The organism is Leisingera sp. MMG026, from assembly GCF_021654205.1.
GTDB lineage: Bacteria > Pseudomonadota > Alphaproteobacteria > Rhodobacterales > Rhodobacteraceae > Leisingera.
Genome location: NZ_JAKFZM010000034.1, coordinates 1 through 45,550, shown reverse-complemented (window position 1 = coordinate 45,550; position 45,550 = coordinate 1). Strand labels below are relative to the sequence as shown.

At 62.3% G+C, this 45,550-nt stretch carries 63 protein-coding genes; 21 read left to right on the top strand and 42 right to left on the bottom strand.

What is annotated here, in order from left to right; all coding sequences use genetic code 11:
- From L1069_RS17335 to L1069_RS17295, 9 genes are all read right to left on the bottom strand, one after another.
- A partial coding sequence (locus L1069_RS17335; RefSeq protein WP_237456527.1) for a phage tail protein I occupies window positions 1-417 on the bottom strand: 417 nt, incomplete at its 3' end.
- The gene (locus L1069_RS17330) at window positions 410-1,333 is read right to left on the bottom strand and encodes a baseplate J/gp47 family protein (RefSeq protein WP_237456526.1); all 924 of its coding nucleotides are present in this window, start codon (window positions 1,331-1,333) and stop codon (window positions 410-412) included. The genes L1069_RS17330 and L1069_RS17335, both read right to left, overlap by 8 nt.
- The gene (locus L1069_RS17325; protein WP_237456525.1) at window positions 1,330-1,677 is read right to left on the bottom strand and encodes a GPW/gp25 family protein; all 348 of its coding nucleotides are present in this window, start codon (window positions 1,675-1,677) and stop codon (window positions 1,330-1,332) included. Before L1069_RS17325 ends, L1069_RS17330 begins: the two co-directional genes overlap by 4 nt.
- Before the next feature lie 2 nt (window positions 1,678-1,679).
- Complete coding sequence (locus L1069_RS17320; RefSeq protein ID WP_237456524.1) at window positions 1,680-1,970, bottom strand: PAAR domain-containing protein; 291 nt, start codon at window positions 1,968-1,970, stop codon at window positions 1,680-1,682.
- Entirely contained in the window at window positions 1,970-2,353 is a 384-nt protein-coding gene (locus L1069_RS17315) for a phage baseplate assembly protein V (protein ID WP_237456523.1), read from the bottom strand. The genes L1069_RS17320 and L1069_RS17315 overlap by 1 nt, the downstream gene beginning before the upstream one ends.
- Window positions 2,350-2,844, bottom strand: coding sequence for a hypothetical protein (locus L1069_RS17310; protein WP_237456522.1), 495 nt, complete (start codon window positions 2,842-2,844; stop codon window positions 2,350-2,352). Before L1069_RS17310 ends, L1069_RS17315 begins: the two co-directional genes overlap by 4 nt.
- 9 nt (window positions 2,845-2,853) lie before the next feature.
- The gene (locus tag L1069_RS17305) at window positions 2,854-3,276 is read right to left on the bottom strand and encodes a hypothetical protein (RefSeq protein WP_237456521.1); all 423 of its coding nucleotides are present in this window, start codon (window positions 3,274-3,276) and stop codon (window positions 2,854-2,856) included.
- Between the two features lie 3 nt (window positions 3,277-3,279).
- The gene (locus tag L1069_RS17300) at window positions 3,280-4,224 is read right to left on the bottom strand and encodes a P2 family phage major capsid protein (RefSeq protein ID WP_237456520.1); all 945 of its coding nucleotides are present in this window, start codon (window positions 4,222-4,224) and stop codon (window positions 3,280-3,282) included.
- A complete protein-coding gene (locus tag L1069_RS17295; protein ID WP_237456519.1) occupies window positions 4,221-5,168 on the bottom strand; it encodes an XkdF-like putative serine protease domain-containing protein in 948 nt (315 codons plus the stop codon). The genes L1069_RS17300 and L1069_RS17295 overlap by 4 nt, the downstream gene beginning before the upstream one ends.
- 156 nt (window positions 5,169-5,324) lie before the next feature.
- Between L1069_RS17295 and L1069_RS17290 the strand changes: the two genes are divergently transcribed.
- From L1069_RS17290 to L1069_RS17245, 10 genes are read left to right on the top strand one after another with little or no spacing between them, the layout of a single operon-like run.
- On the top strand, window positions 5,325-6,581 hold the full coding sequence (locus L1069_RS17290) for a phage portal protein (protein WP_237456518.1): 1,257 nt from the start codon (window positions 5,325-5,327) through the stop codon (window positions 6,579-6,581).
- 14 nt (window positions 6,582-6,595) lie between these two features.
- Window positions 6,596-8,332, top strand: coding sequence for a terminase family protein (locus tag L1069_RS17285; RefSeq protein ID WP_237456517.1), 1,737 nt, complete (start codon window positions 6,596-6,598; stop codon window positions 8,330-8,332).
- Window positions 8,329-8,751, top strand: coding sequence for a hypothetical protein (locus L1069_RS17280; RefSeq protein WP_237456516.1), 423 nt, complete (start codon window positions 8,329-8,331; stop codon window positions 8,749-8,751). The genes L1069_RS17285 and L1069_RS17280 overlap by 4 nt, the downstream gene beginning before the upstream one ends.
- A 36-nt stretch (window positions 8,752-8,787) precedes the next feature.
- The gene (locus L1069_RS17275; RefSeq protein ID WP_237456515.1) at window positions 8,788-9,351 is read left to right on the top strand and encodes a glycosyl hydrolase 108 family protein; all 564 of its coding nucleotides are present in this window, start codon (window positions 8,788-8,790) and stop codon (window positions 9,349-9,351) included.
- A complete protein-coding gene (locus tag L1069_RS17270; protein WP_237456514.1) occupies window positions 9,348-9,554 on the top strand; it encodes a hypothetical protein in 207 nt (68 codons plus the stop codon). Before L1069_RS17275 ends, L1069_RS17270 begins: the two co-directional genes overlap by 4 nt.
- Window positions 9,551-9,772, top strand: coding sequence for a hypothetical protein (locus L1069_RS17265; RefSeq protein ID WP_237456513.1), 222 nt, complete (start codon window positions 9,551-9,553; stop codon window positions 9,770-9,772). The genes L1069_RS17270 and L1069_RS17265 overlap by 4 nt, the downstream gene beginning before the upstream one ends.
- Window positions 9,753-9,929 (top strand): hypothetical protein, encoded by a 177-nt coding sequence (locus L1069_RS17260; protein ID WP_237456512.1) that lies wholly within the window; start codon window positions 9,753-9,755, stop codon window positions 9,927-9,929. The genes L1069_RS17265 and L1069_RS17260 overlap by 20 nt, the downstream gene beginning before the upstream one ends.
- A 4-nt stretch (window positions 9,930-9,933) precedes the next feature.
- On the top strand, window positions 9,934-10,380 hold the full coding sequence (locus L1069_RS17255; protein ID WP_237456511.1) for a DUF1353 domain-containing protein: 447 nt from the start codon (window positions 9,934-9,936) through the stop codon (window positions 10,378-10,380).
- Window positions 10,370-10,573 (top strand): hypothetical protein, encoded by a 204-nt coding sequence (locus L1069_RS17250; RefSeq protein WP_237456510.1) that lies wholly within the window; start codon window positions 10,370-10,372, stop codon window positions 10,571-10,573. The genes L1069_RS17255 and L1069_RS17250 overlap by 11 nt, the downstream gene beginning before the upstream one ends.
- Window positions 10,570-10,767, top strand: a complete 198-nt coding sequence (locus L1069_RS17245; RefSeq protein ID WP_237456509.1) for a hypothetical protein — start codon at window positions 10,570-10,572, stop codon at window positions 10,765-10,767. Before L1069_RS17250 ends, L1069_RS17245 begins: the two co-directional genes overlap by 4 nt.
- A gap of 63 nt (window positions 10,768-10,830) precedes the next feature.
- On the opposite strand, the gene L1069_RS17240 is transcribed toward L1069_RS17245, so the two are convergent.
- The 19 genes from L1069_RS17240 to L1069_RS17150 form a co-directional block, all read right to left on the bottom strand.
- Entirely contained in the window at window positions 10,831-11,631 is an 801-nt protein-coding gene (locus L1069_RS17240; RefSeq protein ID WP_237456508.1) for a hypothetical protein, read from the bottom strand.
- A 70-nt stretch (window positions 11,632-11,701) separates the two neighbouring features.
- On the bottom strand, window positions 11,702-11,890 hold the full coding sequence (locus L1069_RS17235) for a hypothetical protein (protein WP_237456507.1): 189 nt from the start codon (window positions 11,888-11,890) through the stop codon (window positions 11,702-11,704).
- Window positions 11,891-11,987: 97 nt separating this feature from the next.
- Complete coding sequence (locus L1069_RS17230; RefSeq protein ID WP_237456506.1) at window positions 11,988-12,350, bottom strand: hypothetical protein; 363 nt, start codon at window positions 12,348-12,350, stop codon at window positions 11,988-11,990.
- Complete coding sequence (locus L1069_RS17225) at window positions 12,326-13,699, bottom strand: hypothetical protein (RefSeq protein ID WP_237456505.1); 1,374 nt, start codon at window positions 13,697-13,699, stop codon at window positions 12,326-12,328. Before L1069_RS17225 ends, L1069_RS17230 begins: the two co-directional genes overlap by 25 nt.
- Window positions 13,696-14,127: a hypothetical protein gene (locus tag L1069_RS17220; protein WP_237456504.1), complete on the bottom strand. Its 432-nt coding sequence runs from the start codon at window positions 14,125-14,127 to the stop codon at window positions 13,696-13,698. Before L1069_RS17220 ends, L1069_RS17225 begins: the two co-directional genes overlap by 4 nt.
- Before the next feature lie 11 nt (window positions 14,128-14,138).
- Window positions 14,139-14,618, bottom strand: a complete 480-nt coding sequence (locus L1069_RS17215; protein WP_237456503.1) for a hypothetical protein — start codon at window positions 14,616-14,618, stop codon at window positions 14,139-14,141.
- A 23-nt stretch (window positions 14,619-14,641) separates the two neighbouring features.
- Window positions 14,642-15,130, bottom strand: coding sequence for a regulatory protein GemA (locus tag L1069_RS17210; protein ID WP_237456502.1), 489 nt, complete (start codon window positions 15,128-15,130; stop codon window positions 14,642-14,644).
- Between the two features lie 64 nt (window positions 15,131-15,194).
- Window positions 15,195-15,437, bottom strand: a complete 243-nt coding sequence (locus L1069_RS17205; RefSeq protein ID WP_237456501.1) for a hypothetical protein — start codon at window positions 15,435-15,437, stop codon at window positions 15,195-15,197.
- The gene (locus tag L1069_RS17200) at window positions 15,434-15,730 is read right to left on the bottom strand and encodes a hypothetical protein (protein WP_237456500.1); all 297 of its coding nucleotides are present in this window, start codon (window positions 15,728-15,730) and stop codon (window positions 15,434-15,436) included. Before L1069_RS17200 ends, L1069_RS17205 begins: the two co-directional genes overlap by 4 nt.
- A complete protein-coding gene (locus L1069_RS17195) occupies window positions 15,727-16,410 on the bottom strand; it encodes a DUF2786 domain-containing protein (RefSeq protein ID WP_237456499.1) in 684 nt (227 codons plus the stop codon). Before L1069_RS17195 ends, L1069_RS17200 begins: the two co-directional genes overlap by 4 nt.
- A gap of 58 nt (window positions 16,411-16,468) precedes the next feature.
- Entirely contained in the window at window positions 16,469-16,753 is a 285-nt protein-coding gene (locus L1069_RS17190; protein WP_275423086.1) for an HU family DNA-binding protein, read from the bottom strand.
- Between the two features lie 73 nt (window positions 16,754-16,826).
- On the bottom strand, window positions 16,827-17,363 hold the full coding sequence (locus tag L1069_RS17185; protein WP_237456497.1) for a host-nuclease inhibitor Gam family protein: 537 nt from the start codon (window positions 17,361-17,363) through the stop codon (window positions 16,827-16,829).
- A 13-nt stretch (window positions 17,364-17,376) separates the two neighbouring features.
- Window positions 17,377-17,643 (bottom strand): hypothetical protein, encoded by a 267-nt coding sequence (locus L1069_RS17180; protein WP_237456496.1) that lies wholly within the window; start codon window positions 17,641-17,643, stop codon window positions 17,377-17,379.
- 10 nt (window positions 17,644-17,653) lie between these two features.
- Complete coding sequence (locus L1069_RS17175) at window positions 17,654-18,382, bottom strand: ATP-binding protein (protein ID WP_237456495.1); 729 nt, start codon at window positions 18,380-18,382, stop codon at window positions 17,654-17,656.
- Entirely contained in the window at window positions 18,379-20,640 is a 2,262-nt protein-coding gene (locus tag L1069_RS17170; protein ID WP_237456494.1) for a transposase domain-containing protein, read from the bottom strand. Before L1069_RS17170 ends, L1069_RS17175 begins: the two co-directional genes overlap by 4 nt.
- Before the next feature lie 3 nt (window positions 20,641-20,643).
- The gene (locus tag L1069_RS17165; protein WP_237456493.1) at window positions 20,644-20,850 is read right to left on the bottom strand and encodes a TraR/DksA C4-type zinc finger protein; all 207 of its coding nucleotides are present in this window, start codon (window positions 20,848-20,850) and stop codon (window positions 20,644-20,646) included.
- On the bottom strand, window positions 20,850-21,068 hold the full coding sequence (locus L1069_RS17160; protein ID WP_237456492.1) for a hypothetical protein: 219 nt from the start codon (window positions 21,066-21,068) through the stop codon (window positions 20,850-20,852). Before L1069_RS17160 ends, L1069_RS17165 begins: the two co-directional genes overlap by 1 nt.
- Complete coding sequence (locus L1069_RS17155) at window positions 21,065-21,208, bottom strand: hypothetical protein (protein WP_237456491.1); 144 nt, start codon at window positions 21,206-21,208, stop codon at window positions 21,065-21,067. The genes L1069_RS17160 and L1069_RS17155 overlap by 4 nt, the downstream gene beginning before the upstream one ends.
- Window positions 21,209-21,243: 35 nt before the next feature.
- Window positions 21,244-21,546, bottom strand: a complete 303-nt coding sequence (locus tag L1069_RS17150) for a hypothetical protein (protein ID WP_237456490.1) — start codon at window positions 21,544-21,546, stop codon at window positions 21,244-21,246.
- Between the two features lie 117 nt (window positions 21,547-21,663).
- On the opposite strand from L1069_RS17150, the gene L1069_RS17145 reads away from it, so the two are divergent.
- Window positions 21,664-22,329: a S24 family peptidase gene (locus tag L1069_RS17145; RefSeq protein WP_237456489.1), complete on the top strand. Its 666-nt coding sequence runs from the start codon at window positions 21,664-21,666 to the stop codon at window positions 22,327-22,329.
- Between the two features lie 263 nt (window positions 22,330-22,592).
- Here L1069_RS17145 and L1069_RS17140 read toward each other — a convergent pair whose 3' ends face one another.
- The 7 genes from L1069_RS17140 to fghA all read right to left on the bottom strand — a co-directional run bounded on the left by L1069_RS17140 (window position 22,593) and on the right by fghA (window position 28,974).
- A complete protein-coding gene (locus tag L1069_RS17140; RefSeq protein ID WP_237456488.1) occupies window positions 22,593-23,522 on the bottom strand; it encodes an alpha/beta hydrolase in 930 nt (309 codons plus the stop codon).
- Window positions 23,519-24,436: an NAD(P)-binding domain-containing protein gene (locus tag L1069_RS17135; protein ID WP_237456487.1), complete on the bottom strand. Its 918-nt coding sequence runs from the start codon at window positions 24,434-24,436 to the stop codon at window positions 23,519-23,521. The genes L1069_RS17140 and L1069_RS17135 overlap by 4 nt, the downstream gene beginning before the upstream one ends.
- 29 nt (window positions 24,437-24,465) lie before the next feature.
- On the bottom strand, window positions 24,466-25,086 hold the full coding sequence (locus L1069_RS17130) for an HAD family phosphatase (RefSeq protein WP_237456486.1): 621 nt from the start codon (window positions 25,084-25,086) through the stop codon (window positions 24,466-24,468).
- A 5-nt stretch (window positions 25,087-25,091) separates the two neighbouring features.
- A complete protein-coding gene (locus L1069_RS17125; protein WP_237456485.1) occupies window positions 25,092-26,054 on the bottom strand; it encodes a DMT family transporter in 963 nt (320 codons plus the stop codon).
- A gap of 119 nt (window positions 26,055-26,173) precedes the next feature.
- Window positions 26,174-26,629, bottom strand: a complete 456-nt coding sequence (locus L1069_RS17120; protein ID WP_237456484.1) for a YaiI/YqxD family protein — start codon at window positions 26,627-26,629, stop codon at window positions 26,174-26,176.
- Window positions 26,626-28,122, bottom strand: coding sequence for a Si-specific NAD(P)(+) transhydrogenase (gene sthA / locus L1069_RS17115; RefSeq protein ID WP_129372353.1), 1,497 nt, complete (start codon window positions 28,120-28,122; stop codon window positions 26,626-26,628). The genes L1069_RS17120 and sthA overlap by 4 nt, the downstream gene beginning before the upstream one ends.
- Before the next feature lie 18 nt (window positions 28,123-28,140).
- The gene (fghA, locus tag L1069_RS17110) at window positions 28,141-28,974 is read right to left on the bottom strand and encodes an S-formylglutathione hydrolase (RefSeq protein ID WP_211038164.1); all 834 of its coding nucleotides are present in this window, start codon (window positions 28,972-28,974) and stop codon (window positions 28,141-28,143) included.
- Between the two features lie 227 nt (window positions 28,975-29,201).
- Between fghA and L1069_RS17105 the strand changes: the two genes are divergently transcribed.
- Window positions 29,202-29,543: a cupin domain-containing protein gene (locus tag L1069_RS17105; RefSeq protein ID WP_237456483.1), complete on the top strand. Its 342-nt coding sequence runs from the start codon at window positions 29,202-29,204 to the stop codon at window positions 29,541-29,543.
- A gap of 7 nt (window positions 29,544-29,550) precedes the next feature.
- Here L1069_RS17105 and L1069_RS17100 read toward each other — a convergent pair whose 3' ends face one another.
- Together L1069_RS17100 and mbfA are read right to left on the bottom strand one after the other, a co-directional pair.
- The gene (locus tag L1069_RS17100; RefSeq protein WP_237456482.1) at window positions 29,551-30,474 is read right to left on the bottom strand and encodes an AEC family transporter; all 924 of its coding nucleotides are present in this window, start codon (window positions 30,472-30,474) and stop codon (window positions 29,551-29,553) included.
- Window positions 30,475-30,850: 376 nt separating this feature from the next.
- Complete coding sequence (gene mbfA / locus L1069_RS17095) at window positions 30,851-31,825, bottom strand: iron exporter MbfA (protein WP_237456481.1); 975 nt, start codon at window positions 31,823-31,825, stop codon at window positions 30,851-30,853.
- A 137-nt stretch (window positions 31,826-31,962) separates the two neighbouring features.
- On the opposite strand from mbfA, the gene L1069_RS17090 reads away from it, so the two are divergent.
- Window positions 31,963-32,580, top strand: a complete 618-nt coding sequence (locus L1069_RS17090; protein WP_134831217.1) for a TetR/AcrR family transcriptional regulator — start codon at window positions 31,963-31,965, stop codon at window positions 32,578-32,580.
- Between the two features lie 34 nt (window positions 32,581-32,614).
- Here L1069_RS17090 and L1069_RS17085 read toward each other — a convergent pair whose 3' ends face one another.
- The gene (locus L1069_RS17085; protein ID WP_237456480.1) at window positions 32,615-33,091 is read right to left on the bottom strand and encodes a cytochrome c; all 477 of its coding nucleotides are present in this window, start codon (window positions 33,089-33,091) and stop codon (window positions 32,615-32,617) included.
- 112 nt (window positions 33,092-33,203) lie between these two features.
- Here L1069_RS17085 and L1069_RS17080 point away from each other — a divergent pair, with 112 nt between their 5' ends.
- The 3 genes from L1069_RS17080 (at window position 33,204) to L1069_RS17070 (ending at window position 36,109) form a co-directional block, all read left to right on the top strand.
- The gene (locus L1069_RS17080; protein WP_237456479.1) at window positions 33,204-34,886 is read left to right on the top strand and encodes a DNA polymerase Y family protein; all 1,683 of its coding nucleotides are present in this window, start codon (window positions 33,204-33,206) and stop codon (window positions 34,884-34,886) included.
- A 73-nt stretch (window positions 34,887-34,959) separates the two neighbouring features.
- Entirely contained in the window at window positions 34,960-35,649 is a 690-nt protein-coding gene (locus L1069_RS17075; protein ID WP_134831219.1) for a metalloregulator ArsR/SmtB family transcription factor, read from the top strand.
- 115 nt (window positions 35,650-35,764) lie between these two features.
- A complete protein-coding gene (locus tag L1069_RS17070) occupies window positions 35,765-36,109 on the top strand; it encodes a DUF2794 domain-containing protein (protein WP_129372345.1) in 345 nt (114 codons plus the stop codon).
- Between the two features lie 93 nt (window positions 36,110-36,202).
- Here the strand turns inward: L1069_RS17070 and L1069_RS17065 are convergent, their stop codons facing one another.
- From L1069_RS17065 to L1069_RS17055, 3 genes are all read right to left on the bottom strand, one after another.
- A complete protein-coding gene (locus L1069_RS17065) occupies window positions 36,203-37,027 on the bottom strand; it encodes an NlpC/P60 family protein (protein ID WP_237456478.1) in 825 nt (274 codons plus the stop codon).
- A gap of 4 nt (window positions 37,028-37,031) precedes the next feature.
- Window positions 37,032-38,414, bottom strand: a complete 1,383-nt coding sequence (locus tag L1069_RS17060) for a leucyl aminopeptidase family protein (protein WP_237456477.1) — start codon at window positions 38,412-38,414, stop codon at window positions 37,032-37,034.
- Between the two features lie 85 nt (window positions 38,415-38,499).
- Window positions 38,500-38,844, bottom strand: a complete 345-nt coding sequence (locus L1069_RS17055) for a hypothetical protein (protein WP_205879925.1) — start codon at window positions 38,842-38,844, stop codon at window positions 38,500-38,502.
- Between the two features lie 193 nt (window positions 38,845-39,037).
- Here L1069_RS17055 and L1069_RS17050 point away from each other — a divergent pair, with 193 nt between their 5' ends.
- On the top strand, window positions 39,038-39,688 hold the full coding sequence (locus L1069_RS17050) for a carbonic anhydrase (protein WP_129372341.1): 651 nt from the start codon (window positions 39,038-39,040) through the stop codon (window positions 39,686-39,688).
- 2 nt (window positions 39,689-39,690) lie between these two features.
- On the opposite strand, the gene L1069_RS17045 is transcribed toward L1069_RS17050, so the two are convergent.
- A complete protein-coding gene (locus L1069_RS17045; protein ID WP_237456476.1) occupies window positions 39,691-40,854 on the bottom strand; it encodes a DUF3095 domain-containing protein in 1,164 nt (387 codons plus the stop codon).
- A 117-nt stretch (window positions 40,855-40,971) separates the two neighbouring features.
- Here L1069_RS17045 and L1069_RS17040 point away from each other — a divergent pair, with 117 nt between their 5' ends.
- The 4 genes from L1069_RS17040 to L1069_RS17025 all read left to right on the top strand — a co-directional run bounded on the left by L1069_RS17040 (window position 40,972) and on the right by L1069_RS17025 (window position 45,482).
- Complete coding sequence (locus tag L1069_RS17040) at window positions 40,972-42,144, top strand: MFS transporter (protein WP_237456475.1); 1,173 nt, start codon at window positions 40,972-40,974, stop codon at window positions 42,142-42,144.
- Window positions 42,145-42,226: 82 nt separating this feature from the next.
- The gene (locus L1069_RS17035; protein ID WP_134828708.1) at window positions 42,227-43,249 is read left to right on the top strand and encodes an aspartate-semialdehyde dehydrogenase; all 1,023 of its coding nucleotides are present in this window, start codon (window positions 42,227-42,229) and stop codon (window positions 43,247-43,249) included.
- Window positions 43,250-43,381: 132 nt separating this feature from the next.
- Window positions 43,382-43,729, top strand: a complete 348-nt coding sequence (locus L1069_RS17030; RefSeq protein WP_237456474.1) for a hypothetical protein — start codon at window positions 43,382-43,384, stop codon at window positions 43,727-43,729.
- Window positions 43,730-43,817: 88 nt separating this feature from the next.
- Complete coding sequence (locus tag L1069_RS17025) at window positions 43,818-45,482, top strand: DUF4139 domain-containing protein (RefSeq protein WP_237456473.1); 1,665 nt, start codon at window positions 43,818-43,820, stop codon at window positions 45,480-45,482.
- Window positions 45,483-45,550 lie beyond the last annotated feature (68 nt).

The window sequence follows — 45,550 nt, the reverse complement described above, 5'->3', positions numbered from 1 at the left end:
AACGGTCTGCAAAAGCTTGGTATTCAGCGCATGGCCTGCCGCAACAACCTCATCACCATAGGCATCCAGGCGGAACGTGTGCCCTGCGCCGCCTTCCTCCCAACCCTCAACCAGGTCAATGCGGAACCCAAGCGCGGACAGCGCCATCTCCACCGAATTGCGCGTGCCTTTAAGCCGGTGAACCTCCAGGGAAACCCGGATGATCTCACGCTTGTAGGCTTCGGAATACCAATTCTCCCATTCTTCAACGGAAAAGGCCCAAGCCAGCCAGGGGAGGAGTTCTGCCGGGCAGGTATCCGCATTCCACAGGGTGTGGATGGGGGCCTGAATGCCCAGCACCCGCTCAGCCATGACGGTTTCAAGGATGTGCGCAGTGCTGTTGGCGTTAGGGGGCAGAAGCGTCGGCAGATCAGACATCGCGCCCTCCCACTGTCAGGGTGATGCCAGTGCAGAAAGCGGCTGCGTCTGCCGCAATGACCAGGTTTGCGGCGGGCTGTGTCAGCGTCACATCCTGGACGCCGGGCTGGTAAAGCGCGGCGTAAAGCCCGGCAATGCTGATGTCATGGCCAAGGCGGTGGTGTTCGTCCAAAAATGCCACCAGCGCATCCTGCGCCGCCTGGCGCACCAGATCTGCATCCGGGCCATCGTACAGCGTCAGTTCAGCCTCAACGGGAAACTCCTGGATCGCGGCGGCTTCCACCATCACCTGATCAGTGAGCGGACGGCGCGGCTGGGTGGCCTCTTCCACCGCTGCCAGCAAAGCCGCATCCGGTGCGCCATTGCCTTCGGTCGAAAGCACGATAATGCGCACCTCGCCTGGCGTGGCGGTTTCGAGCACCGCAACGTCTTTGACCTGCGGGGCGGCAGACAAGGCCCAGAAGATGTAGGAACCGCGTGATCCGGCAGTTGTGAACCCCTCCGGCGCGAGCTGAACGCGGGCACGCAGGCGGCTGTCATCTTCAAGGGTTTCAGGCAGAGGCGGGTTCGCTGCTGGATCAGCCGCTTGAACCACCTGGCGGGAAACCCCGTAGAAGGCCGCCATATGGTCAAGGACTGCACCGGATGCAAACGCCAGCAAGTTGCCCTGGCCCGCATCCTGCACAGCAGAGCGGAGCAGCACCTCGCGGAAACTATCCTCCTGCAGAAGCATCACAAGCGGCTCACTTTCCAGCTCCAATGCAGCCCGCAGCTCCGCAACGTATTCCGGCGTGCCGGACTGTTCGGCAAGCTCAATCAGCCGCGCTTTGCGTGCTTCGAAAATGGTTTCAAAATCCGGCTGTTCGATGATCTGCGGCGCCGGAAGCCGGTCAAGCTTGATTGCTGTGAAGCTCATAGCTCAATCCCTTCCAGCGTGACCGGGCGTCCGTTGGGCAGGTAAATGCCCTCAATCGCCAGGCTGACAGTGTGCTGCGCATCGCTGCTGGGTTCGACAAAGACCCGCTGCACCTCAAGGCGCGGTTCCCACTTGCGCAGGGCTTCGACTGTTGCCGCAAACATGCGCATCTTGAGCGATTGCGTGATGTTCTTGTCCACCAGCTCAGGCAGGCGGGAACCGAAATCCCGGCGCATGACGCGGCTGCCGATGGGTGTGGTCAGGATCGTCTCAACCGATTGGCGCAGATGCGCGATGCCTGAAAGGCGGCGTCCGGTGGCGATGTCCATGCCTGCAAAGCTCATGATCAGCCCCCCGCAAACACGGTTGATGCGCCAGTAGCGGCGGCAGACCCGCAATCCACGGGGTCGCCGATCCGGCCCAGTTGCTTGCCATTGGCAAACACCGTGCCCGATCCACTGGCCAGAGCGCCGCCGTGCGGTACACAGATACCGCAGCCATGGGGTGCCCAAGCATCACCTTGGCGGTGAACGCCCAGGCCTTCGGCAAAGACATTGCCGCTGGCACCCGTTGCCGCGCGCGGCGGGAAACAGCCATGGCCGGTGCATTGATCGGTTATGCGGGTCACTGCGGGCATCAGTTCAGATCAATCCTTGCGGCTTGGATGGTGACATTGCCCTCGGCAACCAGTTGGATGTTGCCGGTTGAATGGATTTTCAGATCATTGGCAGCGGGGTGAGCCGGGCTTTCTCCGTTGGCCAGGGCGCAGAGGATGAACCCCTCCTGTGCATCGCCTGAGATCGTGGCGTAACCAACTTCCTCGCCGACGGTGTAGGGCCAGGTCTGCTCAGCCCCAAAGGCCCGCATCATGCCCATGCGCAGCCAGCCGGTAACCAGATCGCCATCTTTGACGCGTGCGGTGTAATCTTCCAGGCGTACCTCAACGATCTTGCCCATACCGATGACGCTGCTTAGGCGGCGCTCATTTGCATTCTGATCCTGGCGGGGATTGCTGCTCATGCCGCGTCTCCCAGGATCAGCCGTTCCTCAAGCCCATCCCGCAGCTTTGCATCGGGGCGGCCCGGATCTGGTGCGTAAAGGCAGATTTCGCCGGAAACATCGAACCGCAGTGCACCAATCACCGCTTGATCGCGCACGGTGTCGCGCAAGTCCTTGAACACCAGGCGGGCCTTGGGCCAAGCCTCACCTTCGGCAACTGCGGTCTGTCCCGGATCAGGCAGGCGCACAAAGACCGGATCTCCAGCAAGCGAAACCGCCAGCAGCTCGGGCAAAGAACTATCAACATCTCCGGTGCGCAGCTCAGCGCGCAGCACCCCGTCAAAACTTGCCTTGCGCTGCCAATCCCCCTTGTAACCGCTGGCGGATTTGAAGTTCAGGTTTTCCACCATGACCAGCACTGCGCTGGTGTCCCAGGCAGTTTCGAGCGCTTCGGGGAAAGCCTCTTGCATACGGGCTTGCAGGGCTTTTGCAGCTTCTGAACGCAGTCGCATGTGCAGTCCTCAAATCGACATTAGCGAGGTTATGCCAAGGCTCACCTGGTCTGTGGCGGGTTCGCCGTCCTCGGCGGGGGTGAGCACCGCCACCAGCTCCTCAAAGCGGGTGGTCAGGGTGTTCACCTGCTCCTCGACCTCCTCAGGGGTCAAAAAGCGATATTCTACAGAGCCTTCCAGGCGCCCCACCTTGGCAGCGCCGCTCAGCGCAAAGGTGTTGAGCCAGGGAAAGACGCTGGCAAGGGCGCACACGGTGAGCGCCTCGGCCCATTCCTGGTCCAGCCCTTCAGGCGCAGCCGCCACCCCTGTTGCACGCACCAGATCGCGCGCAGCGATGCCAAGGTGTTTGGCAATCAGAGCCTCGGGCACCTCCGAGGGGAGGTTTGCATAGGCCCGGATCTCTGCGGGTGTGACGGCTGCGGCCTCAGTCATGAATTAGGCGCCTTCACCCAGAACCGCGAACTGCTTCACCGCGATCTCGAAATCGAACGCCATGTCGAATGTGTATTCCAGTGCGCGGCGGCGCTGGTGATAGGCGCGGTTACGGTCAATCGTGGTGTGCAACCCGTGCACCAGGTTCTTGAGCGGGGTGAACATCACGGAACCGCGCGGCATGTCCGGGTGCGCTTCGATGAGCTTGCCCTTGAAACGGCGGGCCGGGCTGGCGGTCTGGACTTCATGGCCAGTTACAGGCGCATTAATCTCCTCGGCGTATTCATCGGCATCCGCTTCGTTCATCACGAAAGCTGACATCGAGCGCGCCCGGTCATCCTGTGCGTCCAGAATGGTCTTCAGCGATGCCACCCAGCCATCGGTGGCCGGATCAATGACTTTTTTGGGCGTCTTGTCGGCTTCCCGCGCGATCTGGAGCCAGCCTTTGTTCAGCCGGATAAACTTGGCCGCACGGTCAGCACCAGCGCCGTCGTCGGCCACACCGTTGAAGCCCAGATCAACGATGTCATTGCCCAGCCGGGTGTTGAAACCTTTCTCAACCTCTTTCTGGAGGTTCGGGTTGTCTTTGTTTTCCCGCAGGAAATCCAAGGTCAGCGAGGCGAAAAGCTGTGCGTCCAGGGCGGTCAACTTGCACCCGAACTCGCCCGCGCCGGTCAGATCATCATCAGCCGGTTCCTGCCCTTGGGCCACGCGCACAAGCTGGCGGCGCAGGATGTCCATCACGTCCACATCGCGGGTCAGCTTGGACATCCGGATGGTGGTGACTTTGGCCAGGAAGCTGTCCGCAAAAAGCATCGAAATGAGTTTAGCCGCGCCCTGGGGCGTCAGGCCACCGCCGTTGCGCAGATCTTCCGGCTCAATCAGGCCCTTGGACAGAGCCACAAAATCATGCCCGCGCCAGCCGGATTTCAAGGTGATGACGCTCATGCGAAGCTCTCCTCGGTGGTGCCCGTTACCGGGTCGGTTTCGGTTGCACCCTTGGCCAGCGCCTTGGTCACGGCATCCTCAATCTGAGTGCCGATGGCCTTGGTCAGCGCTGTGTCAGGGCCTGCCGCTTTCGGCTCGATGCCATGCGCTTTGAGCGCGGCGGCAACGGCCTTTTCGATGTCGGTCTGCTCAGCCTGCACCGGCTCAATGCCGTGGGCCTTGAGCGCAGCAGCGACGGCCTTTTCAACGTCGGCCTGCTGCTGCGGTGACTCGGGGGCTTTACTCAGACCAGCGGTCTTGAGGGCATCAGCCACGGCGGGGCCAACCTCCGAGCGCACGATCCCGCGCACTTGGTTCTCATCCATTTCAGTCTCCTCGGTAGGGTCTTGGGGTGTGTTCTTGCCTGTCAGCGCACGCAGCAGAGCTTTCACCAGGCCTGTCTCTGCATCCTTTTCGGTGTAGCTGGTGCGCGGCTCATCCGGCTGCACACGGGCAATCCCGGCCAGGGAAATGCCGGTCAGCTCACCGGATTTGAGCTGTTTCCAAAGATCGGGATCGCCGATCTGGATGCCCACGGCCCAGGCGCCCTCTGGTTCATCCGGGAACAGGGCATCATCTTTGCGCACCAGCCAGCTTTCAGCCACAAAGGCCATCTCAGCGGTGAAGGAATGTTCGGTGTCGATGTTCTTGAGGCGGCCTTCGCGCATGAACTCGGTGGCAGCGCGGCGGATGGTGTCTGCATCTGCGGTGTCACCGTGCGCATCTTCCTGATCGGGCGCATAGACAACACCGTAGGCACGCATCATGTCGTCATTCTTCACCACCAGATCAAAGGCGGCAGCGCGTTCGCCAGGCTTGGTGGATTTGAGGGTCAGCCCCTTGCCCGTCGCGGGTGCTGCGACCAGCGAAAGGAAGCTGACGGAAAGGTCTTTAAGCTGGGCCAAGGGGCTGTCTCCGGCAGGTTTCGATTATCTCTGAAAACAGTCTTGCCCGATTAGAAATCATCGTGAAAGATGGGTGCGGTTGAGAGTGTCAGAACCTTGACAATCAATGGCTTAGGGGAATATCGCCGCCGCTGATCGGCCTGTATCTCTCATCTCATGAGCACAGATACAGCCCCCCAGAATGACGCCGATGCCGTCACCATCACCGTCCAGAAGTCGGATGTTGAAAGCCTGCTATCCAGCCGGTCCGAGGCTGGTCTGGATGGCGAGTTCCTCTGGCCGATTGAGCCGCGCAACCTGGCGCTTTTGTACCGCGCCAGCGCCGAACATGGCCGCGCAATTCAGATCAAGGCGGAAAGCGCATTCGGCGGTGGACTGATTGGTGGCGCCGACCGGATTGAGGATCTGTGCGAAACCGGCGCGGCTGAGATGTTCACGCTGCTGGGTTTGGATCTGGAAACCTATGCCAACGCCTTCCTGCAAAAGATCCGCTCCAGCGACGGGGAACGGATCATCGGCCTGCGCCGACTGCCTGCGATCTCCATGTGCCGCTATCGGGCCGGGTTCATGCAGCGTGTTGGCCTGCCTAATGGCCAGACACGCAAAATCACTTTCACCGCCGATGAGATCATTCATTTGCGCGAACCCTGCCCGATGGGGCGGCGCTACGCCTTGCCCACCTGGATCGGGGCCGAGGGCATGCTGGAGCTGGCCTATGCTGCCACCCGCTACAACGCCTCATTCTTCAAAAACAACGCGATCCCGGAATACGCCATCACCTTCAAGGGCGCGACCCCGACAGCAGCACAGAAGGATGCGGTACGGGAATTCTTCCGCAATGATTTCCAGGGCATGGACAACGCCCACCGCACCCTGATCCTGACCGCTGGCGAGGATTGCGAGATTGAGATCAAAAAGCTCACCTCCGATGTCAAAGACGGGGATTTCCTCAAGCTGATCGACGCCGCGCGAGACCGCATGCCGGTAGCGCATGGCGTGCCGCCGCGCATGCTGGGCATCATGACCGCTGGTCAGCTTGGCGGCGGCGGCGAGGTGTCGGGCCAGCTTTTCACCTTCGAGCACCTGACCCTCAAGCCCAAACGCCGCCGCATGCTGGACCAGATCCGCCCGGTGCTGCGGGAACTGGGCTTGAAACCCGGTGACACGGATAAGCCCCTGGGGCCGAATGAAGTTCTGTTCCGTCCGCTGGATCTGACCCCGCCCAAGGATGACGCCGAGGATCTGCCCGGACTGGTCACGTCAGGCATCCTCACGCCGGAGGAAGCCAAGGCGCTGCTGCCGCACCAGGGCAATGCATCGCAGGGCGGCTCGGCGGCCCCGACAGGGCCGGTAGAGCGCAGCGCACCCGCTAATCCGATTGACACGCTTGCCGCCCTCCTGGCGCGGCTCTGAGGGGCTGCGCGGCTATGGTAGATCAACCCAAGAACCACAAGATCGGCTCAGAGGCTCCAGGAGCGGTGGAAAGCACCTCTCCGCACCCTTCACCCGGAAAAGGCGATAAGGCCGCTCAGGGAGTCGCTCCGGGCGTCTCTGGCACATCCAAGCGGCGCGGGCGGCCTGCCAAATACACCGACGCGCAAAAAGAGCAAGCGCTGGCCGAATATCTGGCCGGTGACAGCACGTCCGAGATTGCCGGGCGCATCGGCTGTTCGGACCGCACCGTGCGCGAATGGGTCAAGGCCGGGGACTGGTCTGCCGAGTTGCGCAACCGGCGTGAGACAACCCAAGGGCTTGAGGCCCAGATCCTGCGCCTCACCCGCGTGAAAAACCCCAGTAACGCCCAGGCACAACGGCTGGCCATGCTGTCCAAGACGCTGGAGCGCATGCAGAAAAACGCGCCCAAGCCCAAGCCGCGCCCCAAGGTGGCCAGGGCTGTGTGCGAAACCGCCCTGGCGCAGGTAACTGACCAGGAATACGGGCTTTATGAGTACCAGCGGGAGTTCCTGGAAAGCGAGGAACGGTTCCGCATCATCCTCAAAGCCCGGCAGATCGGGTTCTCCTACGTGGTGGGCCTGGCGGTGCTCCTGGGCGCGATGGCCGGCCGCCCGCAGATCGTGGTTTCCGCGTCCGAACGGCAGGCCCAAATCATCCTCAACTACGTGCGCCACCATGCCGAACGGCTGGAGGTGCTGCTGGAGGAGGATAAGGCCAACAAGATCACCGTCATGGGGTCTGACATCGTGGCGGTGTCGACCAACTTCCGCACGGCCCAGGGCTGGCCGGGTGATGTCTGGCTGGATGAGTTCGCCTGGGTGCGCAATCAGCGCATGCTCTGGGCGGCGGTGATCCCGTCTATCACGGCGATTGGCGGGCGGGTCACGGTGTTCTCAACGCCCTTCCTGCCGGGTTCGCTGTTCTGGGAAGTCGCCACCAATCACAAAAACAAGCACAATCACTGGTGGCGCAGGACGTACACAATTGAGGATGCCATTGCCCAGGGCATGCCGCTGCCTGGCGGCCTGGACGAACTGCGCATGCTGTTCGACAGCGAAAGCTGGGCGATGTTCTACGAGTGCCAATGGGCCGAAAACGGCTCGGCGCTGCTGTCCTGGGAACTGCTGCACTCGCTCACCTCAGAACGCATCATCAGGGACAATTTCGGACGGCTGCGCGGCGGTATCGACGTGGGCCGAATCAATGACCGCACGGCCATCGCCCTGGTTGGTCAGGAGGCCGATGGCAAGAAGTGGAAAGACCGTTTCGCGCTGATCCACCAGGAAATGCACAAAGGCCTGCCGTTTGATGCGCAGAAAGGCCGCATCCATGAGGTTGACGGGCGGTTCGATATCGAGAGTTGGAAGATCGACAAAACCGGCATGGGCATGCAACTGGCCGAGGAGCTGCACAGGGGTGCGCCGGAACGGTTTGAGGGCGTTTGGTTCTCCGCACAGCGCAAGGCCAAGCTGGCGCTCAACATGCTGAAGCTGGCCGAGGAACGCCGCCTGCTGCTGCCGAATGACCCGGATGTGCTGGCGCAGCTCCACTCCATCCAGAAGATCGCCAGCGGCACCACCATCAAATACGACGCCGAGCGCAACGACGATGGCCACGGGGATTTGTTCTGGGCCGTTGCCCTGGCTGCTGACGGGCGCGCCAAGCCTGGCGGTGGCGCGGGCGGCCTGGGTGTCGAGGTGCTGTCATGAGCCTCAACCTGCAACGCATGGCTCTCCAGATCGCCGAAAAACTGCGCGAGATCGCAACGCGGCAGGGCAACGTGCCCTTTCGCACGGGGGATCTGCGCAAAGCCCACGTGGTGGAACCTTATGGGCAGGATGATGCGATCCTGTCCGTCAACACACCCTATGCGCGGCCAGTGCATGATGGCCGCCCCGCCATCACCATCAAGCCGAAAAAGGGCAAGGCGCTGCACTGGAAAGGTGCCCGCCATCCCGTGAAGTCCGTCAAGCAGCCTGCGCGTGAGGGCAACCCATGGCTGTTGCGTGCGGTTGAAGAAATGGAACGCGAGGGTCTGGATTTCCTCGCCCCGGAAGTCGGCCAGGAGGTGGCCGATCAGCTCGCGGATGCCCTGCGCGCCCAAGGGCTGGAAGTGCGCAAGCGCTGACCCCTCAAATCACCCAAGTCATTGAAAGGAAATACCATGGCAAGACGCAAACCCACCCCCTCCACACCGGCAAAAGCCCCCGCTGGTCCCGCAGCGGTGGCCACGGTCTTTGACCAGGCCGCCGGCTTCGTTCTGAAAGAGCAGATCGAAGGCGGCTACGTGAATGACCCGCGCGACCCCGGCGGGGAAACCAACTTCGGGATCTCCAAGCGCAGCTATCCCAAGGTGAACATCAAGGCGCTGACCCGCGAAGACGCGATTGCGATCTATAAACGGGATTACTGGGATGCCAGCAAATGTGATGAGCTGCCGCCTGAAATCGCCGTGGCCGTCTTTGACTGCGCCGTCAACCAGGGCACCGGCATCGGCGCACGCCTGCTGCAAAAGGCCCTGCGCGTCACTGCTGACGGCATCATTGGCCCGAAAACACTGGCCGCCGCGCACCGCGCCGACACTGCCGAACTGGTGTTTGATTTCTTGAGCTGGCGTCTGCGCCGCTATGCGCACACTGCCAATTCCGCCACCTACATGCGCGGCTGGTCCAAGCGGGTGCTTTACCTGCTGAACTTCCTGACCTCTGAGATTGAGGTGCCCGCATGAAATCCAAGTATTTCAAGCCCAGAAGCCTGACCTGGTGGGCCTCGGCTATGCCGGTGCTGATCGGCTGCGCAATCGCCAGCGAACCCATGCACGGGCTTGCTGCCCTGGCTGAAACCTTGCGCGCCCTATCCGGCGATGTGCCGCCTGCGATGCTGATCAACGCAGGGCTGGCAGGCATCGGCTTCCGGGGGGCTGTCGCGTGATGCGCTTCATCCCCTTGCGTGCGGCGGTTCTCGCCGCACTTGCCACCGGCTTTGCCATCTTTCTCGCCTGGCTGCGCCGGTCTGCCAGGCGGGATGTCACCGAAACCCTTGAGAAAAAGGATCTCCAGAATGCCAATGCGATCACTGATCGGGTCAGCTCTGCCCGCGCTGATCCTGACAGCGTGCAGCCCGATAGCGATGCCGGTTACCGCGACTGAAAACGCGATCTGCCGCGTCTGGGGCATGAGCCTGCCGACCCGCTCGCGCAGTGACACGCCCCAAACTCAAGCCGAGATCGGCGAGGCCTATGCGGTGTTTGCAGCGGCCTGCCCGAACCATTCACATCTGATCCCGCTGAACACAGATAAAGGGTGACGCAATGTCGAGTTTCACCAGGCCGCTAAAGATCGTGCCGGTTCCTGAAAAACCAACTGGATGGCGCAAGCTGCTGCCGCCCGGATGGCACACGCCTGCCTGGGAGGTGGCCGAACGGTTCGAATATGCCGTGGGCAGCCTGGACCAGCCCGCCGAGGTCATCACGGTGCTGGAAGGGTTCCGGTTCGATGGGGCATCGGTGCCGCTGCTGCTGCGCCTGTTCGTACCGATGGCACACCCCAATTATGTGCAGGCAACCGCCTTGCATGATTGGATGCTGGAACATCAGACATGCAGCCGCTGGCATTGTGACCGGAATTTCCGCGAGGCCCTGGGCGTGCTTGGCATGCCCGCACTCTGGCGCATCCTGCTGCACAGGGCCGTCAACACTGCCACCATCCGCTGGCATGTTCGCCAGTTCTTCAAGGCAGGGGGCCGGCATGCAGGTTGAGCTAAAAGACATCCTGACCTGGGGGGGCACGCTGGTCGTGGTGGCTGGTGCATGGTTCAGCCTCAAAGGGCGCGTGGCACTTCTGGAAGCTATGCAAGGACGGGACCGGGACGAAATGCGCAAAGGGTTTAACGACATCAAGGAAGGCCTCCAGCGCATTGAAGACAAGATGGACGGGAAGGCCGACAAATGATTGAACCAACACCGGAAACGCTGGAGGAACTGGCCGCGTCCTGTGATCAGGAGGTCAAAGCCCTGCTGGCCCGCTATGGCACCGGCATCCGCCCCGGCTGGGTCAGCGGGGACATCGCAACCAAGCAGAACCGTGCCGCGCTCTACCGGGTGGAAGCCGCGCAACTGCGCAAAATGAAAGACGGCCCCGCCTAAGCGGAGCCGCTTTTCTCAGTACATTCGCTGAACAGGAGTAGGTTCTCCAATAAAGATGCGCTGCTACAAAGTGTACCGCCGGAAGAAACTCGCATTGATGTCAACATGTTCTAGGTCGCTTCTTAGTTTGACCAAGGTATCTTTGTGAAGAAGGCGAAAGCAGAAACGGTACTCGTCTTGATCAACGTAGTTTAAAGTCTTAACCATATCTGAGTTTTTCAACAGATGGCCCAGCTTGCGAAGTTCGGTGAGCGACGGATCTACAAGGTGCACATTTCTAGCCCGGTATTTGACAGGTGCATGATGTAAAGTAAAACTCACCGCATTCGGATCTACCCCATTTTCTTCATGGTCTTCACCTAAGAAATACACGGGTTCATCGCGAAATTTTCCGTTTAGTTCGGCTAGCAGCTTTTTTCCAAAGCGCTCTGCCGAGGACCTCCGCATCTTCCAAGAGGAACTGTAGCCAAGCCTTGGATCTGAAGCTTGATCTTTCACCAGCGTCATGCAGAAAATCAATGCATCAGATCCTTCGGTCACATACCGGCAATCATAACGCTCAATATGCACCTGTCCCCTCACAACTTTATTGATGTGGTAGTGATTCAGGTACATTTGATGGGGTCGCCGAAGAATTTTCGCGTTATCACCAAAATCTATGCCCTGAGGCAGAATTGCAGTCAGAACTTGGCTTGGGAAAACGCTTGGCGATCGTATTTCTACTCTGGTTGAAAGAGCTGCTTCAAGATCGTCTCCCACTTCAGGGTCTGGGTGCTTTCGGAAGTATCCTAGAGTACCTATCCGTATGCTATCCGCCTTCTTTAGGTGGTGATCTGCTTTGCAGGACTTCATAAGAAATGACATCAGAGAAAATTCTCCAAGTGATTGAAGTGTAATCTTAGAACCTTCCTGGGTTGTAGCGGGCGGGCGGCAATCAATCCAATTTATTTTGCGCCGCGTGTTTAGGGATAGGCTGCAGCCGCTTCAACACCCGCGTGATTTGCTCATCAACAACACGTTCACCGCCGCAAGTGGTGCAGGTAAATGTCTGCCAGCCGTCACGCCCCTCATGGCGGCTATAGGTGCCAGTACCGCCGCAGGACGGGCAAACGATAATAGCCATGTCTCACTCCCTCTCGTCATTCAAACGTGTAAAGGAAAACCGGCTTTCCTTTACACGTCTCCGCAACATGCAAAGATTTCTCGATTTTCTTTGCATGTCATTGCTCAATCGGACGCCACCACCAATGCCCGCGCGGGATGGGGGGCACGTCGCCATGCTCATCAACCACAAAGCCGGTGAGCGCGGTGGCCTTATCCTCCTGGAAGTGGAACACCGCAAAGGCGGCATTGAATGCCTCCGGGTTTGCCTTCCAATAGGCGTCTACTTGGTTCAGCTCGGCCCGCTGCGCATCGGTAAGCTGATCGCGCACCAGTTCATAAGCGGAGCGCTCATGAAGGCATTCATCCCGATCCAGATCAAAGGCAGGATCGCCGATGGTGTCATAACAGCCGAACATGCCGGCCAGCAGCGGCTCTCCGGCCAGGTCTTCGGGCTTCATGCCCAATACTGTGTAAGCCATTTCATTATCCCCCGTCCGGGCTGTTTCTGTGCGGGCACCTCATCGCCCGTGGTTTCAATCTTCGCGCGCCAGTGGTGGCTGGTGATCTTGTTCTCAGTCATATCCACGGCGGTGACTTCAAAGCCCTGGCGCGTCTTGCCGCTTGCCAGCGTGATGGTTTTGGCCCGCACGAAAGTGGCGTTCAAAACGCCCTGGCGCATGGAAAGATACACATCCCGATCCCCGCGCCGGATAAGATCCACCGCAGCCTGGCTGTAGTCCGCCTGTGTGTTCCGGCCCAGCCTGCCGCCGTGCTTGCGGTAGTGGCCGCGCACCACCTTGGTATGCGGCCAGCGTGCGCCCTTGGCCCGGTCAATCACCGTGCCAATATCCTTGCGGCCCAGGGGTTCACGGTCATAGGCGGCACGGGTCCAGCGGTCAATGTCGCTGTCACCGCTGCCGAAATAGGCCACGGTGATGGTGCGGCACCGGAAGTGATAGGGCGGCCCGGCGGTGCCCCGGTCCAGCTTGGAGGTTGGGGTGTTGCTCAGATCCGCATCGCCGCCATGCATGGTCCAGGCAGCCTTGGCGGCAGGCTCATTGCGGCGGCTGACCGCTTCCAGATACTCATCCCGCTGTTCGCGCAGCCTGGGCACATCAATGATGCGCCCGTGCATGTGCCGGCATATCCTGGTGGTGCGCTCATCCAGATGGGCACGCACCTGGACGCGGGCAATCCCCGCCCGCTCATATCCAGATACGCGCCCCATTTCACGTGTTTTGGTGGCGGTGTGATCCGCCAGGATCTCCCAATACCTCTGCCCGCGCTCCGCGAGTGTTCCAAAATCCTTGGCAAAGCGCGCGGTCAGCTCCTCGCGCGTCATGCCTTCGGTGAAATAGTCCTCAAGCGCCTGCGCCATAAGGTTTTGCGTGTTCACGTTCCAGCTATTGCCGATCCAGTACAGGTTGCCGGATTTCAGGATGTCGAGCGCATCCAGATCCGGGCGCATGAAAGCGATGGAAACCCCGGTGGCCTTGCCGACTTCTTCGGCCCCGACACGGTACAGCGCATCCGTGAGGTTGATCACCGGCTCACGCATGGCCGCGCTGATCGCCTCGGCCCCCACCGATCCCTCAAGCACCCGCAGGATCATCTTGCCATCCTGATCGGTGAACTTGCCGGGGCCGAGATCGCGCAGCCGGTCCAGCGCCCCCGCGATCCCTTCGCGCATCGCATCAGACCAGGCATTGCTCATAGCGCCCTGTAGCTGGCCGTAGAGCGCCTCATAGGCCTTGGCATCCCTGATCACCACTGCACGTGCCATACGGCGGCGCACAGCGGACTGGAGGGCTTGTTGTGCGATGGTCATGCGGCGGCCTCTGCGTTCCGCCAGTCCGCCATCTGGGCATCCCGCCAGGCAATAGCCATGGGCATCGCCTCGGCAAGATCAGTCACATAGATTGCAGTGCCTGCCGTGTAGCCCCATGATGCAGAGTGATAGCTGCCATCAGCGCAGAACTTGGTGGGTTTCGGTGTGCGCACTCGCAGAATAAACCCAAATAGCCCGTGATTGATGGTCCACTCCAGGAAGTCGATTTCATCGTGGCATTCCGGTGCGTCATTGAAAATCTTCATGCTGTCATGAACCCAAACAAAATCGTTCAGGGCATCAAAAATGGCATCGGTAAAAAACTCATCATTCGTGAACCCCTCGGTTGCGCCTGCCAGCCAGGTGATGCAGTCCATCCGAATATCGTTTTCGAACAGGGTTTCCGAAATGGTTTTGTGATCTAACATACTGTTTCCTCTCAGTTCTTATCTTTGGCCCGGCTCATGCGCTGGATGCATGTTTTCATGATGCGGCGGCGCGCGGCCCTATCGTCTTTCAGTCCCATCTCGCGCAGCCAGATCCGTGCTTGCAGCTTGGCCAGGCGCTTGAGTTCGGTTGGCGTCGCATACCTCGTCCAGGGTGCCCCGCATTCAAACGGCACGGCGGTCTCAGAGGTGCGCGGGCCGATCAACTTAAACAGGCGCTCCGCTTCCATATCCGGGCCGCCGTTGTGGCCGATCCCGGCGTGTAGACCTGCTGCAGGTCTACGCACTCTTTTCGCCATCGGCGTAACCTTCTGTTTTATCTTCCAATTCGGCAAACAGATCCGCGCGCACTGCTTTTTTCTCGTACTTGCGCAAGGTCCGGTCTTCGATTTCCTCCCAGGTGGTATACCGATGGTTGCAGATCCGGCAGCGGCGGTATCGCTGGCGCACCGCGCCATGGGAACGCCCGCCATAAACAAGGGATTTCCCGCCGCACTTAGGACATTGCATCCGGCACCCCCTCGGCATTGCCCTGGCGCACCCACTGCTCCAGGCCGGTGATCACGGCAGTGGCCTGATGCCGGGACAGGAACCGGGCGTTGGATATCTTGGCGGTGCGCTTCACAAAGGCTTGCAGCCGGGCATCTTCCAGCCCGTCCCAGCCCAGATCCCGCGACAGCCCGCCAATCTTGGCCCATTGGGCCGAGGTGGGCCGATCCTCGCCGCCCGCCGTCTGGCCATAGCCGCCGCGCCCTTTTTCCGGGATAAGCCCCTCTTGGCGCAGGGTCTTGATCAGCTCTATGCGCTCAGCAACGGTCAGCTTGCCCGCAGACCGTTTGCCGGTGTGGCGCGCCAGCCAATCCTCATAATCGGCACGGGTATCGCTGCCCTTGGAGACATCGCCAAACAGCCGCTTGGCAGCGATATGGATCATGGCCAGATCACCGTTGCGGCGGTTAGGGGAGGTCTTTTTTGCAGCACTCATCGTTGTGTTCCTTGGGGTCAATGCAGGGGTTGGAAACGGTCATTCAAATTCAATTTGCGCCGGGCTAAGTGAGCGGGAGTTCCGGCTGATCCAGCATCACAAACGCCTCGCGGATGTGATCCGGCAGGGTGGCGAACACGACCTCCGGGCCGTGCTCCCCGTCTTCAATGCGCATGATCCGCCCGAACCATTCCGGGCTGACGTGGTGACCGGCCCCGCGCGCCCGACCAATCATCCGGCGCACATGCTTTTCGGTGCAGCCGACAATCTCGGCGATCTCAGCGGGGGTAACGCGGGAGGGGGTCATTGCAGCACCTTCCGCGCCGAGGTGAGTTCCCGGATCTCATGAGAGCCACGCACCTGGCCGTCATTGCAACGGTGAGCCAAGCACCCGCTGATCAGCGTCATACGGCCATCAATGAGCATTTCGGCACCATCGCGCATAAACGCCTCAACATCCTCCGGGTGAGCGGCCAGATGCGAGACGATTGCCCCGGCGTATGCTATGCTGGGTTCTCCAGACTGATAGTACAGCGCCTGCGAGACATAGGCGATTTTGGCGATCAGGTCTTTTGGTGACAGGGTTCCAGAAAGGCTCATGTCACACCCCCAATCAAATCAGTGCGCTCACCGCCAACACCATGCGCCAGCTCCACTCCGGCAGCCGCCTGCATACCCGCAGAAGCGGCTTTCGGATTGAACTTGGTTTTGCGTTCCGGTGCGCTCACTTTCGTCAGCGTTGGAAAGGCGGCGTCTCTGGCAGCAACAGCACGGTTCTTGGATTTCTCCGAAACGCCACCAGCGAACAAAGCCCGCAGCTTATGCGCTAAGCGCAATGCCATGGCTGAGGTGAAATCATGAACCGCAGCCCGTTTGCTGGATACGGTTTTCCGGCGGCGGTAAGATGCGGTGCATTTGTAGTCACGAACCGCCCGGTCGATTGCGCGGTTCAAAACCGTATAGAGGTATGCCGCAATTTCCGATCCAGGTGCTTCCCCCAGAAAAATCGCCTCTGACTGGTTCGGATCGAAAACCAGCACAGTGTTGGTGCAATCGGTCAAGACACTCCAAAGGAAGTCCCGCGCACCGCGCCCCATTGATTTCGCTTTGATAGCTGATCTCTCAATTCCCAGCTCTACATCGGCGATGCCATGTTCTTTCATGAGTTTGGCCGCACGTTCCGCCGCTGCCAGCGCCTCAGCTTCCGTGCACCCTGTGCGCACTGTCATTTGGCGCAAGGCTTCGATTTTCCGTTTATTCCGGTCACGATCTGCGTTCATTGTTTTGTCCTCTCGGTGGCCGCCGCGCCGGAAGCCTGCCCGGCGCGACGGCAGATCGTCAGGCCAGGTGATCAGCCAGAGACTTGGCGGGCTTGAACTGCGCCACCGTCTTGGCGGGGACGGTCAGCGGCTGGCCGGTCTGCGGATTGCGCCCGGCGCGGGCGGCGCGCTCTTTGGTCACAAAGGTGCCAAAGTCGGTGAGCGGCACTTTCTTGCCCTCGGACAACGCGGTGCGCGCCACTCCGGTGAAGGCGTCAAGCACGCGCTCTGCGTCCGCTTTGCTGACATCTGCCGTGCTGGCAACTGCTGCGATAAGTTCTGATTTCTTCATGGTTTTCCTCATTGTCTTTAGGGGGTGCCCGTCTCTCCGGGCCGTCACCTTTTTGTGGCGGTCGCCATGGGCGCCTGACCTTTGGTCAGGACGCCTCTGCCAGTTCGGTTTCAAAGGGTTCCACAATGAAATCCTCGCCATCCGAACCGATGGTCACGCCTTTGAGGGCCGCCGCCGTGGCGCGGTTGTCCTTCTCCAGCATGGCATCCTTGTTGATTTCTTCCTTGGTGCGCAGGAATTTCTTGGCCAGCCGTGCCTCTTTGATGGCGGTGATCACATCATCCTTGCCCCGGATGTTGACCTTGGCCGGGCGCAGCCGCCAGGAGATCTCGCCAGTAGCAAATTTGTGGGACTTCACCTTGCCGCCACCGGTCAGCCGGTCGCGGTTGACCTCGCAGAACATCTTGAGGCCTTCCTGTTTGGCCGTGACCTGTTCGCGGATCGGCGCGACCTTCTCGCCATACTCCTCCTGGAGCTTGGCCACCTTGTCGTTCAGCTCGGCCTCAAGGCGCAGTCCTTCGCGGTTCAGATCGCCGATTTCGCGGATGACACTGCGCGCCTCGCTGTCATCCTGGGGAACCGGCACGTTGGTTGCGGTCGATTTCATTTTGCGGGTTGCCATGTCTTTCTCCTGTTCAGACGTGTGAAATTACGGGTGGTTCGGGACGGATCGGGGCCGGTTGGCCCGGTTCCGTGTCTTCAAGAAACAGGTGGGCGAACCAAGCGAGCGCCTGGATTTCCTCCCGGCTCAGCATCGACCACCCACGGGCCGAGGCTTGCACCTTGGTCTTGGCTCCTGCGGCCAGCCGGGTGAGTTCGCCGATGGTGAAACCTGGGCAGCCGGGGCCAAAGCTGACCACTGTTTGATCCGGGCCGCTGGCCATATCGCATCCGATGTTCATGCTGGTGTCCTCAGGAATGACCGGCCATCCAGGCCGCTGCGGTTTCAACCACGCGATCATCCAGCTTAGTGATCTGCTCATTGCTCATCAGCCGCTCGCAGGCGTCGGCCAGTTCGTGCGCACTGCGCCAGTTGCCGCCAGACAACGCATGGAACCGTTTTGCGCCTGTCTTGGTGAGCGACGGAAAGCGCGGGGCCAGCACATAGGCCGCCAGTTCATCCGGCTGGGCGATGGGCTGCATAACGATCTTCTTTGCGCCGATCCGCTGCCGGAGCTGTTCCATGTAGATGCGGATCTGCGGGTGCGTCATGGTCTTGGACAGCAGGTCAGTGCCCGACAGGATCAGGCCAGCGCCCTTGTCCGACAGGCCGCGCAGCACTTCCAGCGAACGCCACCTCAGGTGATTGGCCTCATCAACCAGCAGCAGCTTTCCATCCAGTCCCTCGGCCACAAGCCGCTGGAACAGCGTGTTGGACGTGCCTGCCAGTTCCATGTTGGTGCCAAACCGGGTGTCATAGGCGCGGGCCAGCTCCTGAAGCATGTGCTTGTCACCCATGCCAGCCCAGCATTCGATACGCACACCGCCAAATTCTTCTGCCAGCCAATCGGTCAAGGATGATTTTCCGGTGCCAGGGTCGCCGACAATCTGCCCTGCACGGCTGTATTTCCGGGCGGTCAGAACCACTTGGCACATCTGATGGGCCTGCTCGGCCAGGGGCGTTTTGACGAAATCGCTCATTCGTCGTCCTCCGCATATTTGAGATTGTTCAAGGCTTCATTCGGGCCGGTTTTCCACTGCTGCGCGGTGCGCTGCTGGCGGCGGTTCTCGGCATCGGCCAGCGCGGTTTGCTGATCCTGGCTGGCCAGCCGTGCCATGCGGTCGATCATGCCCGCGTCAACCATCGCCGCCACCGGGGCCTCCGGTGCGTCAGGCATATGCGCAATATGGCGTTCGGTTTCCTCGGTCAGAGACAGCAGGGCCACATGGCGGCGTTTCTCGGCGATCTGGCGGCGGAACGCCTTGCCGCGCCGGTTGACTTCCTCCGCACCGCGCGGGTCAAGCACACCGTAGGCGCGTTCCGGGAAGGCCTGGCAGATCAACTCATCACCATCAAAGCAGAACACGAACTCAGGATTGAACGCTGGCACGCGCAGGGTGATGCGCCGGTCATAGCCCAGCAGCTCATCCGCATAGTAATAGAGTGTCTCACCACGGCGCGGGGTGTAGCTGACACGGCCCCGATCCGGCACCCGCTCCACTTCCTCCGAGAACGCCAGCGCCAGCACCTCAGGACGGGACAGAACCGTTTTGCCCCAGCCCTCATCAATGAAACCGCGCAGGCTCTCGTTGGGGCTGGCACCGTTCAACCGCCCATGCTGCGGGCGCTTGTGATACCACTCCAGCGCCTGGCCTGCGGTTTTCAGGAAGGCATGCGCATCGCCCTGGAAGGCAACCGGGTCTTTGCCCTTGGCATGGGTTTTCTTGTTCATGCGGTCGCCAGCGGTCCAGCCGGGGATAGTGGCAAAGAACACCTGCTCCAGGTTGCCGAATGCGCCCTCAATGCCGGGCTTGCCCTTCGCATTGTACGGGCGGGACCGGGTGATTGCCTCGCGGCCCTGCGCTACCCGCTTTGCAACATCCGGGCTGCCGTCCAGGTCATAGACCTTCATGCCGCCGTTGGTCAGTTTGGAAAGCTGGGTAAAGCCCCCGATCATCGCATCCCAGGAGTATTCCGAGCCGTTATCCAGATACAGCATCTGGGGCAGGCCCCATTCCTCAACCATGGCCTGGAAGCTCATGGCCACATGCTCGCGGCGGATACCCTCTTTCGGCTCCAGCAGCACAAACGTCATGTGGATCTCATTGGTGGCCACATCATACCAGGCGATGGCCTTGGGATAGACCACGGTGCCGTCGGGGCGGCGCATCATGATGTCCACCGGGTGCACGTCGCCAACCACGATCTGGCGCGGTGCCAGGTCCGAATAATCCCGCCGGATCGACGGCATGTATTTGTCCTGGAATACCGCGTTGTCCTTATTCTTGACCGCGATAATCCGGTATTCCCGCTCAACCTCGACCTTGCGCCGGTTCACATAGCAAACGCCAAACTGCGTTGCTGCCTTGGCTGTGTCACCGCTGCGGCCCATGTCCAGCGCATCAAAAGATACCACGCGCAGATCGCGGGATAGCTCAATCAGCCGGGTGGTGGATTTCTCCGAGATCGACCGCCAGCCGCGCTCGCCGGATGCCCAAAGCGAGCGGATATAGGTGGTCAGATCATCGCTGACCTGGGCCTGCGCCTTTGGATCAATGTGCGCAGCAAAGAACGCATCCCACGCCCGTGTGACTTTCTGGCGCTTGGCTCCAGTGTCATTGCGTTTCTTGCGGATCAGACCGCTCAGGCCCTCGGCCTCAAAGGCATTCAGCCAGTTATAGATTGTCTGTTTGGTGACCGCCTTGCGAGCGCCGTTCGGGAATAGGCGCGGCACTGTTGCCAATTCCCCGATCAGCGCGGCGCGTTCCGCCGACTGCCTTTCAAGGGTCAGCAGCGGGCGGATAACCTCATGCCGCCACCGCGCCAATTCCAAATCGGCCTCAAACCGGGCGTCATTCTTATAGGCCTGTTCCGGCACCAGCACTGTCTGGCCGGTGTCCGCATCGGGTTTTTCGTGCAGGACAATGCCGCGCTCCAGATACCATGCTTCGCGCAGATCGGCCGGCAGGCTGTCCACATGCACTTGCAGCGTCTTGCCGCCGCGCCCGCGCCCGGTGATCTCCTCACGCACCACCAGATCGCAGCCGCGCCAGGAGCGTTTGGACAGTGCCTTGTGAACCGCCGCCTGGGATACACCAGCCAGATCCTCAAGCTCGACACTGGCAAGCCATTTCTCAGGGTTGTTTTGAGGTTGTTTTGCCAGTTGTTTTGGCTGGACCTGGCCCAGCTCAAAACAACCTCCCTCAATCAACTCGAATTTATGAAGTGCCTGACCCATGGATTACACCGCTCTTTCTGCAACCTGCTGGCAGGCCACACAGCGCACCGCAAAGGGTGCGGCTGCGCGCCGCTTGGGTTCAATCTCATCGCCGCAGTCCCGGCAGTCCTTGCGGCCTGCACCTGCTACTGCGTTCGTTACTTGCTGCACGGCCCGTGCGCGTTCGGCCTCAACGGCCCGTTCCGCCTGATCCAGAAACCGCTCATTCATCACACGCACTCCTGCTCAAAGGCTTCGCGCATCAGGATGGCGGCGTGTTCACCGGCGCGCTTGGCCGCAAAGCTCAGCGCCCCGGCGGCTTCCGGGTTCCGCACGTCGGTCATGAGCTTGAGTGCGAAATGCACCTTGGCCGTGTCGGACAGTCCTGCCAGCGCCTGCTCTGCGAATACACGCTGCGCTGCCTCAAATTGTTTATGGTTGGGGGTCATGCCTGTTCCTCAAGGATCTCTTGGATGCTCAGCCCGATGCGGCGGGCTGCCTCGATCTCGTTGACGGCTTCGGGGCGGTTCTGTTCCAGGTAGTCGGCGTAGATTTGCAGGATCTCTCCCAGCTCCTCGCCGCTGATCATGTGCTGGTCACACAGCCCTTTCAGCCAATCCGCGCTTACGCTGCCGCCCCGCTCTCCATAGCGGGGCAAGGACTTTTTAAGCGGGAAGCTTCCATGACCATCCGCTTGGTGTAGGCGGCTTTCACGGTGTCGCGGCCAGCGGCATCAATGATCCGTTCGCGGAGCTGATCGCCGCGCACGCCTGAGGACTGGCCATATGTGGCGTTGCGTGCGGTGCTGGAATGCACGCTGTTTTCGCGGCACCAGGCCTCAAAGGTGGTGCCCATCGACCGGAACGCACCGTCAATCACCTCATGCAGGATGGTTCCAGGCTGGAACATTTTATTTTTTAGTGCCATATTTTCCTCGCAATGCTCGTTGCGTTGTATCTTGCAAACTTAATCTGGCAAATATTTCCAAATCATGCAAGAGTGCATGGGACATTATTTCCTGATTACATACTTATTGGGTGCTAAATGACTGAACTTTCGGCAAACTTTGCCAATCTCAGGCAAAGTTTAGGCCTATCCAGAGCGGCCATGGCCAGTCGCCTTGGCGTGACTGCTGATAAGATAAAGCATGTGGAAACAGGCCACCAAAGGGCTGATCATGAACTCCTGTTTGCCCTAGGGAAAGAGTTTGCCATTGATATTAACGCACTGCTTGGCCTCGGCGGGGATGGGCAAATATCGCCCAGCCAGGGTGATGGGCAATATTTGCCTGAAGAAAATGATTTTGTGCATGTCCCGCGCTATGACGTAGCAGTTTCAGCGGGTAATGGTGCGCAAGCCACTGACGGGAGCGTTGTTGGCCACTACGCCTTTAGTCGTCGGTGGCTAACGCGCAGAAACTTGAACCCGGACAATCTCGCAGTGGTCAGGGTCGCAGGTGACAGTATGGAACCCAGACTTTCCAATGGCGATCTTGCAGTTATCGACACGACCGCCACGGATATGAAAGATGGCGTGACTTATGTTTTTCGCCTGGGTGATGACTTGCTCATCAAGCGGCTTCAAATCCTGCCGCAACGCCAGGTCAAGCTGTGCAGTCACAATCCCGAATATGCGCCTATCCAGGTAGAACTTGCCTCCGGCGAACTGGCAAGCATCGGGCGGGTGGTGGCCTCTATGCACGAATGGTGAGAGGGTTTGTTTCCGCACTTGGCATCAAGCGGCAATCAGCGGCAATAATAAAATCTATTGTGCGCCACATCGACCGAGGTGCAGGATTGAGAGCCAAATTTGGTTTCCCAGTAAACACAGGGTTTTCTTGACGCACCCGAAGGCCTCGTTCAAATTTACCCCGTGCCCACCATTCCAATTAACTCCGATCCCCCCCACCAGCCCAGCCCCGGACCCCGGAGTATTTCTGCAAAGATGAAGCAACAGGAGCCTATCCGCGGATGTCACATCAGGCCGCGGCGGTGGTTTTTGGCGATGATCTGCAGCACCTCGTCCGTGTGGGTGTAAGGCAGGCCGTGGCCCGCGCCCGGGATTTCCTCCTGGCGGACCGAGCGGGCGCGTTCGGCCAGGCGGCCGGCGGAGTTTGGCGGGATCACTGCGTCGTCCTGGCCCCAGATCACCAGCGCCGGCACGCCGGCCTTGTGCAGGCCGCGCAGCTCATCGGTGAAATCTTCGTTCAGGATGCCGCGCAGGGATGCAAGCACCGCGGGGATGAAACCCTGAAAGCCCAGCTCGCGCTGCTGCAGGTCGACGACGCCGGGTACCGAGGACGGCAGGTTGCGCTCGGCCTCGGTGCTGCGGATGTGCAGCGCCGGGTAGAGCGCGTGCATCAGCCAATCGCCAAGCACCGGGATCTGGCGGATCATCCGGGTGAGGCGGCCAGGGCTGCTGCCGAAGCCGGCCGGCGCCAGCAGGATCAGCTCGCGCAGGCGGGTGGGGTGAGCGGCGGCAAAGGCGGTGGCAATGGCGCCGCCCATGGAATAGCCGATCAGGGTGAAATCATCGCCGACCTCCTGATCCTGCAGCAGCTGTTCCAGCTGGGTGGTAAAGAAACTGCTGTCCTGCAGCCCTTCCGGGCGGTCCGAGTAGCCGCGCCCGTAGAGGTCATAGCTCAGCACCCGGTAGCCCATGGCGGCCAGTCCCCGGGCGACGCCGTCCCAGACAAACGACGGTGTGGTGAGGCCGTGCACGCAGACCGCAACCGGCCCGCGCAAAGGACCGGACCAGCGGTAGTGGGTCAGCCCGCCGGAGAGCTGCGCGAAGGCGCCGGGGGCGGATTGCCGGACCTTTGTGTTCATCGGTTTGCGCAGGCGTTCGCGCAGGAAAGGCGCGGCGGCGATCAGCAGAACAACAAGGACCAGCAGCAAGATCATGCCTTGGCCTTCCATTTTTGCAGGATGTGGTGGCTGGTCATCAGATCGAGATGGGCGCCGCCGCCGTTCTTGAACAGCGTGATCCGGGCCGGGTCATAGGCTGGGAACCGGCTGAGGGCATAGTAGTCCGCCAGCACGTCGCTGCGCTGGATGGTGCCGGCAGCCAGCGGGATCTTGAATTCGCCGATGTGGTCCAGGGTGGTATCAAAGCTGTCGCAAAAGACCTGCGCGCGCCGCAGCGCCTCGTCATCGGCCTCGCGCATGTCGGGGCGGTAAGCGCCGATCATGTTGAGGTGCTGGCCGGGGCTGAGCCATTCGCCCTTGATCACCGGCTCAGAGGACATGGTGCAGGTAACGATGATATCCGCCGCCCTCACGGCGGTTTCCAGATCCGGTGCGTGGAGGGTGCCGGGGTATTTGGCACAGAGGTCCTCGGCCTTGGAACCGGTGCGGTTCCAGACCCGGATCTGCGCCTGCGGGAAGCCGGCGCCGAAGGCTTCGATCAGGGAGCCGCCGACGGTGCCAGCGCCGACGATCAGCACTTCGCGGGCGGCGGGGTTGGCCAGCCGCAGGGCGCCGAGCAGGCTGTCGCCCGCAGTCTTCCATTTGGTGACCAGGTGGAAGTCGACCAGCGCCTCAAGTGTGCCGTCCGCGTCCGAGTAAAGGCAGACGGAGCCGTTGATCATCGGCTTGCCTGCGCCGGGGTTGCGCGGGAAGACGTTGGCTGTCTTCACTGCCAGGCCCATGCCGTCAATCCAGGCGGAGCGGCTGAGCAGCGTGTCAGGATCGCGGTAGAGGAATGTATCGCCGATCCCGGCCTTGGGCAAATCGTGGCTGGCAGCCAGGGCGCCCGTGAAACTGATCCAATCGAGCAGCGCTTCGCCCTCGTCAAACCCGATGAATGGGATGCTCATGTGCCTGTCTTCCTTTTGCGTGTGCCGTCTCAGGCGGCCTCATGTTCTGTTAGCAGCTCTGCCTGCACCAGCCGCGCCGCCAGGAGGGCGGGGGTTGTGAACAGATGGGTCTGCCAGCCGCGTATCGTGGCGGCCTCGATGTTCTCTAGGCGGTCGTCGGTGAACAGCAGCCGGTCCGGCGCTACCCCTGTTTCGCGTTCGAGAATGGCATAGATTTCCGGCTCTGGCTTGATGCATTTCAAATGGGCAGAGACAAATGTGCGGTCAAAGCCACGCAAGAACGGATAGCAACCGCAGGCCAGTTCAAAGGTCTCGGCGCCGAAGTTGCTGAGCGCAAAGACCGGGATGCCTTTGGCCTGCAAGGCCTGCATCAGCCGGACGCTGCGGGAGATTTTGCGCGGGACCATCTGCAGCCAGCATCCGTGCCACCAGCGGATTTCCTCGCGCCACTCCGGGTGCTGATCTGCCAGGGCATAGACGCTGCCGCGGAAAGGGTGGCCGCGGTCGACGTTCAGGTTCATTTCGTGCAGGGGGACCTGATCGAACAGCTGTTTGCGGCGGGAGGCGCCGATGCGGCTGTCGTAGAAGCGTTCCGGCTCCCACTCGATCAGCACGCGGCCGATGTCGAAGACGACGGCATCAATGGGCATGTGGCTTATCCTTCTGCGCGCGGGCGGGGACGCGGGGCGGGGCGGTTGCGGCGGGTTTCGCGCCAGACGGAGACCAGGCCGGAGGCGATGATCAGGGCGCTGCCGAGCCAGACCGGCAGGTCGGGCCATTCGTTGAAGATCAGCATGCCCCACAGGACCGACATCGGCATCGCGATGTATTCAAACGGGGCGGCCAGCGCGGCCTCGTTCATGCGGTAGGCCTGGCTGACCAGATAGCCGCCCGCCGAACCCGCGATACCGACGCCGATCAGATAGGGCCAGTCCTGCGGCGCGGGCCAGATCCAGGCGCGCAGAATGAAGTCGAAGGCCGGGCTGTCGCCAGTGGCAAAGCGGCCGTCGCCAAAGGCAAGACCAGCCAGGGCGCTGAGAATCAGAAAGCCCATCATCGGATAAAAGGCGAGCGTCGCACCGGCCTCGCTGCTGCCGGCGCGGCGGGTCAGCACGTGCAGGGTTGCATAGCCGCAGGCGCCGAGGAAAGGCAGCAGCGCCGCGGCCTGGAAGGTGCCGGGGCCGGGGCGCATGATGATCAGTACACCCAGGAAGCCGGCAAACACTGCGCCCCAGCGCCAGGGGCCGGGACGTTCGCCCAGAAACAGCGCCGACAGGGCGGTGACGATCAATGGCGTGGCAAAGGCAATCGCTACTGCTTCTGCCAGCGGCAGCAGGGTGAGGCCGGTGAAAAAGCAGATATTGGCAAAGAACACCACCAGACAGCGCGCAAGGTGCAGTTTCGGCTGGTGGGTGCGCAAGAGGTGGTAGCCGCCCTCCAGCGGCATGATAATAGCAAGCATGACGGCTACCGCGATGACGGAGCGGAACAGCACCATTTCGTAAAGCGGGTAATCACCCGACAGGAACTTGAAGATCATGTCGATGACCGAGAAGGAAACGCCGGCACCGGCGGCGGCGAACAGGCCGGGGACGCTGATCTTTATCTCTGCGCTCATGCCGTTGCCCTCCTGTTTCCTGCCCCTGAACGCGCCTGTCCGGGTGTTCGGCGGTCTGCTCCCGCGTTAAGGCCTGGCCGCGTTGCACGCGGTCCGCTGGCGCGGAGTCTTGATCCGGGTCAGGCCTGTTTTGCTGCCCTTAGCTCGCGTTCCAGCGCGTCCAGGAACCGCGAGCGGTCGGCCTTGGTAAAGCCCTTGCCGCTGCCGCCTGCGCCCAGCGGATTGGCAGCGCGCAGGTCGGCCATCAGGTCGCGCATCGCCAGTTGCTGGCCGATGTTGGCCTCAGTAAACCGCTCACCGTTGTGGCGCAGCACGCGCGCACCTGCCTCGATGCATTTGGCGGCAAGGGGGATGTCGCCCGTTACCACCACATCGCCAGGGCCGCAGCGGTCTGCGATCCACATGTCGGCGACATCGGCGCCCTCAGACACGATCACGTTTTCCACCAGCGGGTTCTGCGAGGGGCGCAGCCCGCCGTTGGAAACCACGAACATGCGCAAGCCATGGCGGGTGGCGACCCGCTCGGCCTCCTGCTTCACCGGGCAGGCGTCGGCGTCAATGTATAGCGCGGTCACTCGGCGGCCTTTTTGTCTGCCTCGGGCTTGGCTTCTGCCTTAGGTGCTGCTTTGGCTTTGGTCTTGCGGGCGGGTTTGCTGACCTTGAACTCTTCCGGGATCGGCATCCGGTTAAAGGCGTCGAGGCCGGCGATTTTATACGCCTCGGCAAGAGTCGGGTAGTTGAAGGTGTTCTGCACGAAGTAATCCACCGTGCCTTGCAGGTTCATCACCGCCTGGCCGATGTGGATCAATTCGGTTGCGCCTTCGCCGACGATCTGCACGCCCAGCACCCGGCGGGTTTTCAGCGACAGCAGCATTTTCAGCATGCCGTGCTCCAGCCCCATGATGTGCCCGCGCGATGTTTCGCGGAAGCGGGCGACGCCGACCTCGTAAGGGATGCCGCGCTCTTGCAGTTCTTCTTCGGACATGCCGCAGGTGGACATTTCCGGCACCGAATAGATGCCATAGGGATACCAGGGGCTTTCGGGCATGGTGGGCGTGTCGAGCGCATGGCAGGCAGCAACCCGGCCCTGCTGCAGCGACGTAGAGGCGAGCGACGGATGGCCGATCACATCGCCTGCAGCATAAATGTGGGGCACTTCGGTCTGGTAGGTCTTGCGGTCCACGGACAGGCGGCCGCGGTGGTCTGTCTTCAGTCCGGTCGCCTCAAGGTTCAGCGAGGCTGTTGCGCCCAGCCGGCCGGCGGCAAACAGCAGCATTTCAGCCCGCACATGGCGGCCGTTGTCCAGGGTCACTTCGACATGCTCGCCCGCGTCCTCGATGGATTCCACCGCGGAGCCGAGCCGCAGATCAACGCCGTTTTCGCGGATCTGGTGGGTGAACTCCTGAATCAGGGTCTTGTCGATGAAATCAAGGAAGCTCTCGCGCGGCTCAATCAGGGTGACGCGCACATCCAACGCCGAGAACATGGTGGCATATTCCACCCCGATCACGCCGGCACCGATCACCACCAGTGAGCGCGGAATATCGGCCATCTCAAGGAAATCATCGCCATCAACCACGGTGCGGCCGTTGAACGGCACGTAATCCGGGCGGTAGGTGCGGGTGCCGGTGGAGATCAGGAATTTCTCTGCCGTCAGCCGGGTGGTTTCGCCGGCTTCGGTGGCGACCTCAACCTCGTTCGGGCCGATAAATTTGGCCAGACCCATCAGCGTGTCCACATGGTTGCGGTTGAACTGATGCTCCAGCACGTCGACCTCGTGATCGAGGGTCTTGTGCAGGCGCGCCTTCAGATCCTCGGCAAGGATATCATCCTTGACCCGGTAAGAGCGGCCATAAAAGCTGCGTTCGCGCCAGCCCGAGAGGTTCAGCACGGTTTCGCGCAGGGTTTTCGACGGGATGGTGCCGGTGTGCACCGAAACGCCCCCCAGCCGGTCCTTGCGGTCGATCACCAGCACCCGGCGGTGCAGCTTGCCTGCCTGAATGGCGGCGGAGCGGCCCGAGGGGCCGGAGCCGATGATGATCAGGTCATAATCAAAGTCTTCACTCATGGCCGCGTCCTTCGTTTCTTAGTTCTGGTACAGCGCGTCGGCGTGGAAGGAGACATGCTCCTCCATGAAGGTCGACACGAAGAAATAGCTGTGGTCATAGCCCGGCTGCAGCCGCAGGGTGGCCTGCTGGCGGCGTTCGGCCACCGCGTGGGCCAGCGCCTCGGGCTTCAGGAGGTCGATGAACTGGTCGGAGGTGCCGGTGTCGATCAGGACCGGGCCGTCGAAGCCTTTCTCCTGCATCAGACGGGCGGCGTCATGCTTGGCCCATGCAGCCTCATCTTCGCCCAGGTAGGCGCTCAGCTGCTTGCGGCCCCAGTCCGACGCAGTGGGGTTGCAGATCGGCGCAAAGGCGGAGACCGATTTGTAGCGGCCCGGCAGGTTCATCGCCAGCGTCAGCGCGCCGTGACCGCCCATGGAATGGCCGGTGATCGCCTGGCGGTCCAGGTCGATGGCAAATTTTTCGCCCAGCAGGGCTGGCAGTTCTTCGGCTACGTAGTCCCACATGCGGAAATGAGGCGCCCAGGGGTCTTGCGTGGCGTTCACGTAGAATCCCGCGCCCTGGCCCAGGTCATAGGCCTCGTCGTCGGCGACGCCTTCGCCGCGGGGCGAGGTATCGGGGAAGACAATGGCGATGCCCTGCTCGGCGCACCAGGCCTGGGCGCCCGCCTTGGACATCGCGTTCTCGTGGGTGCAAGTGAGACCCGACAGATACCACAGCACCGGCACCGGGCCGTCTTTGGCCTCTTCCGGCAGGAACAGCCCGAATGTCATGTCGCCGCCGGTGGCGCTGCTGGCGTGTTTGTAGACGCCCTGGGTGCCGCCAAAGGCACGGTTCTCGGAAACGGTTTCCATCGGTGAGGCTCCTAATAATCTGTTAGCCCTATCGCTATCCGCAGTTGGCCTCAGGGTCCAGCGGGAGGGCGGCAGCAATGCCGGTTTTTGCGGCACAAGGCTTGCGATTTCGCAAACATGCGGGCGCAAGGCCGGTGATTGTTTGGTGAAAGGCGCGAAGGGGTGCTGGACACCGGGCCGGAATGCCGGAACAGTCTGCAGCCGGAAAAACAGGGAGCGACGGAGATATGAGCGATTTTCAAAGACTGACCATCAGCGCCGCGGAACCGGAAACCGAACGCCCAGATCCGGCCAAGGTGGTTGCGGGCGACCCGGTGTTCACCACCTGGAATGCGGAAGAGCGGGACGGGCTTTACTGCGGTATCTGGCAATCGACGCCGGGCAAGTGGCGGATCTCTTATGACGAATGGGAATACTGCCGGATTTTGCAGGGGCGGTCGGTGATCACCAGCGATGACGGCGCTGAGTATCCGCTGGCGGCAGGCGACAGTTTTATCCTGCGCCCCGGCTTCAGCGGTACCTGGGAGGTGATCGAGACCACCCGCAAGGATTACGTGATCCGTCTATAGAACTGTGTCAGGACACCCAGGCGATCACCGCAGGCACGGTGATGATCGACAGCACGGTCGAGATCAGGATGGCGGCGGAGGCCCGGTGCGGCGCCACGCCGTAATGCTGTGCCAGCATGTAGACATTGCCCGCGACCGGCAGCGATGCGGCAGCAATGGCGACGGAGGCCGCAAAGGGGGCGGCGGGGATCAGCCACAGCACAGCGATGGCGACGCAGGCCGGGTGCAGCACCAGCTTGGCAAAGCTGAGCCAGCCCGAGATCTGCACCCGTTCCGCCGATTTCGAGGCGAGCGAGGCGCCGATGGCAAAGAGGGCTCCGGGGGTGGCAGCGCCGCCGAGGATGGTGAGGAAGTCGTTTGCCGGCGCCGGGATCGGCAGCTCGGAGGCCGACCAGGCGAGGCCCGCAACAATGGACAGAATCATCGGGTTCTTCAGCAGCCCCAGCCCGACCAGCTTTAACGTCGCAGTACCAAGCCCCTGTCCGCGGCCTGCGTTGATCAAAATGACGATGAGCGAGGAAAACACCACCAGATCGACGCTCAGCACTACCATCATCGGCGCTATCGAGGCCGGACCGAACAGGATCGCCATCATCGGCAGGCCCAGAAAGCCGACATTGCCGATTGCCGCGCATTGCGCCTCAACCGCTGCAGTGGGCATGTCCAGCCCGCGGAACACGGCCACGGCTGTCACCAGCAGGTAGACCGCCAGAGTGCCGGCCAGATAGCCGAGGATCAGGATAGGATCAAAGACCTCGGCAAACGACAGATTGGCGGCAAAGCCGAAGATCATCGCCGAAAGCGGGAAGTAGAACACAAAGCGGGTGAGGTAGGCGGTGGCGTCCTCAGTAAAGAAGCGGCTGCGCCCGGCCCAGTAGCCGAGGCCGATGATTGCAAAGAAGGGCAGGGTGCGGAAGAAGATCTCGGCCATGGGGATTGGTAACAAGAGCTGACCAATTGGCAAAGGCTGTTTTTGGCAAAAGGGATGTGCTCCCGCCTGCTCATAGGCATCCTTTGGAATGCCTTTCGCAGTTGGGCGTGGCCCCGTGCTGCGCACGGGGCAGCGGGTTCTGATGAGACGCGCTCTAAGGGCAGGTGTGCCCAAAAGAGCACTAAGTCAATTGTGAGACTGGCCATAGCATCCTCAATGGCAGACCGCGCTGGCGGGCGGCGGCTTTGCCACCCTTGACCCTGAGAAGCCCGGTGTAAGCAAAGGCGCACCCGCAGCGCGTCAGCGCTGCCGGGCCCAACCGGGGAGGGCAGCCTGTGGCTGTTCCGAAGCGGGCGGGAGAGCGCCGGGGCCGGTTCTACCCGCTGCCGATCAGTGCACCGGCACCCAGCACCAGGGCGCCGCCCAGCACCACTTGCATGGTGGCGCGCCAGAACGGGGTTTGCATGAAACGGTTCTGGATCCAGGCAATGGCCCACAGTTCCACGAAGACGATCAGCAAGGCGAGCGTGGTGGCGGTCCAGAAGTCCGGGATCAGATAGGGCAGGGCGTGGCCCAGGCCGCCCACGGTGGTCATGATGCCGGAGGCCAGCCCGCGTTTGACGGGGGAGCCGCGGCCTGAAAGTTCGCCATCATCCGAAGCGGCTTCTGTAAAGCCCATCGAGATGCCCGCGCCGACCGAGGCCGCCATGCCGACCAGAAAGGTGGTCCAGGTGTCCTGGGTGGCAAAGGCGGTGGCAAATATCGGCGCCAGGGTGGAGACCGAACCGTCCATCAGCCCGGCCAGCCCCGGCTGCACCCAGGTCAGCACGAACTGGCGGTGGGCGGCTGCATCTTCATCCGTGCGTGTGCCGGGGGCCAGATGTGTCTCTTCCAGTTCGCCCGCGCGGGCCTGGTGGCTTGCTTCTGCCGCGGCCAGATCACCCAGCAGTTTGCGGGTGGCGGCATCCCGGGTGCGGGCGGCGGCGGCGGTGTAGAAGCGTTCGGCGTCGCGCTCCATCGCGCGGGCCTCGCCGCGGATGCGGTCAAGGCTGAGGTTTTCCATCAGCCAGATAGGGCGGCGGGCATAGTAGCCTGCCACATGCTCGCGCCGGATCAGCGGAGTTGCCGGCCCGAACCGGGCCTGGTGCAGGGCGATGAGCAGGGCGCGGTGTTCGTCCTCCTCAGCCGCCATGCCGTCAAACATCGCCGCTGATGCGGGAAATTCTGCCCGCAGCCGCTCCGCATAGCCGCGGTAGATGCGTGCATCATCCTCTTCGGAAGAGATCGCAAGGGCGAGAATTTCCTGCCCGGTCAGCTCCGCAAACCGTTTGCGCTGGGTGAAAAAACGCATCTGTTGCCCCTCAACTTAGAATTATTCTAAACATAACGCTTCCGCGAGGGACTGCAAGACGGCACGGGTTATGCTGTTGCAATGCGGCAGCAGAGGCTACACTAGGCCCAGACCCGCAGGCAGCCAAAGGAACCCGCATGAACCAGCAAGCCAGCGTCCTGCGTACAGGCCGGAAATTCGATCAGGTCCTTGCAGGGGCCCGCGAGGTGTTCCTGGCTGACGGGTTTGAGGGCGCGAGCGTCGACAACATTGCCAAGGCGGCCGGCGTGTCCAAGGCGACGCTGTACAGCTATTTCCCCGACAAGCGGGTGCTGTTCATGGAGGTGGTGCGTTCGGTCTGCGGGCAGCAGGCGGACAGCGGGCCGGATCTGGCAGCAGGCGATTGCGGCCCGCGCGGCGTGCTGCGGGTGGCGGCGGAACATGTGCATGCGGTGCTGATGGGCGGCATCAGCCTGCAGCTGTTCCGCATCTTTGTGGCCGAGGCCGACCGTTTCCCTGAGCTGGGGCCGATGTTTTATGAAAGCGGCCCGATGGTTTTGCACGGGCAAATCCGCGATTACCTGAAAATCGCCGCAGAGCGGGGCGAGCTGGCTATTCCAGATGCGGACCTGGCCGCCGCGCAGTTCATCGAGCTGTGCAAGGCGGATATTTTCCTGCGATTCCTGTTCAACATCGACGAGCATTTTACCGAGGCCGAACGTGAGCGGGTGATTGCCGGCGCGATCGAGACATTTATGGCGCGGTTCGGCACCTGACGGCTGCGGGCGTGCCGGTCAATGCCTGCCGGTATCAGTGCGTGGTGAAGCTGTTGGGCGTGTTGCGATAGGTCTCGTGGCAGCTGAGGCAGCTTTGCATCAGGCTGGGCAGGGTGCGGCGCAGGGCGGGCAGGGAGCGGGTGCTGAGGTCGCGGGCTGCTGCTTCGGCGGTGTCTGCACGGGCTTTGAAATCCTTCCAGGCGTGCCAGATCAAGGGCCGCGCATGAGAGCGCGGATCCAGCTGCGGCTTCTTGAAATGCTTGCGGATGGTGCCGGTGGATCTGATCAGCTGCCGCCGGGCCGCACGGGCCCTGTCCCGGTCAAAATATGTGCGTCCGGCCATCATGCCGGTCAGCACATCCATCGCCGCCTTCTGCGAGGTCATCAGGGCCATTCTGCGTGTCACATGCTTGCTGGTGCCGTCCCTGGCTGTGACCGGGGCGGTGCTGCCAATGGCAAGAGCCGCAAGGATGACCATGAAGGCCATGGTTTTGAACAGGCGGATGGTCATCACGCTGCCCCCGGGCGGATCGACCGAATCGCATGACATGAACAAAATAAGAACATATGCTGTGGAACTCCTGTAATCTGCCGCCTGCCGGCCCCTGTTGCCCGATCTGCCCATGCCCCATCGCCGCATCTTATCGCTTTGGTTTCCGCGCCTTGGCGCCGAACGTATCATGCGGGCAAAGCGCGGCGGTATTGCCGGGCCGCTGGCCGTTGCCGAAGAAGTGTCCAACACCCAGGTTATTTCCGCGTTAAACACGGCGGCTTCGGCGGAAGGTTTGCAGCCGGGCCAGCCGTTGCGCGATGCCCATGCGATGTGTGCGGCGCTGGTGGTGCGGCCGCGCAACCGGGCGGCGGAGGCGGCGTTCCTGGCCGCCCTCAGGCGCTGGGCCGGGAAGTTCAGCCCCTGGGTGGCAGAAGCCGGGGAGGACGGGCTGATCCTTGACCTTACCGGCTGCGCGCATCTGTTCGGCAGCGAGGCGGTGCTGATGGAGACGGCGGGGCGCGATTGCGCGGAGATGGGTCTCAGTGTGCAGATGGGGCTGGCGGATACCCTGGGCGCGGCTTGGGCGCTGGCGCGTTATGCGGGGGAGGACGCCGTGCCGGACCGCTCGGGCGATGCCATTGATCAGGAGGCCCGCGCGACCCGGGCCCGGGCGCAGAAACGCACGCCGGGGCAAAGCGCCAAGCGCCGCCACTGGACCCGCGGCGGCGCCGCGCCGCAGGTGCAGGCGCCGCCGCCGCAGATGGGGCGGATTGCCGGGCCTGGGCAGGCTTACGGCGCGCTTGCCCCGCTGCCGGTGGCGGCGCTGCGGCTGGACAATGCCACGGTGGCGCAGCTGAACCGGCTGGGGCTTCGCCGGATTGGCGACCTGCTGGGTCAGCCGCGGGCCGGCCTGGCGCGCCGGTTCGGGCGCGGGCTGGTCTTGCGGCTGGATCAGGCGATGGGCAGCGCGCCGGAGCCGGTCTCGCCCGCGCGCAGCCCGGATCGCTTTGCGGTGCGGCTGACCCTGCCGGAGCCGATCGGTCTGATGGAAGATCTGCTGGCAGGCATTGACCGGATGCTGCCCAGGCTCTGCGCCCGGCTGGAGGCGCGGGGCAAGGGCGCGCGGGTGCTGCGGCTGGAGGCGCACCGCTGCGATCAGGCGATGGAGACCGTGACCCTGGGCCTGGCCCGTGCCAGCCGCGCGCCGGACCGCATCCGCCCGCTGCTGGAGATGAAGCTGGAACAGATCGATGCAGGCTATGGCATCGATATGCTGCGGCTGGAGGTGCTGCAGGCCGAAGCGATCCACGCCCGCACCCCCGCGGGCCATATGCAGGCGGGTGCTGCGGTGCAGGCGCGGCAGGAGGATGGCGCGGCGCTGGAGGATCTGATCGGCCGCCTTGGCGCGCGGCTGGGGCTGGAGGCCATCACCCGCTGCCACCCGGCAGAGAGCCACATTCCGGAAAAGACCTTTACCGTGCAGGCGGCAGCCTGGTCTGAGCCTGCCGCCGGGGACTGGCCGCGCCCGCCCCGTCCGCGCCCGCTGCTGATCTGGCGGCCCGAGCTGGTCCATGCGCCAGAGCGGCCTGAGGTGCCGGAGCGTTTCCGCTGGCGGGGGCGCAACTGGGAGCCGGCGGCGGCGGAGGGCCCTGAGCGGATAGCCCCGGAATGGTGGCTGGAGGATCCGAACTGGCGCAGCGGCGTGCGCGATTACTGGGTGGTTGTGACCCGCAGCGGTGAACGGCTGTGGCTGTTCTTTGCCCATGGCGGTGCGCTGTCGCCGGGCTGGTTCTGTCATGGGTCGTTTGCGTGACGGGCCGGACAGTTCGATGCGCAGCGAAGGGTTTTGCTTGGGCCTGCCTGCAGGAACCGCTTAGGGTAAGGGCATGATCACACCGCGTTTCGACATTCTGGGCCAGGCCATCAGCGATGCCAGCCGCACGCAGATGCTGTGCGAGCTGATGGAGGGGCGTGCCTATACCAACAAGGAACTGGCGGCGGCGGCCAGGGTGACACCGCAAACCGCTTCGGCGCATTTGCGGCTGCTGCAGGATGCCGGGCTGGTGGTGGCCGAAAAACGCGGCCGCTGTGTCTATCACCGGCTGGCCGGGCCGGAGGTGGCCCATGCGCTGGAGCAGCTGGCGGCGATTGCGCCTGCGGACAGCCTGCACCGCGCGCAGCGGCGCAAGGCGGGGGATCTGGCACAGGTGCGCAGCTGCTATGACCATTTGGCCGGGCCTTTGGCTGTGGCGATGACCCGCGCGCTTCTGGACCGCGGGATGCTGCGCGAGGAACACGGCGCCTTTCGCGCTGTTCCGGCCGGGGAATGGCTGAAACTTGGGGTTGTTCTGCCTGGGAAACCGGGCCGCCAGCCCTTTGCCCGGCCCTGTCTGGACTGGACCGAGCGCAAGCTGCATGTGGCGGGGCCGATGGGGCGGCTGATCCTGGATCACGCACTGGACAGCGGCTGGGTCAAACGCCACCGGCACAAGCGCGGGCTGGTGCTGACAGCGCCGGGAGCACGCGCGCTGGAGCAGATTCTGGGTCTTAGCTGCGGTGGTCTGGTGGCGGCCTGAGGCAGGCCGGAGCGGGCTGAAAACAGGAGGCAGAGCCTGTGCGCCTTCTGCATCACACGAAAATTCGAAGGGGATAAACCTTGATTTGCCCCGGAAACGGCGCAACCTTTAACCTATGAGCTTTGATCAGGTGCAGCCTTTTCCCGGATCTCCCTACCCTCAGCAAGTCGCGTTCGACCGGCGGGAATTGTCGGTAATTCTATCCCTCTATGGGCGGATGGTTGCCGCGGGGGAGTGGCGCGATTACGGCATTGCCTCCCTGCGTGACCTGGCAGTTTTCTCCGTTTTCCGGCGTACGGCAGAGCACCCGCTTTACCGGATCGAAAAGCGCCCCAAGCTGCGGGTGCGGCAAGGGCAGTATTCGGTGGTCGGTATGGATGGGCATATTCTGAAACGCGGGGCGGATCTGAAAACCGTTCTGCGCGTGCTGGAACGCAAGCTGATCCGGTCCGTTGATTGACGGGAGGGTTGCAGCCGCGCGCGGGCCGGAAAATTCTAATTTTCCGGTTAAAAATCTTGCAAGATTTTTGCCGCCTGGGGCTGCTGATGCGGATTAAGCCAGCCGTTTGTGTCCGGTGACCGGGCCGTCGCCCTGGGCTTGAATGCGTTTGATTGCCGTGCCGATGGATTCGATCGCCACCGCCATATCGTGGGCATTGGCGTGGATCAGGGTTTCCGCGTCCCGCACCATGGCGACATGGCCCTTCCAGAACAGCAGATCGCCGCGCTGGTAGTCTGTATCAGGGGCGGGTTCACCCAACTCTGCTTCCTGCATATTGCTGTCGCCGGGGCAGGCCGTGCCGCAGGCCAGCAGAGCCGCTTGCACCAGGCCGGAGCAGTCGATGCCGAACCGGCTGTTGCCGCCCCAGAGGTAGGGCGTGCCGAGAAACAATTCGGCCACCGCCACCGGATCAGCAGCGTGGGTGCCCAACGGCGACAGGTGGCGGGCGGGAATGAACCCCAAGCCGGTTTCAAGAAACCTCCCGGTGCCGCCCAAAACCTGCACCCGGCTGCCGTGGCTAAGCGCCTGTGTCTCCGGCGATTTGAAGTCATCCGCCGAATAGCTGTGGGTCGCCGGGGCGCTGACCCAATGGGTGGCTTCAAATGGCGCCGTGAGGGCAGTGCCGGGCACATATCCGACGTAGGAATCCTTGGCCGCTTGCAGGAATGACCAGCCCTGCCGGTCCTCGTAGACGGTCACCGGCTCGCCATAGACAAGCTGGCGGTCGCGGGCGCCGCCCGGTGTGCGCAAGAGGTCTGCAACCGGCACGCCGATGCGGGCGGCGGTGCCCTCCACGGGTTCCAGATCGGCGGGAACATCCGCCAGATGCACGGCGGCGATGCGGGAGTTCATGGGAGTGCGGCGGCGGTCGGTCATGCTGCTAAAGCTCCAGCATGTCCGGCAGGGCGGCAAACAGCGCGCGGGCGCCCTGCAAGGCACCGCCCTTGGGCCGCCCGGGGGCGGCGCTGGGGGTCCAGCCGTAGATGTCGAAATGCATATAGCGGGTGTCTCCGGCGAAACGGCGCAGGAACAGCGCGGCGGTGATCGAGCCTGCAAAACCGCCAGACGGCGCATTGTCCAGATCGGCGATGCCGGGTTCGATCATGGCCTCGTAAGGGTCATGGAACGGCATCCGCCAGACCGGGTCGGCAGTGCGTGCCGCACTGGCCGCCAGCGCGGCGGCATCTGCATCATTGCCGGTATAGAAGGGGGAGAGGTCCGGGCCGACGGCCACACGGGCAGCCCCTGTGAGGGTGGCCATGGAGATCAGCAGATCCGGCGTCTCCTCGGCTGCGAGCGCCAGTGCGTCGGCCAGCACCAGGCGGCCCTCGGCGTCGGTGTTGTTGTTCTCAATCGTCAGCCCCTTGCGGGACATCAGCACATCGCCGGGGCGGAAGGCAGAGCCGGACACGGCATTTTCCACTGCTGGAATAAGCACCCGCAGCTGCAGTGGCAGCCCGGCGGCCATGATCATCCGCGCCAGCCCGAGCACATTGGCTGCGCCGCCCATGTCCTTTTTCATCAGTGCCATGCTGCTGCCGGGTTTTAGGTTCAGCCCGCCGGTGTCGAAACAGACGCCCTTGCCCACCAGGGTAAGCCGGGGGCCGGACGTGCCCCAACCGATATCGATCAGCCGCGGTGCGCGGTCCGAGGCGCGGCCCACGGTGTGGATGAGCGGGAAATTCTGGTCCAGCAGATCCGCGCCGGTGATCACAGAACAGCTGGCGCCAAACTCCCCGGCCAGGGCTTCGGCAGCAGCCTGAAGATCTGGCGGGCCCATGTCAGAGGCAGGAGTATTGATCAGATCGCGGGTCAGGCATTCGGCGGCAGCCAGTGATTCTACGGTGCCCGCCTCAAGGCCTTCCGGCGCAACCAGTGTAGCGGTCTGTACCGTGCTTTTCTTATACCGGTCAAAGCGATAGGCGGTCAGCAGCCAGCCCAGCGTTTCGGTGGCAGCAGCTTCTTCCGGCAGGCCGGAGGCGATCCGGTACGTCCCGCCGGGCAGTTTCGCGGCGGCCTCGGCCAGCACGAAACGGCGGCGCGCGCGCTGGGCGGCGCTGCCAAAGCCGGCCAGGGCCATCTCAATCTTGCCATCTGCGCCTGGCACCGTGACGGCCTGACCGCAAGTGCCGGTAAAACCCTGTGCCGAAACCCATGCCTGAACGCGCTGCGGCTGGCCTGAAAGCCAGCTGTCAAAAGCGTCGCTTGCGATAACATGCACTGGACAGGCGTCCGGGCTGGACGCGGCAAAGACGGGCGGCATGGGCATACTCCGGTAGCGGAACAATAAGGATGCACCAGAGTAGCCGCCGCAGCGCCGCCTGCAAGCCCTGCAGGCCGCGGAAATATCAGATCGTCATGTCCTGCTGGTCCCAGACCGCGGTCAGCGAGCGTTCGCCCACCCGCATCAGCCGGAACAGGATCGCGGCAACCGCCGGAGCGTCCCCGGCATCAATGGCCACCGTCGCATCCCTGGCAATGGCTGCCAGCGCTGTCATGCCGATCTGATCGGCAATCGCAATCAGCGACCGCGCACTTTTGCGCAGGTTGATCATGTCATTCTGCCGCCACAGACGCTCGCAATGCGTCAGGCGGACAGCCATTTCTTCGACCGCCCGGCACACCACATCTTCGGCGCCGGTTTCTCCGAGCTGCTCATACAGCGCGGAGAGTTTGTCCGGATCCAAGCGCACTGTTTCAGAACGTATTACTGTTAGTATATTGGCCACCACATTCACCCAAATTCTATGTGCCCCCACGGCACAACTGCCAATTTGAAGCCCACAAGTTTTCAAAAGGTTTCTGAAGGGGGGCTCAAATCGCTCGAATTTGCGGACAATGCAGAGTAACACGTCCGGCAACGTGCAATGATCGGAGGATTCGACAATGGACTTTGCCAAACCTCTCCCCAGTTATCTGGTGACCCGCTATCACGGCTGGAAAGCCACATCATATGAGGAAAACCAGGGCTGGTATCGCCGCCTGGCGACCGAAGGCCAGCGTCCGCGGGCCATGGTGATTTCCTGCTGTGACAGCCGGGTGCATGTGACGTCGATCTTCGGCGCCGACCAGGGCGAGTTCTTTATTCACCGCAATATTGCCAATCTGGTGCCGCCGTTTGCACCGGATGGCGATCACCACGGCACCTCGGCTGCAGTGGAATACGCGGTGACCGCGCTGAAGGTGTCGCATCTGATCGTGCTGGGCCATTCACAGTGCGGCGGCGTGCAGGGCTGTATCGACATGTGCAAGGGCAACGCGCCGCAGTTGGAGGAAAAGACCAGTTTTGTCGGCCGCTGGATGGATATTCTGAAGCCCAAGTTCGAAGGCGTCGCAGGTATTGAGGATCCAGACCTGCAAGCGCGCCAGTTTGAGCGCCAAGCTGTTGTTGCCTCATTGGAAAACCTGATGACCTTTCCCTTTATCGAATCGTCGGTGAAGGCCGGACAGCTGAGCCTGCATGGCCTGTGGACCGATATCGGCGAGGGCGGTCTGGAATGTTATGATCCCAAGACGGGCGCGTTTGCGCCTGTCTGACGTCATGCCGGATTTTTGCCGTCTCCAAAAGCAGCCGCCAGATTGGCGGCTGCTTGCGTATAGCCGCCGCCGGCCCCATCAACAAAGTGGACGTGGTCGTCCTCTACCGGCGAGGGCACGATGCAGGTGACCATGGCGGCGTCCTGTTCGTGCAGGCCGAAATGCACCAGCCCCGCCCCGGCGGCCTGTTGCAGGCGGTCGCGGATCCGGGTGCTGATGGCCGGTGTGCAATCCAGTGTCATCTTCAGCCCGTCATCAAATTTGCGAAAATCGGAATGGGCTTTGAGAACCGACAGGTAATGCACCGGGTCAAAGGCGCCCGCGGGGCGTTTCAAGGCGAAGATCAGCCCGGCAAAGAGGCTGTGTGAGAAAAGATAAAACTTCCGCAAAATCACCGGCAATTTACCGCGGGACGCCTGGGCTTCCAAAGCCAGGCCGGAGGGCGGAAAGCGCAGTTTGGGACCGGAATCGGGAACCGGGTGGCCGTCTTCGGCAAGTTCAGAGGCCAGATCCAGCAATTCTGCCGAGAGCCGGGCAAAGGCCCGCGGGCTGGTGCCCGGCGCGGGCTGGGCAACCACCGACAGGATAATGCCGTTGCGCGCCGGAGTGTTGCTCCAGCGGCAGGACAAGCCGTCGAGGTCCGGGGCGGCGGCGTGCGGGGCGGCGGGCACTTCGAAGGCGCCGGCCTTCATCTGCGCCTCGGCCCAGGCCAGCCCGCCGCCGTTGAACATGGCGAAATCCGCGTGTTCCGACACGGCATAGCGGGCAATCCGGACGTCCAGCCCCTCGGCGCGGATCCAGCCCATCGGCAGCATCGCAGCCCGCAGGCTGACGCCGAATTCCGATTCAGTCCAGCTGCGCAGACCTGCCAGCACCTGTTTGGCGGTGTGCTTGTGCCGGGGCGGCACCGCAAATGAGGCGCCGTCACCGCCGAAAACATAGGGGAAAGCCTCACCCTCAAGCGCGTTGCGCATGGCGGCGATCACCGCGGCGCCGATCATATTGACGGTCTTATAGCGGCCCGCAGCCGCCAGCCCGGTAGAGTTCACGATATCGGTGCAGCACAGGTGCCAGTCCGGCGGCAGCGGCACAAAGGCCTCTGGCGCGGCAAGGCTGTCGAAAGACCGGGTGCTTGGCAGGCCGGAATAGAAAGTGTCTGTCGTCATTCCATTCCCGCCCCAGTATCCCGTCCCAGTGACCTGCTGTTCCTACCTAAACGAATTGTGTGCCGGGGCCAAACATGCAAGCTGTGCCGCGGAAACGGCAAACCGGGGGGACGGGAAATGCAGGCAGGATTGGTCTTATTGTGCCTGGCTTATGTGCTGAGCCAGTTTTTCCGTGCTTTCCTGGCGGTGCTGTCCAGTGTCCTGGGGCAGGACATTGGCGCGGCGCCGGATGATCTCGCCTTTGCCTCGGGCATGTGGTTCCTGTCCTTTGCCGCAATGCAGCTGCCGGTGGGCTGGGCATTGGACCATGCGGGGCCGCGCCGGACTGCAGCGCTGCTGCTGCTTTTGGGCGGCGGCGGGGGGGCTGCGCTGTTTGCCGCGGCCACCGGGCCCTTGCATGTCAGCATCGCGATGTTTCTGATCGGTATCGGCTGTTCGCCGGTGCTGATGGCCTCATATTACATTTTTGCGCGCCAGTACCCGCCTGCACGCTTTGCCACCTTGGCAGCGCTGATGCTGGGGGTGGGATCGGCAGGCAATCTGGTGGCCTCTTACCCGACGGCGCTGGCGGTGGATCTGTTCGGCTGGCGCGAGACCTTGGCAGGGCTGGCAGTTGTTTGCGTGGCGGTGGCGGCGGGAATACTCCTGACCGTTTCAGACCCCGACAAGCCGGATGGCGAGCACAAGGGATCGGTTCTGGATCTGCTGAAGATGCCGGTGATGTGGGCAATCTTTCCGCTGATGCTGGTGTCCTATGCGCCCTCCGGCGCGCTGCGGGGGTTGTGGATCGGGCCGTATCTGAACGACATTTACGGGCTCAGCACCCAAGCTGTGGGGCTGGCGACGCTGGTAATGGGGGCGGCGATGATTGCCGGCACCTTTGCCTATGGGCCGCTGGACCGGGTGCTGGGCAGCCGCAAATGGGTGATCCTGGGGGGCAATGTATTAAGCTGTGCGGCACTGGGCGGGCTGATCCTGGCAGTGGGCGCGCCGGTCTGGGTGCCGGTTGCGATGATGGCGGTGGTCGGCTTCTTTGGCGCTTCTTTTCCGGTAATCATGGCGCATGGCCGGGCCTTTGTGCCGCCGCATCTGGCCGGGCGGGGTGTTACGCTGCTCAACCTGTTTGGCATCGGCGGCGCGGGAATCATGCAATTTGCCACTGGCCGTATCCATGTGAAAATGGCCGGAGCGGACCCATCTTTGCCCTATACGGGGATTTTCGCCTTCTTTTTGGTCTGTCTGGCGTTGGGATGCGCAATTTATCTGTTCAGCCGGGACAGCATGGACTGATCCGGGACTTTAAACTTGTCCCCATAGGGATTATCACTCCGGCGCCGGCCATGGGGCCGGGTATTACTGGAGAAACAGACAAATGGGTTACCGCATCGTCGTCGTTGGCGCCACTGGCAACGTGGGCCGCGAAATGCTGAACATCCTGGCCGAACGCCAGTTCCCTGTGGATGAGATCGCTGTGCTGGCCAGCCGCAAATCTCTCGGCACCGAAGTCAGCTTTGGCGATAAGACACTGAAGACCCAGGATCTGGACACCTTTGATTTCACCGGCTGGGACATGGCGCTGTTTGCCGTCGGCTCTGCCGCGACCAAGGATTACGCGCCCAAGGCCGCTGCCGCAGGCTGCACCGTGATCGATAACTCGTCGCTGTACCGCTACGATCCGGACATTCCGCTGATCGTGCCCGAGGTGAACCCGGAAGCCGTGCATGGCTATGCCAAGAAAAACATCATCGCCAACCCCAACTGCTCGACCGCGCAGATGGTTGTCGCCCTGAAGCCGCTGCATGACCGCGCCAGGATCAAGCGCGTTGTCGTCTCGACCTATCAGTCGGTATCCGGTGCCGGCAAAGAGGGCGCCGACGAGCTGTGGGACCAGACCAAGTCGATCTATAATCCGACCTCTGATGTGCCGCCGAATAAATTCCAGAAGCAGATTGCCTTTAACGTCATCCCGCAGATCGACGTTTTCATGGAAGACGGCACCACCAAAGAAGAGTGGAAGATGGTGGTGGAGACCAAAAAGATCGTCGATCCGGCGATCAAGGTCACCGCAACCTGTGTCCGTGTGCCGGTGTTTGTCGGACACTCGGAAGCCGTGAATATCGAGTTTGAGGAGTTCCTGGACGAGGACGAAGCCCGCGACATTCTGCGCGAGGCGCCGGGCGTCATGGTGATCGACAAGCGGGAAGCCGGCGGCTACGTGACCCCGATCGAATGTGTGGGTGATTTCGCCACTTTCATCAGCCGGATCCGTCAGGACTCGACCATCGAGAACGGCCTGAACCTGTGGTGCGTCAGCGACAACCTGCGCAAGGGCGCGGCCCTGAACGCGGTGCAGATTGCCGAGCTTTTGGGCCGTGAGGTTCTGAAAAAAGGCTAAGCCTTATATCCTTTTGGTGAGGGGGCTGCTTCGCAAGAGGCAGCCCCTTTTCTTTTGCACGGCTGCCCGGCGGCAGGCCGCTCCGGTAGGTTGAGGGAGACAGGAACAACAGCAGACCTAAGGACCAAAGCCATGATCGCACTGCAGGATTTCAGCCGCGCCGCCCCCGTTTCAGCAACTCTGCCTTTTGGCGCTATGGCGGCTGTTCCGGCGCAGCCCAAGCTGAACTGCGCATCCGCGGCAGAGTTGCGGCAGCAGCTGGCGACGGATTTCGCCGCCTCCGGCGACTGGTTCACCCTGTGCAGGGGCCTGCGCCGCAAGGGCATTTGCCTGCGGATGCGTGAAGGGGATCTGTGGGTCTATGACGCGTTGAGCCTGGCGGCGATCTCCTCCTGCGAGGATCTGGGGATCGACACAGATGAACTGGAGCTGCGTTTTGGCCCGTCGCAGCCGCAGCAGGCCGCCGCGCATGGTGCCTGAGCGTTCTGGCCACGCCGCAGGCTGAAGGGTAAGTTTGGCATCAGGCGGGCAGTTCCGGCCCGCCATCTTGATTGATTGAGAGATGCCAATGAGAATTTCCTTGATGGCTTTTGCCGTTTGTTCATTTGTTCAGGCTGCGGCATCCGCTGCTGCGGCCGATACCGTTCCCGTCAGCAGCCGGGTGTCCGAAGTGACCCTTTATCCCGGCCTTGCCGAGGTGACCCGGCGCGCTGCCGTCTCGCTGCCTGAAGGACAGCACCGGCTGATCCTGCAGAATGTGCCGAAGTCTGCGCTGCTGGAGACGCTGCAGGTTGAAATCACCGGTGCCCGCCGCATCGCCACCCTGCTGCGCGAGGATTACGTGCCGCCGCGGGATGCGGACGACCCGGAGATTGAGGCCGCCGAAGCACGGATCCGCGATCTGGAGGCCCAGGTTGCCTTGGTCCAGGATGAGGCTGCAGGGGCCCGCGCCGGGGTGCGGGCGGCTGAGGCCTCAATCGGGTTCCTGCAGCAGCTTGGCGGCAATGAGGGCCTGGCCCAGGCGGATGCATCGGCTTTGAGCGAAATTGCGCGGATGATCTCCCGGGAGGCCGGTAAGGCCAGCCAGGCTGCCGTGGAGGCTGAAGCCGGGGCCCGCAGGATTGAGCTGCGTCTGGAAGCGCTGGACGAAGACCTGGCAGCGGCCCGTGCGGCGCTGGCGGCAATCACGCTGGAGGACCGGGACCGGCTGTACATTGCGGTGGACGTTGAGGCAGAGCAGGCGGGCGAAGGCACAGTAATGCTTAGCTATTTCACCGCCGGCGGCGGCAATATCGGCTGGCAGCCGTCTTATGAAATGCATCTCAGCACTGGGGGTGCGGCTGAGGTTACCCTGAAACGCGCGGTTGTGTTGGTTCAGGATACCGGCGAGAACTGGCGGGATGTGGCATTGACCCTGTCAACTGCGGTGCCATTCGGTCAGGGCAGCCCGTCGGCTTTGAATCCGTGGCTGCGCCGGATTGAAGAACCAGAGCCTCCCCGCGTTCGGAAATCACTTGGTCTGGACGTGGCGGAAATGTCTGCATTTGCCGAGCCGGCGCTTGAGGCGCCTGCCATTGCGCAGGAAGCCCGTGGCGGATGGGGAGTTGACCTGGGCGGTGCGGCTGCGACCTACAGGTTTGAGCTGCCGGTTTCGATTGCTTCCGGCGCGGATTTGCTCCGGCTGGAAATGGACAGCCTGTCCGCTGCGGCTGAATTGACTGCGCTGGCGGTTCCTTCGCGGGATGAAACCGCCTACCGGGTGGTGACGTTCACCAACAGTTTTGGTGAGCAGCTGCTGGCCTCGGATGAGGTGCCGCGTTTCGTTGACGGTAAGCTGATCACTGTCGGGAATTTTGCCGGGCTGGCACCGGGTGCGGAGATGAAGGCGGGATTCGGCCCGATCGAAGGCTTGCAGCTGCGCCGCGATTTGCTGCGGCAGAGCGAGGGGGAACAGGGGCTGATCTCGCGCAGCAACGCGCAAATGCAGAAGGTCGAGATCATGGTGGAGAACCTTACAGGGCAGGACTGGCCTTTGCGTGTTTTGGACCAGGTGCCCTATTCGCAGCAGGATGATCTGGAGATCAAGTGGAGTGCGAAACCGCAGCCTACGGCAGAAAACGTCGAGAAGCAGCGCGGCATCCTGGCCTGGGACATGGAGCTTGGGGCGGGGGAGAGCCGGACCATCCGGTTGGACACCACGCTGAACTGGCCCGAGGACATGGTGCTGCGCTGATATTGGCGCGCCTGATGGCAGCGGGAAACTCCCGCCCGTCGTCAGGCATAGAAAATGCCTTCCTCCCG

Coding starts and splice junctions, on each gene's coding strand:
- L1069_RS17330 (WP_237456526.1), bottom strand. CDS start 1,333: ATGAGCTTCACAGCAATCAAGCTTGACCGGCTTCCGGCGCCGCAGATC.
- L1069_RS17325 (WP_237456525.1), bottom strand. CDS start 1,677: ATGAGCTTTGCAGGCATGGACATCGCCACCGGACGCCGCCTTTCAGGC.
- L1069_RS17320 (WP_237456524.1), bottom strand. CDS start 1,970: ATGCCCGCAGTGACCCGCATAACCGATCAATGCACCGGCCATGGCTGT.
- L1069_RS17315 (WP_237456523.1), bottom strand. CDS start 2,353: ATGAGCAGCAATCCCCGCCAGGATCAGAATGCAAATGAGCGCCGCCTA.
- L1069_RS17310 (WP_237456522.1), bottom strand. CDS start 2,844: ATGCGACTGCGTTCAGAAGCTGCAAAAGCCCTGCAAGCCCGTATGCAA.
- L1069_RS17305 (WP_237456521.1), bottom strand. CDS start 3,276: ATGACTGAGGCCGCAGCCGTCACACCCGCAGAGATCCGGGCCTATGCA.
- L1069_RS17300 (WP_237456520.1), bottom strand. CDS start 4,224: ATGAGCGTCATCACCTTGAAATCCGGCTGGCGCGGGCATGATTTTGTG.
- L1069_RS17290 (WP_237456518.1), top strand. CDS start 5,325: ATGAGCACAGATACAGCCCCCCAGAATGACGCCGATGCCGTCACCATC.
- L1069_RS17285 (WP_237456517.1), top strand. CDS start 6,596: ATGGTAGATCAACCCAAGAACCACAAGATCGGCTCAGAGGCTCCAGGA.
- L1069_RS17280 (WP_237456516.1), top strand. CDS start 8,329: ATGAGCCTCAACCTGCAACGCATGGCTCTCCAGATCGCCGAAAAACTG.
- L1069_RS17275 (WP_237456515.1), top strand. CDS start 8,788: ATGGCAAGACGCAAACCCACCCCCTCCACACCGGCAAAAGCCCCCGCT.
- L1069_RS17270 (WP_237456514.1), top strand. CDS start 9,348: ATGAAATCCAAGTATTTCAAGCCCAGAAGCCTGACCTGGTGGGCCTCG.
- L1069_RS17260 (WP_237456512.1), top strand. CDS start 9,753: ATGCCGGTTACCGCGACTGAAAACGCGATCTGCCGCGTCTGGGGCATG.
- L1069_RS17255 (WP_237456511.1), top strand. CDS start 9,934: ATGTCGAGTTTCACCAGGCCGCTAAAGATCGTGCCGGTTCCTGAAAAA.
- L1069_RS17250 (WP_237456510.1), top strand. CDS start 10,370: ATGCAGGTTGAGCTAAAAGACATCCTGACCTGGGGGGGCACGCTGGTC.
- L1069_RS17245 (WP_237456509.1), top strand. CDS start 10,570: ATGATTGAACCAACACCGGAAACGCTGGAGGAACTGGCCGCGTCCTGT.
- L1069_RS17240 (WP_237456508.1), bottom strand. CDS start 11,631: ATGTCATTTCTTATGAAGTCCTGCAAAGCAGATCACCACCTAAAGAAG.
- L1069_RS17235 (WP_237456507.1), bottom strand. CDS start 11,890: ATGGCTATTATCGTTTGCCCGTCCTGCGGCGGTACTGGCACCTATAGC.
- L1069_RS17230 (WP_237456506.1), bottom strand. CDS start 12,350: ATGGCTTACACAGTATTGGGCATGAAGCCCGAAGACCTGGCCGGAGAG.
- L1069_RS17225 (WP_237456505.1), bottom strand. CDS start 13,699: ATGACCATCGCACAACAAGCCCTCCAGTCCGCTGTGCGCCGCCGTATG.
- L1069_RS17220 (WP_237456504.1), bottom strand. CDS start 14,127: ATGTTAGATCACAAAACCATTTCGGAAACCCTGTTCGAAAACGATATT.
- L1069_RS17215 (WP_237456503.1), bottom strand. CDS start 14,618: ATGGCGGGCGTTCCCATGGCGCGGTGCGCCAGCGATACCGCCGCTGCC.
- L1069_RS17210 (WP_237456502.1), bottom strand. CDS start 15,130: ATGAGTGCTGCAAAAAAGACCTCCCCTAACCGCCGCAACGGTGATCTG.
- L1069_RS17205 (WP_237456501.1), bottom strand. CDS start 15,437: ATGACCCCCTCCCGCGTTACCCCCGCTGAGATCGCCGAGATTGTCGGC.
- L1069_RS17200 (WP_237456500.1), bottom strand. CDS start 15,730: ATGAGCCTTTCTGGAACCCTGTCACCAAAAGACCTGATCGCCAAAATC.
- L1069_RS17195 (WP_237456499.1), bottom strand. CDS start 16,410: ATGAACGCAGATCGTGACCGGAATAAACGGAAAATCGAAGCCTTGCGC.
- L1069_RS17190 (WP_275423086.1), bottom strand. CDS start 16,753: ATGAGGAAAACCATGAAGAAATCAGAACTTATCGCAGCAGTTGCCAGC.
- L1069_RS17185 (WP_237456497.1), bottom strand. CDS start 17,363: ATGGCAACCCGCAAAATGAAATCGACCGCAACCAACGTGCCGGTTCCC.
- L1069_RS17180 (WP_237456496.1), bottom strand. CDS start 17,643: ATGAACATCGGATGCGATATGGCCAGCGGCCCGGATCAAACAGTGGTC.
- L1069_RS17175 (WP_237456495.1), bottom strand. CDS start 18,382: ATGAGCGATTTCGTCAAAACGCCCCTGGCCGAGCAGGCCCATCAGATG.
- L1069_RS17170 (WP_237456494.1), bottom strand. CDS start 20,640: ATGGGTCAGGCACTTCATAAATTCGAGTTGATTGAGGGAGGTTGTTTT.
- L1069_RS17165 (WP_237456493.1), bottom strand. CDS start 20,850: ATGAATGAGCGGTTTCTGGATCAGGCGGAACGGGCCGTTGAGGCCGAA.
- L1069_RS17160 (WP_237456492.1), bottom strand. CDS start 21,068: ATGACCCCCAACCATAAACAATTTGAGGCAGCGCAGCGTGTATTCGCA.
- L1069_RS17155 (WP_237456491.1), bottom strand. CDS start 21,208: ATGATCAGCGGCGAGGAGCTGGGAGAGATCCTGCAAATCTACGCCGAC.
- L1069_RS17150 (WP_237456490.1), bottom strand. CDS start 21,546: ATGGCACTAAAAAATAAAATGTTCCAGCCTGGAACCATCCTGCATGAG.
- L1069_RS17145 (WP_237456489.1), top strand. CDS start 21,664: ATGACTGAACTTTCGGCAAACTTTGCCAATCTCAGGCAAAGTTTAGGC.
- L1069_RS17140 (WP_237456488.1), bottom strand. CDS start 23,522: ATGATCTTGCTGCTGGTCCTTGTTGTTCTGCTGATCGCCGCCGCGCCT.
- L1069_RS17135 (WP_237456487.1), bottom strand. CDS start 24,436: ATGAGCATCCCATTCATCGGGTTTGACGAGGGCGAAGCGCTGCTCGAT.
- L1069_RS17130 (WP_237456486.1), bottom strand. CDS start 25,086: ATGCCCATTGATGCCGTCGTCTTCGACATCGGCCGCGTGCTGATCGAG.
- L1069_RS17125 (WP_237456485.1), bottom strand. CDS start 26,054: ATGAGCGCAGAGATAAAGATCAGCGTCCCCGGCCTGTTCGCCGCCGCC.
- sthA (WP_129372353.1), bottom strand. CDS start 28,122: ATGAGTGAAGACTTTGATTATGACCTGATCATCATCGGCTCCGGCCCC.
- fghA (WP_211038164.1), bottom strand. CDS start 28,974: ATGGAAACCGTTTCCGAGAACCGTGCCTTTGGCGGCACCCAGGGCGTC.
- L1069_RS17105 (WP_237456483.1), top strand. CDS start 29,202: ATGAGCGATTTTCAAAGACTGACCATCAGCGCCGCGGAACCGGAAACC.
- L1069_RS17100 (WP_237456482.1), bottom strand. CDS start 30,474: ATGGCCGAGATCTTCTTCCGCACCCTGCCCTTCTTTGCAATCATCGGC.
- mbfA (WP_237456481.1), bottom strand. CDS start 31,825: ATGCGTTTTTTCACCCAGCGCAAACGGTTTGCGGAGCTGACCGGGCAG.
- L1069_RS17090 (WP_134831217.1), top strand. CDS start 31,963: ATGAACCAGCAAGCCAGCGTCCTGCGTACAGGCCGGAAATTCGATCAG.
- L1069_RS17085 (WP_237456480.1), bottom strand. CDS start 33,091: ATGACCATCCGCCTGTTCAAAACCATGGCCTTCATGGTCATCCTTGCG.
- L1069_RS17080 (WP_237456479.1), top strand. CDS start 33,204: ATGCCCCATCGCCGCATCTTATCGCTTTGGTTTCCGCGCCTTGGCGCC.
- L1069_RS17075 (WP_134831219.1), top strand. CDS start 34,960: ATGATCACACCGCGTTTCGACATTCTGGGCCAGGCCATCAGCGATGCC.
- L1069_RS17070 (WP_129372345.1), top strand. CDS start 35,765: ATGAGCTTTGATCAGGTGCAGCCTTTTCCCGGATCTCCCTACCCTCAG.
- L1069_RS17065 (WP_237456478.1), bottom strand. CDS start 37,027: ATGACCGACCGCCGCCGCACTCCCATGAACTCCCGCATCGCCGCCGTG.
- L1069_RS17060 (WP_237456477.1), bottom strand. CDS start 38,414: ATGCCGCCCGTCTTTGCCGCGTCCAGCCCGGACGCCTGTCCAGTGCAT.
- L1069_RS17050 (WP_129372341.1), top strand. CDS start 39,038: ATGGACTTTGCCAAACCTCTCCCCAGTTATCTGGTGACCCGCTATCAC.
- L1069_RS17045 (WP_237456476.1), bottom strand. CDS start 40,854: ATGACGACAGACACTTTCTATTCCGGCCTGCCAAGCACCCGGTCTTTC.
- L1069_RS17040 (WP_237456475.1), top strand. CDS start 40,972: ATGCAGGCAGGATTGGTCTTATTGTGCCTGGCTTATGTGCTGAGCCAG.
- L1069_RS17035 (WP_134828708.1), top strand. CDS start 42,227: ATGGGTTACCGCATCGTCGTCGTTGGCGCCACTGGCAACGTGGGCCGC.
- L1069_RS17030 (WP_237456474.1), top strand. CDS start 43,382: ATGATCGCACTGCAGGATTTCAGCCGCGCCGCCCCCGTTTCAGCAACT.
- L1069_RS17025 (WP_237456473.1), top strand. CDS start 43,818: ATGAGAATTTCCTTGATGGCTTTTGCCGTTTGTTCATTTGTTCAGGCT.